This window comes from Thermus sp. LT1-2-5, assembly GCF_040363165.1.
Taxonomy (GTDB): domain Bacteria; phylum Deinococcota; class Deinococci; order Deinococcales; family Thermaceae; genus Thermus.
The window spans coordinates 1-51,268 of record NZ_BSRG01000009.1 but is presented as its reverse complement, the minus strand read 5'-3'; the positions used below and the strand labels follow the sequence as shown (position 1 = coordinate 51,268).

Below are 51,268 nucleotides of genomic sequence, written 5' to 3'. Positions count from 1 at the left end.
GCTTCCCGGGCCCGTCCCGGGGGTTTTTCTTTGCGGGGGTGCGTATGGTGAAGGAGAACTGGCAGGCGCTTTTGCAGGCGGAGCTCACCCTGGACACCGGGGTCTACACCAAGCACGCCCTCCTCCTCGTCCGCGGCCAAGGGGCCCGGGTGTGGGACGCCGAGGGCAACGAGTACATTGACTGCGTGGGCGGCTACGGGGTGGCCAACCTTGGCCACAGCAACCCCGAGGTGGTGGAGGCGGTGAAGCGGCAGGCGGAAACCCTCATGGCCATGCCCCAGACCCTCCCCACCCCCATGCGGGGGGAGTTCTACCGCACCCTGGTTTCCCTCCTGCCCCCCGAGCTCAACCGGGTCTTCCCGGTGAACTCGGGCACCGAGGCCAACGAGGCGGCCCTCAAGTTCGCCCGGGCCCACACCGGCCGGAAGAAGTTCGTGGCCGCCATGCGGGGGTTTTCCGGCCGGACCATGGGCAGCCTCTCCGTCACGTGGGAGCCCAAGTACCGCGAGCCCTTTTTGCCCCTGGTGGAGCCCGTGGCCTTCATCCCCTATAACGATGTGGAGGCGCTAAGGCAGGCGGTGGACGAGGAAACGGCGGCGGTGATCCTGGAGCCCGTGCAGGGGGAAGGGGGGGTGCGCCCCGCCACGCCGGAATTCCTACAGGCGGCGCGGGAGGTGACGCGGGAACAGGGCGCCCTTCTCATCCTGGACGAGATCCAGACCGGCATGGGCCGCACGGGGAAGCGCTTCGCCTTTGAGCACTACGGGGTGGTGCCCGATATCCTCACCTTGGCCAAGGCCATTGGGGGCGGGGTGCCCTTGGGGGTGGCGGTGATGCGGGAGGAGGTGGCGAAGAGCATGCCCAAGGGCGGGCACGGCACCACCTTCGGCGGCAATCCCCTGGCCATGGCCGCCGGGGTGGCCGCCCTCCGCTACCTGGAGCGCACGCGGCTTTGGGAGCGGGCGGCGGAGCTTGGGCCCTGGTTCATGGAGCGGCTCAGGGAAATCCCCTCCCCCAAGATCCGGGAGGTGCGGGGAATGGGCCTCATGGTGGGGCTCGAGCTCAAGGAAAAGGTGGCCCCCTACATCGAGCGCCTGGAGAAGGAGCACCGCATCCTCACCCTGCAGGCGGGGCCCACGGTGATCCGCTTCCTGCCGCCTTTGGTCATCGAAAAGGAGGACCTAGAACGGGTGGTGGAAGCGGTGAAGGCGGTTCTCCTAGCATGAGCGCCCTGGACCCCGTGGCCTTTCTCAAGGGAGCCTTGGAAATCCCCTCCCCTTCCGGGGAGGAGCGCCGGGTGGCGGAGTACCTGGCGGAGGGGATGGAAAGGCTCGGGTTAAGGGGGTTTGTGGACGAGGCGGACAACGCCCGGGGCCAGGTGGGGGAAGGTCCCCTCCAGGTGGTCCTCCTGGGGCACATCGACACCGTGCCCGGGATCGTGCCCGTGCGCCTGGAGGGGGATCGGCTCTTTGGCCGGGGGGCGGTGGACGCCAAGGGGCCCTTCGTGGCCATGATCTTCGCCGCCGCCGGGCTTTCGGAGGTGGCCAAGGAGCGGCTCACCGTGCACCTGGTGGGGGCCACGGAGGAGGAGGCCCCAAGCTCCAAGGGCGCCCGCTTCGTCGCCCCTCGCCTAAAGCCGGATTACGCCATCATCGGAGAGCCCTCCGGGTGGGAAGGGATCACCCTGGGCTACAAGGGCCGGCTCCTGGTGAAGGTGCGGCGGGAGAAGGACAACTTCCACTCCGCCCACCACGAGCCCAACGCCGCCGAGGAACTCGTCAGCTACTTTGTGGCCATCAAGGCCTGGGCGGAGGCCATGAACGTGGGCCAGCGTCCCTTTGACCAGGTGCAGTACACCCTGCGGGACTTCAAGGTCCACCCTGCCGAGCTCAAGCAGGTGGCGGAGATGTTCTTTGACCTGCGCCTACCCCCAAGGCTCCCCCCGGAGGAGGCCATCCGCCACCTGAGCGCCTACGCCCCCCCTACCCTGGAGCTGGAGTTCTTCGGGCGGGAGGTACCCTACCTGGGCCCCAAGGACACCCCCCTGACCCGGGCCTTGCGCCAGGGCATCCGCAAGGCGGGGGGCAGGCCCGTCTTCAAGCTCAAGACCGGCACCAGCGACATGAACGTCCTGGCCCCCCACTGGAAGGCGCCCATGGTGGCCTACGGCCCTGGGGATTCCACCCTGGACCACACCCCTTACGAGCACGTGGAGGTCTCGGAGTTTCTGAAAGGGATTGAGGTCCTGCGGGAGGCCCTAGAACACTTGGCGCTAACCTCAAAGGGCTAAGCGCCTCCCTGAGGTTCAGCTCAGTTTTTCCCACGCCTCGAGGACAAGCCTTCGAGTGCGGTATTCCCCGTAGCGCCTCACCTCCTTCTCTCTAAGCACTCGGAAGGTCTCCCCTGGGAAGCGGCTTCCTCCCCGGCGCCTGCGGTAAGCGGCCTCGTCTAGGGGATCGTGCACCTCCTCCAGGTCCGAAAGAATGTCCTGGAGCTCCTTTTCTGTGAGGTCCTGCGGATCCAGGATGTAGCGGAGTTGTTTGCGGTTTAGGCCGTAGAGCCTGGCGTAGTAGGCGTCTAGCTCAGCCCGTAGGCGGGCCCGTCTGTTTTCATCCCATTGGAAGGGCGGGAAGGGGTAGGGATGGGTGAGCCAGGAGGGAGGCTTGTCCGGGTGCGTGGGGGCTGCCTCTCGCCAACGTCGGATGGCTTCCCGGAGGCCTTCGTCCGCCTCTTCCCACACCTCCTGGGCCAAGGGGGCGAGGTCCCAGGCGGTGTAGGTGAGCTCCAGGACCCGGGGGACGATGAAGTGGAGGTCCGCCTCCTGGTACCGCTCTGGGGGCAGAACCGGAAACTGCTTGATGTGGTGGAAGCTCAAGTCCGTGGCGCCGATTTTCTGCCGGGCCGCATAGTCCAAAACCAAGCTATTCAGGTTGGCAAGAAGAGCGAGGATGCGAACGCTTGGCTCTAGGGAAAAGAGTAGCGGAGCTTTCCCTCCCACCCCTAAGCGGGGAAGCGGGGTAAAGATCACCGTGCGTTCGTCGGTGGCCCGGGCTACGTTACGAAAGGCAAGAAGCCAAGGCCGCTTAGGAAAGCGAGCTCCCTCAAAATGGGAGAGGCGCTCCTCCACCACGTCTTCGGGTAGGTAATAGGCAGGCGCTATCGCGTAAGCGGGGTCCAAAAGGGCGGAAGCGGATAGGGGACGGATCTTCCCCGAGGCGTAGTCCGCATAGCGATGGTTATATTGGTGGAACATCTTGGCTTCCCAAAAAGGCACATAGGCTTCTCCCCCAAAGCGCAAGCGGTGGCCCGAAGGCATGGCCCCCCGCAGCTCTTGGCGAGAGCGGAAAAAGGGCAAGCGGCGTTCTAAGGAAAAAAGCAGGCCAAGGCGGATTCCCCAAGGGTCCTTCTTTGGCTCCTCACGGTACAGGATGCCCGACACCCGATAAAGATGGCGGGCAAGCGCCGCATCCTGGGGGGTGCGGAAAAGGGGAGCCATCCAGGTATTGGGGTTGAAGAGGGCGAAATCTTCTCCCGATAGAAGCAAGTGCCGTCTTTCGTCATCCACCTCCTTAGGATCAGCGAGAAAAAAGGCCACGCGCGCCGCTCTATCCTTCTCAGAAGGGCAAGGAACCTCCCCGTTCCCCCCGGAGAAAGCCACGAGGGCAAACCGGAAACGGCGATCCACGTCCGGGAAAAACCCCTTCCGGTTTTCGAAGTCGTAAAGCGCTCTGAGCTGGCCCCTCAACACGATATCCCTGAACAGACTCCGGCTACCCGAGTCTGTGGCCAAACCAGTGGGCACCAGAAGCCCGCACATACCCCCAGAGCGGCAAAGGGAACGGGCGAGCTCGGTGAAAAATTGGTAGGTGTTGGTGCCCTCACAGGTTAGGGGAAAACGGCCTGAGCCCTTGAGGAAACGGGCCACGTCCCCTTCCTCTCGGCGGCGGGTCCAAGGCGGATTTCCTAGCACCACATCAAACCCCCCGTGGGCGAAGACCTCGGGGAACTCCAGCCACCAGTGAAAGAAGCGGTGGCGCTGGGCGAGCGCCTCGGCACGCTCCCTAAGAACAGGGTCCACCCCACCCTCCAAAGCCCGCCACACCGCTTCCGTGGTGATAAAAGGCCCCCCGCCAGAAAAGCCTTGGAAAAAGGCAGCCGTCCAAAGGTCCGAAGCAAGCTTGAGCCTTCCCCAAGTCCCCTTCTCCCGTAGCCCCTCATAGACCTTGGCCTTGGCAGCCACATCCTGGGCGCGGTCCTCGGGAAGGCGGGCCAATTCCTGAAGAACCGTGGCCAGGTTCCTCTGCTCCTCCTCCAGAACGCTCTCCCGGAGCGGGGCAAAGAGGGTCTGCTCTCCCCTCCGTTGGCGGCGGTTCACCCCCTTAAGGAAGAGGGCTACCTCCTTGGCGTCCCCTAGTTTTGCGGCGAAAGCTTCATCGGGCACCCCCTCCTTCAAAACCTTGGGTTCCAGGACTCCCACCAGGGAGTTCCCGCACTTTATGCGGTGGTCCAGAAAGGTGAGGGGCTTCCCCGGCACGTGGCTTTCCATCCAAAGGGCCACCCGGCAGAGCTCCACCGCCAGAGGGTTCAGGTCCACAGCGTAGAGGCAGTTCGCCACCACGTCCCGCACCGCCTGGCGGTAGACCTCGGGGGAGGGCTCCTCCTCCCCGGTGCGCACCTGGGCCAGGCGGCGGGCGAGCCTCCGGGCCGCCCCCAGAAGGAAGTGGCCGCTCCCCGAGGCGGGGTCAATCACCTTGAGGGAAAGGATGGCCTGTTCCTGCGCCTTGGGGTCGTCCCCCGCCTTCTTCAGGCGCCCCTCTACCACCGGATCTAGGGCTTCCTTAAGAACCAGCTCCACCAAAACCGCTGGGGTGTAATAGCTCCCGGAGCGCTTCCGCTCTGTTCCCGCTCCGAAGGCAAGGACCAAACCTTCTTCTTCTCGCCTTAGTACAGGGGCGTGTTCTAAGAGGCTCTCGTACACCGAGCCTAGTTCCTCCACGTCCAAAGCAGCGTAGTCAATGCGTTGAAGGCACTGCCCCTTGGCATCTTGGGAGAAAGCCAGGTGGTGGAAGGCCCGAAGCAAGTAGCGGTTGTCCACGGCGTAAGGGCTCTGCTCCAAGGTGAGGGGTTCAAAGAGATGGCCGTCAAGAACCTCTAGACCCAGGACCTTGGCGGCAGGGGCACCCTTAACAAGGAGCGTGGGGTCCCGCAAGAGCCGGAAGAGGGTCTTGAGGCCAAGCCAGAGGTCCAAATCCTCGGTATAGGCTTCCCCCCGAGCGGCGAGGTCTAGAATGCGGTGAAGGGAAAAAGCCTGGCGGTAAAGCTCGTTTCCCCCAAGAATACCCCGAGCCTCGGCTACAAGGAGAAAGAGAATGCGGTAGGCTATTCGCAGGAGGTCGTGGTGGAACGCCTGAAGGTCTTGAGTCAGGCTCTCCCCCTGGGGACCGCGCAGGAAACCGGTGCCCAGGTCAATGATAAAACCCTTCACGCCTTCGGTGAGGTTTTCATCACCCCGATGGTCTACCTGAGGGTAGGCTTCCTGTCGTTCCGTCGAGGTTGTGGGAAGCCCTAAAAGGACCAGGGCTTCGTGGGGAAGTACATGCCGAATCGCCTCCGCTAGGCTTACACTCACCGGCAAAAGGGTAGCCGTAGAACCCGCTAGGGGACGCAGGTACAGAATGTCTCCCTGCTCCTCCACCAAAACCCAGTTGCGGCCTCGATAGCGGACTAAGGAACCTATAGAAAAAACGCCCACGCCTCCTCTCCGATTACCACATCCTTTATCCTTTTACCCCTTTCCTTAAAAAATCCCCATGGGAGCTCCCAGGCAACGGAAGCAACCCTTTCCCAAGATACATCGCCCGCCAGAAAACCCAAGCATGCCAGGGGAACATAGCTTAACTCACCTCAAAGCCTCGGAACTTTTAATCTGTGGCCTCCCTTGAACTTTGATCTCCCTCCGCACCCCACCCAGCTTTCCCTTCCCTACAGAGATCCATAGCATCGAGGCAAGCTCTAGATAGGCCCGCAGCCAAAGCGCGGAAACACCCGTCTTGCAACCCAATAAAAACGCCTCCCCGCCTCACTATCAAGGCGGGGAGCTTTGCCTACGTATCGTGGTGGGCGGCAGAGGATTTGAACCTCTGACCTCTCGCTTGTAAGGCGAGCGCTCTGACCAACTGAGCTAGCCGCCCCTGGTGACCCCAGGGGGAATCGAACCCCCGTTTCGGCCTTGAGAGGGCCGCGTCCTAACCGCTAGACGATGGGGCCACGTATCCAGGGCATCGACCCCAGGGATTTAGTCTATCTCCTCACCCCAAAGCCTTCAAGCACCGGCTCAAGACACAGGGCAACGCCAAGGCAAGAAAGACCCCTAAGGGAAAAGCCTGGTTAAACTGAGCTCGTGGTTCACCCGTGGCTAGGCTTCGTATTGCTGGTAATTCTTGGCCTGTTGCCAAGTGCCTCGCCATGGAGTGAACGCATCCTCGCCCCTGCGATAGAACTTGGTGTCACAGTTTACCTTCTAGCCCAAAGAAAACCCTTATGGGGCCTTGGCCTCCTCTTTTGGAGCCTGAATGACCTCCTTTGGAATCTGGGTAACTCCCCGAAGTACCCTCAGACCCTTGTTTTAAGGGTAATACTGGATTTCCTGGGGTACTTAGCGCTAACCCTCGCCGTTCTAAAGGCACCTAGCCGCCCTCCACGCCTAACGCTTTTCCTACTTCCCCTTGTGTTATTGGGCCTCGAGGCCCTAGTCCAAGAAGGATTTGGCTCAAGCTCTCTTTACACGGCGTGGAACATCGTCCTTTTCCTCTTGCTCCTACCCCGTTTGGAGGTGCTTTTCCAGAAAGCCCCCGATGAAACGTCCTTATGGGGTGTGGGTTTTTTTCTCGTCCTCCTCGAGGCCATGGCCTCCGTCTACACAGAGAGCCAAGGTGGCCCTCCCCTCCACTCTGCCCAGAGCATGGGATACCTCCTGATCGGTCTGGGCGCAAGGTCTTGGGAAAATATCTCCTTCCCCTCCCAAGCCCTCGCCTTCACTGGGCTCGTCATTTTTCCGTTCCTGATCTTCTCGGAAACCATCCCGCTGATAACCCGCATCCTGGTCCTGTACGGAGGGGTCGTAGGGGCTTTGGGCTTACTCTACGCGCTCCATCTAGAATGGAGACGCACGGAGGAGAAAAACGCACGTTGGATGCGGTTCTTAGGCGAACTTGCCCGCCTTTCGCCGAGAATAACCCAGACCTTGAGTCCCGAAGCCGCCCTCTTGAGCGCCTTGGAGGCCACGCGCACCTTGATCCCTGAGGCGGTAGGCCTCGAGGTGCAAGGGAGGCGAGGGCTCGTGGGCCAGCGCACCCCGCATAGCCTGAAAGTGCCCATGAACGGGGAGGCGGCCTACCTATTTTTGCAGAAACCCCCTACGGAACCTGTTCCCGAAGGTCTACTTTCTCTTTTGGGTGAACGGCTTCGTCAAGTGCTCAGGCAGGTGGAGTGGGGGACCTTAGCGCTTACAGACCCCCTCACTGGACTTCTGAACCGCCGGGGCCTCGAGGCCGAGCTTCCCAAGCTTCTTGCCCTGACACAACGCTACCATACCCCTCTAAGCGTGGCTTTGCTGGATATAGACCATTTTAAACGCATCAACGACTCCTTCGGCCACCCCGTGGGAGATCAGGTGCTCAAAGTCCTTGGCCGCATCCTCCAAGAGGACCTCCGCCGGGAAGACTTAGCGGTACGCTATGGCGGGGAAGAATTCCTTCTGCTCCTGTATGGGGCGGACCAGCGAGCTACCAAGGAGGTGGTGGAGCGCATTCGGTCCCGCTTCCGCGCCCAAAAGGTGGACCCTATTCCTTATCCCCTTACCCTTTCCGCGGGTATAGCAGGGGGAAAAGTACCCCAGGGGAAAGAAGAAGTGGAAGAGTGGTTCTTAAAGGCCGACTACGCCCTTCTTCGGGCTAAAGAGTCCGGGCGGGACCGAATAACCCTAGCCTAGACCTGGCTTTCCTTACAATAGGGGAAGATGCTCGTACGCCTCGAGGTGCGCAACCTCGCCGCCATCCGCGAGGCTACCCTGGAGCTTTCCCCAGGGCTCAACGTCCTCACCGGGGAAACGGGGGCAGGCAAGAGCCTTCTGGTGGACGCCTTGGCCCTCCTCTTGGGGGAGCGGGCCGAGGGGCTCATCGGGCCTTATGGGGATAGCCTCCTCGTCACCGCCTTCTTCCAGGGGGAAGAGGAGCGGGTTCTTTCCCGCCGGGTGGGGGCCCGCTCCACACCCCGCATAGACGGGGAGGTGGTGAGCCTTAAGGAGCTTCAGGAGGAAGCGGAGCGCTGGCTTTCCCTCCACGTCCAGCACGCCGCCTTGGCCCTCCTCTCCCCTAAGCGGCAGCGGGAGCTCCTGGACGCCCTGTTGCCCTCCCACCCCCTTCAGGCCTACCGGGAGGCCTACGCGCGCTACCAGACCCTCCTCGGCGAGAAGCGGGCCCTGGAGGAAGCCCTTAGGGCGAAAAGCGAGCGGGAAGACCTCCTGCGCTTCCAACTGCGGGAGATCCAGGCGGCCAAGCCCCGCCCTGGGGAAGACCTCGAGCTAGAGGAGGAAGCCCGGCGCCTGCGGCACCTGGAAACCCTTCGGGAACGGGCGGGGAGGGCCTATGCCTTCCTGGCGGAGGAGGGGCTTTCCCCCTTGGAGGGCGCCGTGCGGGAACTGCGCCAAGGAGGGCGGTACGACCCGGACCTGGAAGCCCTGGCCAGGGACCTGGAAACCGCATTAGAGGGCGCGGAGGCGGTGGCGCGGGAGCTTGAGGGGTATCTGGAGGGCCTCGAGGCCGACCCCGGCCGGCTTGCCCAGTTGGAGGAGCGCCTGGCCCTCCTGGAGCGCCTCAAGCGCAAGTACGGCCCCACCCTGGAAGACGTCCTAGCCCACGGGGAGCGGGCCGAGGCGGAGCTGGCCACTCTGGAAGGAGGGGAAGCGCGCCTACAGGACCTTGAGCAGGCCCTCGAGGCGGCGGAAGAGGCCCTTTGGAGAGCGGGGGAAGCCTTGGGCGAAGCCCGGCGGGAGGCGGCCAAGGGGCTGGAAGAGGCCATGGCCGAGGAGCTTGCCGCCTTGGGGCTTCCCCAGGCCCGCTTCCAGGTGGCCTTCACCCCCTTGCCCGAACCCGGACCCTTCGGCCTGGAGGAGGTGGCCTTCCGCTTTGCCGCAAGCCCGCACCTGCCCCTTTCCCCCCTTTCCGCCGCCAGCGGCGGGGAGCTTTCCCGCATCGCCTTGGCCCTCGCCCTCCTCACCGGGGCGGAGGCCCCCACCGTGGTCTTTGACGAGATGGACGCTGGGGTGGGGGGGGAAACCGCCTGGAAGCTGGCGGAACGCTTGGCCCGCCTGGGGGAGAAGCGGCAGGTGCTGGTGGTGACCCACCTGCCCCAGGTGGCCGCCCGGGCCCACCGCCACCTAAAGGTGGTGAAGGAAGGAAGCGAGGTGCGGGTGGAGGTGCTACAAGGCGAGGCGCGGGTACGGGAGCTGGCCCGCCTCCTTTCCGGCCAGTACACCGAGGCCGCCCTCTCCCACGCCCGCTTGCTCTTGGAGGCCGGATGAACCCTTTAGAAGCCCCGTACCCGGTTTTTCTCCTCACGGACACCGGGGTGGAGGGAAACGCCCTGGCGCAAGGCCTTCCCGTGCCCCAAGGGGACATCTTGGTCCACGGGGAAAAGACCTACCGGGTGGCCCGCCTGCCCGCCCCGGAAGGCACCTACCTCCTCCTTCTAGACACCACGGACCTTTCCATCCAGGCAAGGGCCTACACCGGGCTTTTAAAGGTCTTGCGGGGGCTTTTGCAGCACGAGGAGCCGGAAGGGCTTTTGCAGGACCTCATCCAGGAGGCGGTGGCGGTGGTGCCCGGGGCGGAGGCGGGAAGCATCCTCCTCCGGGAGGGAGGGTATTTCCACCTGGTAGCCCAGGAGGGGTTTTCCGAAGCCCTCCTGGGGGCTCGCACCTCCTTAGAGGAAGAGCTTGCCTGGTATGGGCTTGGCGTGGACAACTGGCTCAAGGGCCGTCCCCGGGTGCTCAAAGGAGCGGAGATCCGCCACCTCTCTAGCCTGAGCACCGTGGAGGCCCGCCCCGCTTTCTTCGAACACGGCCGCCTCCTGGAGATCCAGGCCACCTTGGGCCTGCCCATCGTCCTGGAAGGGGAAGTGCTGGCGGCCATGAACCTGGACAACTTCCACGACCCCGAGGCCTTTACCCCGCTTTCCCTGGAGCTGGCCCAGGCCTTCGCCTTGGAAGCCGCCCTCCTCCTCAAGGCCCTAAAGGAGCGCCAGGCCCTGGAAGCGGCGGCCCGCACCGACCCCCTCACCGGCTTGGGGAATCGGCGGGCCCTGGAGGTGGCCTTCCCGGAGCTCCTGTCCGAGGCCAAAGCCCTAGGGGAGCCCCTGGCCCTCATCTACTGGGACCTCAACGGCCTCAAGGCCCTGAACGACCGGGAAGGGCACGCCGCCGGGGACCGGGCCCTGAAGGCCCTGGCCCAGGCCTTGAAGCACTTTTCCCGCCGCCGGGACCTGGCCTTTCGGGTGGGAGGAGATGAGTTCGTGAGCCTCCACTTGGGCCTGAGCGAGGAGGAGATCCCTTCCCTCATCGCCCGCGTGCGGCAAAGCCTGCCCTACGGGGTGGCGGCGGGCGGGGTAAGGGCGGAAGAGGGCGATCTGGAAGCGCTTTTGCAGGAAGCGGACCGCCGCATGTACCGGGCTAAAGGAGGCCCTTGACCCCATCAGCCACGTACTGCACCGCAAGGGCGGCGAGCAATAGGCCCAGGACCCGGGTCACCACGTTCACGCCGGTGCGCCCCAGGGCCCGGCGCACCCCGGCAGCGGCCCGCAAGAAGATATAGGCCAAGAGGAGGACCAAGAAAGCGCTAAAGAGGACCACCGCCCATCCCCCCACCACCCCCCGGGCCTCCCCCCCCAGGATGAGGACGCTGGCCAAGGCCCCGGGCCCGGCGATGAGGGGGATGGCCAGGGGAAAGACGGAGATATCGGCCCGGACCAGGGCCTCGTCCTTCTCCTCCTCGGTTTCCCGCTCGTGGTGGGCGAAGACCATATCGGTGGCGATGCGGAAGAGGAGGATCCCCCCGGCGATGCGCAAGGCCTCGAGGCTAATCCCCAGATGGGCCAAAAGCCCCCTTCCGAAAAAGAAAAAGGCCACAAGAAGCCCCCCCGCCACCAGCACCGCCCTCCCCGCAATCTGGGCTTGCTTTTTTGGGGGGCGGTCCCCCGCCAAGGCCAAGAACACCGGGACGAGCCCCACCGGGTCCATGACCACGAAGAGGGTGAGGAAGGACTTCAGGAAGAGTTCTATCACGTTATACCCTAAAGCGCTAAGCCCCTCCCTTAATGGCCCTTCCCGCCAAGAGAAGCTCCCCGAGCTCTTCTTCCAGAGCCTTGGCCTCCTCTTCGCTCCGGCCCACCACCAAGATGGTGTCCTCGCCCGCCAGGGTGCCCACGATCTCGTCCCGCTTGAGGCGGTCCAAGAGAAGGGCGATTCCCGAGGCGTGCCCCTCGGCGGTTTTCACCACCAGGATGTTCCCCCCCCGGTCCACGTCCTTGACGAAGAGGCCAAACTGCCGCTTGAGTTCCTCGTAGACGTCCTCGGGAAGCTCCACCGAAGGCAGAGCGTACTTGTGCCGCCCCTTGCCCAAGGCGATGCGGGCCAGGCGGAGCTCGGCGATGTCCCGGCTCACCGTGGCCTGGGTCACCTCAAAGCCCAACTGACGCAGGCGCTCCACCAGCTCTTTCTGGGTACCGATCTCCTCCCGGCTCACGATTTCCTGTATGGCGCGGTGCCGCTCGGCCTTGCTGCGCATATCCACCCCGTTTAGGCTTTCCAAAACTCCCTGACGAAATCCAGTATACGGTGGGCCACCTGGCGCTTGGGCATCCGGGGAAGCTCTAGGACCCGCCCATCCCGAAGGAGGAGGACCACCTCGTTTTCCGGGCTGCCGAAGCCCACCCCCTCCCGGTTCACCCAGTTGAGGACGATGAGGTCCAGGTTCTTGCGCTCTAGCTTCCCCCGAGCCCGCTCCAGACCCTCTTGGGTTTCCATGGCGAAGCCCACCAGAACCCTCTTTCCCTTGCGTTCTCCAAGCTCCTTGAGGATATCGGGGTTGGGCACCAGGCGCAGGACCCGGCTCGCCTCCACCTTGGGCTCCTTGTCGGCCAGGGTGGTCTCGGGGCGGTAGTCGGCCACCGCCGCCGCCATGACCACAGCCTCGGCCCAAGGGTAGTGGGCCAAAATAGCCTCCCGCATCTCCAAGGCGCTTTCCACCCGCACCACCTGGACCCCCCAAGGGTCTGGGAGAGCGGTGGGGCCGGAAACCAAGACCACCTCCGCCCCCCTATCCCGGGCGGCCTCGGCCACGGCGTAGCCCATGCGCCCCGAGGAGGGGTTGGAGAGGAAGCGCACCGGGTCCAGGTACTCTCGAGTGGGCCCAGCGGAAACCAGGAGCTTCAGGCCCTGAAGGTCCTTGGGGGTAAGGAGGGCCTCCAAGCGCGCCACCAGCTCCTCAGGCTCCAGCATCCGCCCCAAGCCTTCCCCCTCCCCCACCGCGGCCAAGGGGCCGTAGGCGGGGCCAAAAAAGGCATGGCCCAAGGCCTTGAGCCGCTCCACATGGCCCTGGGTCTGAGGGGCAAGCCACATGGCCTCGTTCATGGCTGGGGCCCAGGCCACCCGCTTGGCCCCGGCCAGGAGGGTGGCGGAAAGGAGGTCATCCGCCAGGCCCAAGGCGGCCTTGGCCAGGGCGTCGGTGGTGGCGGGGGCCACCAGGACCACCTCGGCAAAGCGGGCGAGCTCTATGTGGAGGGCGCGGCCATGGGGCTGGAACCACGCCTCCTCCGTGGCCACCTCGCCCCCGGCGGCCACCGCCAACGAAAGGGGGGTGACGAAGGCCAGGGCCCGGGGGGTGGCCAGGACCCGCACCTCGTGCCCCGCCTGGCGGAGGAGGCGGAGGAGGTGGGGCACCTTGATGGCCGCCACCCCTCCGCTCGCCGCCACCAGGACCCGGGCCATCTAGGCCTCCTCTTCCACGGGATAGAGCCGTTCCATCTCCTTCTGCAGGCGGTCCTCGGGGACCAGGTTCTCCCCGAACACCAAGCGGCCGGTGTGGAGCTCCTTCATGGCCCAGGTCACGGGGTTGGGGTCGTCGAAGAGGCCCTCGAGGGTCCGCATCTTGGGCCTTTCCTCCGGCTCCAGCACCGTGTTTTTAAAGCGGTGGCGCAAAAGCTGCTGCGCCCGCTTGGCCACCACCACGGTGAGCCGATACTTGGAATCCACCATGCTCAGAAGCTTGTCAATGCCCGGTTCCGCCATGGTTCCTCCTCAGGATTTCCTCCAGCTCGCTTTCCAGGTCAGGGTCCCGCTCCAGGGCCTTGTTGAGGGCCCAGGCCATCCGGTCGGTACGCCGCCGTTCGGCGGTGAGGATGGCCAAAAAATCCGCCACCGCCTCCTCCAGAACGTCGTTCACTACCACGTAGTCGAAGAGGTGGGCGTTTTGGATCTCCCACTCCGCCTGCGCCAAGCGCTTGGCGATCTTCTCGGGGCTATCCTTACCCCGGTAGACCAACCGGCGCTTGAGCTCGGAAAGGGATGGGGGAAGGAGGAAGATGAGGACCGCCTCCGGCACCTTCTTGCGCACCTGCAAGGCCCCTTGCACCTCGATCTCCAGAAGGACATCCTCTCCCCGGGCCAGGGCCCGCTCCACCGGGGCCTTGGGGGTGCCGTAGAGGTAGCCCACGTACTCGGCGTGCTCCAGGAAGCCGTCTTGGTTCAGGAGCGCCTCAAAGGTGGGGCGGTCCACGAAGTAGTAGTCCACCCCGTCCCGCTCCCCAGGGCGGGGTGGACGGGTGGTCATGGAGATGGAGTAGAAGAGGCGGGTCCGCTCCAGCACCTTAGCCCGCACCGTGCCCTTCCCCACCCCGCTAGCCCCGGTCATGACGAAAAGGCGGCCCCGCATGGCCTTCACCCCGGGAGGATACCAGAACCCTGGGCCCGGGGGCAAGGATTTTTGTGATCTGGGCACCTTTCGCCCGTGGTACACTTGAGCCCGTGGCCTGGTACGAGGGCGCATTTTTCTATCAAATCTTCCCCGACCGCTTCTTTCGTGCAGGACCCCCGGGCAAACCCGCCCCCGCAGGGCCCCTGGAGCCCTGGGAAACCCCGCCCACCCTAAGGGGCTTCAAAGGGGGAACCCTTTGGGGGGTGGCGGAGAAGATCCCCTACCTGGTGGAGCTCGGGGTGGAGGCCATCTACCTCAACCCCATCTTCACCTCCACCGCCAACCACCGCTACCACACCGTGGACTATTTCCAGGTAGATCCCCTCCTGGGGGGGAACGCCGCGCTCCGCCACCTCCTGGAGGTGGCCCACGCCCACGGGATAAGGGTCATTCTGGACGGGGTCTTCAACCACACGGGCCGGGGCTTCTTCGCCTTCCAACACCTTTTGGAAAACGGGGAGCATAGCCCCTACCGGGACTGGTACCACGTACGGGGGTTCCCCTTAAACGCCTACGGCCCTAACCCCAACTATGAGGCTTGGTGGGGCAACCCCGAGCTCCCCAAGCTCAAGGTGGAAACCCCGGCGGTGCGGGAGTACCTCTTGTCCGTGGCCGAGTACTGGATCCGCTTTGGGGCCGATGGCTGGCGGCTGGACGTGCCCAACGAAATCCAGGACCCAGAGTTCTGGCGGGCCTTCCGCAGGCGGGTCAAGGGGGCGAACCCCGAGGCCTACCTGGTGGGGGAGATCTGGGAGGAGGCAGACTTTTGGCTCCAGGGGGACATGTTTGACGCCACCATGAACTACCCCTTGAGCAGGGCCGTTTTAGGCTTCGTGGGGGGGGAAGCCCTGGACCAGGAACTGGCGGGAAGAAGCGGCCTGGGCCGCATAGAACCCCTGCAAGCCCTGGCCTTTAGCCACCGCCTGGAAAACCTGTTTGCCCGCTACCGTCCCGAGGTGGTGCGGGCCCAGATGAACCTCCTCACCTCCCACGACACCCCCCGCCTGCTCACCCTCCTTAGGGGAAGCCTGGAGCGGGCCAAGCTCGCCCTTTCCCTCCTCTTCCTCCTCCCCGGCAACCCCACGGTCTACTACGGGGAGGAGATCGGCATGGAAGGCGGCCACGACCCGGAAAACCGGGGCGGCATGGTGTGGGCGGAAGCGGTTTGGAAAAGGCCCCTACGGGAGGCGGTGCGGCGGCTGGCCCGCCTGCGCCGGGAGCATCCTGAGCTGCGCACCGCCCCTTACGGGCGGGTCTACGCCGTGGACGGGCACCTGGCCTTCACCCGTGGGCCTTACCTGGTGGTGGTGAACGCCACCCCCGAGCCCTTCCGCCAGGACATTCCCCTGCACGGGGCTCTGCCCCGTGGGGCCCAGGCGGTGGACCTCCTCTCGGGCGCTCTTTGCGCCCCCAAGGGAGGACGGCTTTGCGGCCCCGAGCTCCCGCCTTTTTCCGTGGCGGTCTGGACCGAGGTTTAAAGGGCTTCCTCGAAGCGGAGGAGCCAAAGCTTTAGCCCCTCCTGCCCGGCGAAGCCCCCAAGCCGCCCATCCTGGTGGATGACCCGGTGGGCGGGCACCAGAAGGAAGAAGGGACAGGCCCGAAGCGCCGCCCCCACCGCCCGGGGGGAAAGCCCAAGCTCGCGGGCCAGGGCCCCGTAGCTCGTGGTCTTGCCGTAGGGGATGCGGCGCACCCTTTCGTAAAGGCGGGCCCGGGCCGGGGAAAGCCCGGTGTAGTCCAAGGGGATGTCCAGAAAGTCCGGGCGCTTCCCGGCAAAGTAGGCGGCAAGGCTTTCCTCCACTTTTTGCGCCAGGGGACCTCGCGCCTCCTTCCCCCGGGGAAAAAGGGCGGCCTCGAGGCGGACCACCCCCACGGGGGAAACCTCCAGCCAAAGGGGGCCTAGGGGGGTGGAAAGGAGCACCTAGGGCACCCCTGCCAAGAGAAGCTCGGAGAGGAAGGTGCCGGGGAAGTAGTGGCCCAGGATCTCCCGGTGGTCAAAGCCCGCCTCCGCCATCCCCTTGGCCCCCCACTGGGAAAGCCCCACCCCGTGCCCGGCCCCCCGGCCCACCGCCCAAAAGCCCTGGAACTCCGCCAGGGCCGAGGGGAGGCCCATGAGGCGGAGGAGGCGCTGGGCCTCTGGGCCTTGCACCTCCACCCCCATAAGGCGCACCCGCCAAGCCCGGCCCGAGGGGCTACGCTCCAACACCTGGGGGGCCTCCTCCCCTTTGGGGGTGTAGCCCAAGGCCCTGAGGGCCTGCTCCGCCGCCGCCTTGGACACGGAAACCCGCCAGGCGCTCTTGGGCCCCTTGGCGTAGGGGTCGGGCCGGGGGCGGAGGTAGGGGAGGGCCTTTTGGAACACCTCCTCGCTCCCTGCGGTCATGCCCCCGGAGTCGGCGTGGTACAGGGCGGAGATGGCCTTACCGCCGTAGCTTAGGACCTGGCCCCGGGTGGCGGACACCGCCTGGGCGTACTTGGGCTTCTCGGCGGCAAAGCCCAGATAGACCTGGCAAAGCTCGCTGGCGCAGAGGTCGTAGGGCGCCTTTGGGTTCAGGCGGTTCACGGCGAAGGTGCGGGCCAGGACCGCCTGGGCCTTCAAGGCCTCCAGGGGAAACCCCTCGGGCATCTCCCCGGGCAGAACCCCCAGGAGGTAGTCCTCCAGGAGGACCAGGTTGACCACGAGAAGCCTTCCCCCCTGGGCCAAAAGCCGCACCCCACCCCGGTAGGGGCGGCCCTCGAGGCTAAAGTAGGGCACCTCCAGGTCAAAGGAGGACCCAAGGCGCCCCTCCAGCACCACCCCTTCCCCGGCGGCCAAGGCGCGCACCTCCCCGGAAGGGAGGGTCAGGCGTACCGCCTGCCCCGGGGGCACCTCTTGGAGGAGGACCCGCAGGAGGAGGTCCTGCCCCTGCCCCCGGGTGGGGAAGAGGGCGAGCAGGGGAAGGAGCATAAGGGGCCAGAAGCGCACCATAGCCTTCCCCTCCATCCTAGCCCAAGACCAAGGTGGCCTTACCCTGGGGCGGGGCCTCCGCCAAGCGGGCCAAGGCCTCCGGGTGGCGCAGGGCGTACATGGCGAAGGGGTAAACCCGCTCCTGGGGCATCCCCAAGGGCAGGAGGTGGCGTTTAAGCCGGGCGAGGTGCCCCTTAAGCACCGCATCCTTGCCCATGCGAGCCCTAAGGAGCTTGCGCAAGAGCCTTTCCCCCTCCCCCGCAAGCCGCACCCGGAAGCGGCGGAAAGGGCGCTCCAGGGGGGGCTCCAGGGCCTTGGCCCGGGCCTGCAAGGCCTCCAGCCGGTCCAGAAGCTCCCGAAGCTCCTCCTCCAAGGAACGGTAGTCCTCCAAGACACCCCGGACCGCTTCCAAAAAGGCCTCCTCTCCCCGCTCCACAAAGGCCCAGGGGGACAGGCGGTAGTTTTCCAGTATGCGCCGGATAGGCGGTTCCAGAACCACGCCCTGAAGCCTCAGAAACAGGGCGGGCATGGGAAGGCCATAAAGGGCGTAGACCCGGGAAAGCTCCGCCACATAGCGGAACTCGTTGGGCCCCACCACAAAACCTGCCGTGGGCAGGACCAGGTCTTGGAAGACAGGCCTGAGCCCCGCAGCCGGGGTGAGGCGGGAGGGGTCTTGGCGCGCGAGCTCCCAGAGCTCCTTGGCCGTGTAGCGGCGCACCCCATCGGTGAAGGCCCCATCCTCGTAGAAGAGGAGGCGGCGGGCATCGGTTTCCAGAAAGAGGTTGGTGGCCCCGGGCTTGCGCCGTAAGGGGGGCTTCCCCCCTAGGGCCCGGATCCTTTCCGCCTCCCGGTTGATGGCCTCGGCGCTGGCCAGGGGGTCGGAAAGCTCCCGCTCCAAGGCCTCCAGGAAAAGGGGGGCAAGCTCCTCGGCCATGGGGTCAAAGGGGATGAGCCCTCGCTCCCCCAAAAAGGCCAGGAGGGTGCGGGCGAAGAACTCGGAAAGCGTCTTCCCCTCCAGGGCGTAAGCCACCCGCGGGTCCTTGGCCCAAGGCCCGAGGAAAGCCCTAAGGTCCTCCCGGTAGGCGGCCAAGGGGATGCGCCCTGCGGGCAAGGGGGGCAAGGGAAGGGAAAGGGTCCTCACCTCCTCGTCCAGGAGGAGGTGGAGGTGGCGCACCTCCTCCACGTCGTGGTCCTGGGAGGCCACCCAGAACACCGCACTCCCCCCTACCCCGTGCGCCAAGGCGAGGGCGGTGTGGGCCTTGTAGAAGGTGAGGGAAGGCCCGCCCAAAAGCCCCGCCTGTTGCCCCGTGACCACCGCCCCCCGGGCAAGCCCTTCCAAGGCGGCCAAGGGTTCTGGGGGCGCCCCTAGGCGCTTCAGGTAAGCCCTTAAAGCCTCGAGCAGGCCCGGGTGGGCCATCCGGCCCAGGCGTTCCTTCAGGGCCTCCTCCCCTTGGGGCAGGCCCAGGAGGCGGGCCAAGAGGGCGGTTTCCATGGCTTTAAAGCCTATAGCGCCTCGGCCAAGCGGGCAAGGGCTTCCTTGTCCTGAAGCTCCACCCGGCGGTAGCCCAGGTCCACCAAGCCCTTAAGGGCCCACTCCCCCAGGAGCTTGGTCACCGTTTCCCGGGTGGCCCCCACCATGTGGGCCAGGTCCTGGTGGGAAAGGGCCACCTCCCCTTCCCGGGCCAGATCCAAGAGGAGGCGGGCCAGGCGCTGGCCCACGGAAAGGTGGCGGGCTGCCCAAAGCTCCCGTTCCGTGGCCTTGAGCCTTCGGTACAGGGCCTTGAGGAAAAAGGCCTCCACTTCCGGAAAACGCCTTAGCGCCGCAAGCTCCTCGGCCTTGGCGAAGAGGAGCTCGGCGTAGGTGAGGGCCGTGGCCCCGGCGGTGCGCTGCCTCTCCCCCACCAAGGCCTCCTCCCCCAGAAGCCCCCCTGGCCCCACCACCCCCAGGCTGGCCGCCTCCCCGGTGGCCGAGCGGGGGCCCTCCAGCCAAAGAAGCCCTTCCCGCACCAGGTAGACCCCATCCACCCCATCCCCTAGGGCGTACAGGGTGGCCCCCCGCCGCACCCTGAGGGGCAGGAAGACCCGGGCCGCCTCCCGCCGGGCCTCGAGGGGAAGTTCCTGGAACATGCCCCGAGTCTACCGGAAAAGGGGCAAGGAGGAGGGCGGGATCAGCCCCCTGGCCTCCGCCAGGGAAAAGAGCCGCTCCACCGCCTTTTCCCCCTCCTCCCCCACGTCCAGGCTAAAGGGGTTCACATAGGTGCGCACGTGGGCCCAGATCACCTCCTCGGAAAGCTCCTGGGCGTGGGCCTTGAGGTAGGGAAGGGTTCTTTCGGGGTGGGCGAAGGCGTATTCCAGGCTCTGCCGCACCGCCTCGTCCAGGGCCCGGATGAGGTCCCCCCCCAGGTCCCGCCGGGCCAGGATGGCCCCCAGGGGGAGGGGTAGGCCCGTCTCGGCCTCCCACCACTCCCCCAGGTCCAGAAGTTTCACCAGGCCGTACTGGGGGTAGGTGAAGCGGCTTTCGTGGATGATGAGCCCCGCCTCCACCTCGCCTTGGGCCACCAGGGGCATGATCCGGTCGTAGCGCACCTCCACCGGGTGGAAACCCTGGGCGTAAAGGGAAAGGAGCAAAAAGGCGGTGGTGTTCCGCCCGGGGATGGCCACCCGAGCCCCTTCCAGGCTCTTTAACGGTTTCCTGGCCACCAGCAAGGGCCCTACCCCCCGACCCAAGGCCCCCCCGCTCCGCAGGGCCACATACCGCTCCCGCACCCGGCCGTAGGCGGCGTAGGAGAGCTTGGTGAGGGGAAGCCTTCCCTCTAGGGCCCAGCGGTTTAGGGTTTCCACGTCCTCCAAGACCGCTTCCACGGGCAAGGGGCTTGGCACCTCGCCGTGCACCAGGGCGTAGAAGATGAAGGTGTCGTTGGGGCAGGGGGAGTAGCCGAGCTTTAAGGCCTCCATGCCCCTTACTGTACCCCCTTGAGGGCCCGCTTGAAGAGTTCGGGGGCGAAGCCCTTAAGGGCCCGGAGAAAGCCCGTGGCCCCCCGGGCCCGCCCGGGGATGATGTGGACCGGGATGCCCAGGCGCTCCGCCTCCTGGCGCACCGGCTCGGAGAGGTCGTGCCCCACGTAGCTAGAGACGATCATGAGGCCGTGGGCCCGCTCCAAGCGGTTCAGGATGCGCTTTAGGGCCTCCTTCCCTACCCCGGCGCTATCCGCATCGAACCAGTCCACCTTGAGCCCCCGGCCTTCCAGGAAGGGCACCAGGCGGCTTCGGAGTTGCGTGTGCCCCCCCACCACCAAAAGGTGCTCCCCGTGGAAGCGAGGAAGCGCCTCCTCCAGAAGCTCCTCCCCGCTTTGGGGCAGGGGCTTGGCCTCTTCTCCCAAGGCCTCGAGGCCCCGGGCCACCGCCTTGAGCTCCTCCAGGTAGAGGAGGAGGCTTTCGTCGTGGGGTTTCAGGAAGAGCAGGTTCCTGAGAAGCTCCCGGGCAAGCTCTAGGTCCTTCTCCCGGTAGAGGGTCACCTCCAGGGCCTTCTGCCAGTACTCCGCCGCCTGGCGCCAGTTCCCCTGGGCCTCCTGGTGCTCCGCCAGGTCAAAGAGGACCTCCAGGGCCTGGGGATTTTGGCTCAGCTCCGCCTTTAACAGCGCCTCCGCCTCCCCCACCCGCCCCGAGGCGTAAAGGGCCGCCAGGTACTGCCCCCGCACCGCCTCCGCCTCCGGGCTTTCCCGGAAGGAGCGGGAAAGGCGGTAGGCCAAGGCCAAAAGCTCCAAGGGGGGCTCGGGGGTGCGGCCTAAGGCCTGGTAGAGGACGTGGAAGGCGGCCCAGGGGCCTTCTAGCCGTTCCAGGAGGGAAAGAAGCCCTTTTAGGTCCTCCTCCGCCACCTCGGCGAGGCCGGCGTCCCGGGCCCGGGAGAGGAGCTCCCGGGCCAAGACCTCCTCCCCCCCCGCCAGGGCCTCCTGGGCCAGGCGGAACAGGTAAGGGGCAGGGTAGGCCCTCAGGGCGTGGGCCCGTTTGTGGTCCCCCAGCACCTCCTTAAGGGGGCGCCGCAGGGCCCGCTTCACCTCCGCCAGGTGGTGGTACGCAAGCCCCGCCACCTCCCCCTCCCCGTGCCGGGCCGCCCGCTCCAAGAGGTAAAGGGCTTCGCGGTAGCGCCCTTCCCGCTCCCGCAATACGCCCAAAAGCAGGAGGGCTTCCGGGATCTCCGCCCGGGCCAAAGCCTCCGTGAGGTACGGCTCCACCCCCTTGAGGTCCTCCCCCTTATGGTCCAAGGGGGTGCGCAGGCGCAAGGCGGCCAAGGCCAGTCCCAAAAACCCCTCCGCCTCGTCCAGGTCCGCAAGCCGCCGTGCGTAGCGCTCCGCCCGGGCAAAGAGGCCCTGAAGAAGGGCCGCCCTCAGGCCCAGCCGGAGCATCTCCCGGGTGAGGAGGCCCGGGGAGAGGTCTTCCACGAACTCCGCCCGGCGGCTCACCTCCGCCCACTCCCCCTCCTTGGCGTAGCGGCGCATGCGCTCGGTGATGCGCTCCAGGGCCTCCCGCACGTACAGCTCTGCCTCGGGCAGGCCCGATTCCACGAACTGCCTCAAGGCGTCGGCGTACCGCCCCTGGGCCAGGTAAACCCGGCCCAAGGCCAAGCGGTACCGCCCGCCCCGCCCCGCCAAGGCCTCGAGGCGTCCCTGGGCCCGGGCGTACTCCCCAAGCTCCACCAACACCAAGGCCCTAAGGTCCTCCGCCTCCTCGGAAAGGGCCCGCCGCAAGGCCTCCTCCGCCTCGGCGAAGCGGGAGAGGGCGAAAAGGGCCTTCCCCCGAAGGTAGGCCGCCTCCCCCTCCACCCCCTCAGGTAGGAGGGAAAGGACCTCGGCGTACTGCCCCGCCTCCAAAAGCGCCCGCACCCGGGCCAGGTCAGGCCCTTGCGCCAAGGCCGCCACCGGCTCCAAGGCGGGCTCCTCCCAAAGGGCCTCCTCCGCCAGGACCTGGGCAAAGGCCTCGGGCCTGCGGGCAAGGACCAGGAAGTACTCCCCTTCCCCCACCCGCGCCACCTCCTGGAAGCCGAGCCGCCTCAGGCCCTCCTCCACCCCCTCGAGGCTTTTGCCCAAAAAGGGCCCGTGGCCGTAGACGAGAAGCCCCCCTGGCTTCAGAAGCCTAGCGAAAAGGGGCAGGCGCTCAAAGAAGGCGAAGCGCTTCCAAAAGGCCTCGGGCTCCAGGCGGCTCTCCAAGTCCTGGTCCACCAGCCCTTCGGGGAAGACGGAGAGGAGCAAAAGGGTGTCAAAGGGGGGGAGGTCCACCGCCTCCGCCCACCCCAGGTGCCACGCCACCTCGGGTACCCGCTTCCGCCCCAGGGCCACCGCCTCCTCCACCCCGTCCAGGGCGTTCCAGGAAAGCTCGGGCCGCTTCCTTTGCAGGTAGCCCACCAAGGCCCCCGTAAACGCCCCCACCTCCAAGACCCGCCCCTCCACCCGGGAAGGCACCTCCTTGGCGTAGAACTCCAAGAAGGGAAGGTGCATGCCGTAGACCAAGGCCTCCCCCTTGGGGACCTGGAGCACCTCCCGGTAGAAACTTCGCACCGCCTCCTTGCCCCCTCCGGCCAAGTAGGCGCGCCAGGCCTTGAGCACGGGCTCCCGCCGGGCGGGGCTTCCCACCCGCTTGGCCAGCTCCGCCTCAAAGCGCCCCGGGGAAACCGGGCCCAAGACGCCGAAGCGCTCCTTTAGGTAGAGCCTTAGCTCGTCGGGCATTTGCCGGGAGTGTACCAAATCGCCGGGGGGGCGGTAAAGCCGCCCCCCCGGGGTCTTTGGGCCCTAAGCGGGTACCTCCTTGCGGAAGAGGTCGACGTAGCGGCGCTTGGCCCGCATGGGGGCCCGGTGGTAGACGTAGGAGGCGAGAAGAGGAAAAGCCAAGGTGGCCTCAGCGAAGACCATCTGGGACAGGGCGGCGTCCACCTTGCCCCAGCTTTGCGCCTCGGAAAGGGTGGAGCCGGAAAGCCCCCCGTCCCGCTCGTCCGCCACGGTGATCTGGATGGCGTACTTGTGCATCTCCACCGAATGGCCTAGGACCTCAGCGGCCACCACGATGTCCTGGGCGAAGTTCTTAGGCACCCCACCCCCCAGCATCACCAGCCCCGTGGTGCCCGCCTTTAGCTTGATCTCCGTGAGCTCGCGGAAATCCGCCACGGAATCGATGCTCACGTGGGCCTTGGGGTTTTTCACCTGGTGGTAGACCAGGCCAAACCCAGCGGAGGAGTCGGAAAAGGCGGGGACGAAGATGGGCACCCCTTCCTCGTAGGCCGCCCGGACGATGCTGGTTTCCCCTAGGCCCCTTTCCGCCAGGTAGCGGCCCATGTGCCAGATGAACTCCCGGCTAGAGTAAGGGCGGGGCTCCAAACCCTCGGCGATCTCGGCGATGGTGTAGTCGGTGTGCCTTAGTTCTTCCTCGTCGATGTAGGTGTCGTAGATGCGGTCAATCCAAAGGCGGCGCAGGGTTTCGTCGTCGGCCTTGGGGTCCCCCTGGTAGTGGCGGTGGCCCAGGGCCTCGAAGAAGTCCTGGTCCACGATGTTGGCCCCGGTGGCCACGATGGCGTCCACCAGGCCCTTCCGGATCAGGTCGTGGATGATGAGCCCTTGGCCGGCGGAAACCAGGCTCCCCGCCAGGGTGAGGATGACGGCGGCGTCGTCTTGGAGCATCTTGAGGTAGATCTCCGCCGCCCGGTGGAGGTTCCTGGCCTGGAAGGCGGTTTTGCCCATAGCCTCGAGGATGGGCCCGGCATCAAAGGCCTTGATGTCTATGGGGACCACGGGCGTAGAGAGGAGGTCCTTCTTCTCCATGCTTCTCCTTTCTACGCGGGGTGGGCGTTGGGCGGCTCCCCCCCTTTCGCGCCCCCTGCCTTCTTGGGGCAGGACCTCAAGTATACCACCCCCCGGCGATGGAGGGGTAGACCTCCAAGGGACCCTCCACCTCCTCCTCGAGGCCTACCACCTTGTCCCCCACCGCCAAGAGCCAAACCTCCTCCAAGGGAACGCCCAGCTTCTCCAAGGCCTCCTTAGGGGTCTTGGCCTCCACCCGGAGGCGCTCGCCGTAGCGGCGCAGATCGCCGTGAAGGAGAACCTCCATTCGCCCACCTCCTGCAACAAGGACCTCACCGTGAAGAACCCGCAGGCCCAAGGCCTTGGGAGGTGGCCCTTGTCCCCGGTCACCACGCAGTCCCCTCGCCCCGCCAAAGCGAGGCCCAAGAGGAGGTCGTCATCGGGGTCCGGGGAAAGGCCAGGCGGCAGAGCGCTTCCTCTTCGGTAAACCCCTGGGAAGCGGCCGTAGCCCTCAGCTCCCGCACCCCCTGGGCCAGGACCTTCCGTTCTTCCTGCGCCAGAAGGCTCAAAAGCGCCTTGCGCCAACCCCGTTCCCTGGCACGGCGGAAGCGCCCCAAAGCCCCGGCCACCTCCTCAAGCAACGCTCCTCATCCTCCAGGGTAGCATCCTAGTACCCCTCCCGCACCACGTTCCAAAGAGGCTCCCCCCTCAGGTAGCGCCCCACCTGCTCCGCCAAAAAGCGGGCCGCCCGTGGGGTAAACCCCTCCGAAACCCCGGCCACATGGGGGGTTATGACCACCCCCTTGGCCCGCCAGAGGGGATGGTCCTCCGGCAAGGGTTCGGGATCGGTGACGTCCAAAACGGCCCGCACCCTCCCCTCTTCCAAGGCCATAAGAAGGGCCTCCGTGTCCACCAGCGCCCCCCGGCCGGCGTTCACCAAAAGGGCCCCCGGCTTCATCCGGGCGAGGAAATCCCGGTCCACCATCCTCCTGGTTTCCGGGGTTAGGGGGAGGAGGAGGACCACGGCGTCCGCCTGGGGCAGGAGGTGGGGAAGGTCCTGAGGGGTGTAGACCCCGGGGCGGGCGTGGCGGGCCACGGGGAGAAGCTCCACCCCGAAGGGCTTAAGCCTTTCCGCCACCGACCTGCCGATGGCGCCGTAGCCTAGGAGGAGGACGGTTTTGCCCTCCAGGTCCAAAAGCCTTTTGGGAGCCCAGCGCCTTTCCTTTTGCGCCTCAAGAAAGCCCGGCAGGTCCTTGAGAAGGGCGAGGAGGGCCATCACCACCCACTCCGCCACGGGCGCATCGTGGATGCCGGAGCCGTCGCAAAGCACCACCCCTTGCGGGACCAGGGGCAGGATCCAGTCCACCCCGGCGGAGAGGGTCTGCACCACCTTCACCTCCACCTCCGCCAGCACCTTCCGCACCACCTCCTCCTGGCCGAAGGGGGGAAGGAAGAACTCCGCACTCTTGGGCCAAGGCTCGTCCAAAAAGCGCACCTCCACCCCCTCGGGCAAGAGGGCGAAGACCTCCTCCCTAAGCCTCGGGGCCAAAATCCTCACGGCGCACCTCCATGTACACGTCCTCCTTCCCTTGGGGCCCGGGGCCCAGGCCCACCTCGCGGAAGCCCGCCTTCTGAAAGGCCCTTCGGGCCCGGAGGTTGTGGGCGAAGGTGCGGAGCTTCACCCGCTTGAGCCCCAGCTCGTTAAAGGCGTAGGCCAAGGCCGCCCGCACCGCCTCCGTGCCGTAGCCTTGGCCCCAGCGTTCCTTTTTGCCGATGAGGATGCCCAAGGTGGCCTCTTCCGGGGTGAGGTCGTAAAGCTCCACGGTGCCCAAATACTCCCCCTCCTCGTCCAGGATGGCGAAGGCCACCCGGTCCTTGCGCCGCATTTCCGCCTGGACGAAGCGCTTGAAAAGCCAAAAGGGAGAGCGCAAGGGGCTAGAGCCGTTCCACTCCGCCACCTCGGGATCGCGGAAGGTCTCGTAGAGGCCTTTCCACTCCGCCTCGCTCAGCCCCGCGCTAAAGGGCTTCAGGGTAACGCGGCCAAAGCGGGGCCAGTCCACAAGGGATAGCCTAGCGCAACGCCCCTAGGGGTAAAGCCCCCTTAGGGCGCGGGCCTCGAGGACCCGGGTGGCGGCCACCACATACGCGGCGGTGCGCAAGGGGATCTTCTTCTCCTGGCTCACCTGCCACACCGCCTCGAAGGCACTCCTTAGGACCCGCTCCAGCCGCTGGTTGATCTCCTCCTCCGTCCAGAAGTAGGAGTTGAAATCCTGCACCCACTCAAAGTAGCTCACCGTGACCCCGCCGGCGTTGGCGATGACGTCCGGCACCACCAGCACCCCCTTCTCCTGCAGGATGTCGTCCGCAGCGGGGGTGGTGGGGCCATTGGCCCCCTCGGCGATGATCTTGGCCTGGATACGCCAGGCGTTCTGCTCCGTGATCTGCTTTTCCAGGGCGGCGGGAATGAGGAAGTCCGTGGGCACCGCCCAGAACTCGGGATTGGGCAAAGGCTCCGCCTTGGGGTAGCCCCGCACCCCCCCGTACTCCCCCACATGGCGGAGGAGGTCGTAGGGGTCAATCCCCGCCTCGTTGTAGATGGTGCCCGTGTGATCCTGCACGGCGATGACCCGGGCCCCGTGGTCGTGGAAGATGCGGGCGGCGGCGTTCCCCACGTTGCCGAAGCCCTGCAAGGTGACCCGGCTTCCTTCCACGGCAAGCCCGATCTTCTCCGCTGCCGCCGCCGCGGTGACGAAGACCCCCCGGCCCGTGGCGTCCCGCCGCCCCAAAGACCCCCCCAGGGCGATGGGCTTCCCCGTCACCACCCCGGGTACGGTGCGGCCCACGTTCATGGAGAAGGTGTCCATCATCCAGGCCATCTCCCGCTCCCCGGTGTTCACGTCGGGGGCCGGGATATCCCGATCGGGCCCCAGGAGGATGCCGATCTCCGAGGTGTAGCGGCGGGTGAGGCGCTCCAGCTCGTGGGAGGAAAGCTTCTTGGGGTCCACCCGGATCCCCCCCTTGCCCCCGCCGTAGGGCAGGCCCACGGCGGCGTTCTTGATGGTCATCCAGGCCGCCAGGGCCATGACCTCGGAAAGGGTGACCTCAGGGTGGTAGCGCACCCCGCCCTTGGCCGGCCCCCGGGCGGTGTTGTGGTGGACGCGGTAGCCCTCAAAGTGGGCCACGGTGCCGTCGTCCAGGTGGATGGGCACGTCCACGATCAAGACCCGCTTGGGCCGCTTTAGGCTCTCCGCCAAGGGGGCGTAGCGCCCCAGGTAGGGGACCACCCGGTCCACCTGTTCGGTAAAAATCTCCCAAGGACCGCCGTCTTTGCCCAGGTAGGAAAGGGGTTCGCTCTTCATAGCCGCCTCTTCTTAGGGGTACACACCGCGAAGCCGCGTGGCCTCGTTCACCCGCTCCAACGCCAGCACCAAGGCTCCGGTGCGGAGGTCCAAAGAAAGCTCCTCGGCCTTGGCGCACACCTCCGCCACCGTCTTGGCCACGCTTTTGGCGAAGCTGGCTCGCACTTCCTCCGCGCTCCAGAAGAACATGTTTAGGTCCTGTACCCACTCCAAATAGCTCGCCAGAAGCCCCCCGCCCCCGGTGAGGAGGTCAGGCACCACCAAGACCCCCTTGCCCAGGAGATAGGCCTCGGCCTCGGCGGTAAGGCCAAAGTTAGCCGCCTCCATAACCACCTGGGCCTGCACCTGCTTGGCCTTCTCCCCATCCAAGGCCCCCTCCAAAGCAGCCAGGACCAGGTAGTCCACGGGCAGGGCGAAGAGCTCCTCCGAAGGCAGGTTGTACTCGGGAAGCTCCCCTTTAGCCTCGTGGTGGGCCAGGAGCTCGACCACGGGAAGCCCTTCTTCCCGGTAAACCGCCCCCCGGCTTGTGGAAACCGCCACCACCTTCAGGCCCAGGCCCTCGGCGTGGAGGGCGAAGCTTCCCCCCACCTGGCCGAAGCCCTGCACCGCCACCCTCGCCCCCCTTAAAGGCAGGCCCTGCCTTTTGGCAAGCTCCGCCAGGACCAGGGCCACGCCAAGCCCGGCGGCATCGTCCCGCCCCTCGGTACCCCCGAGGGCGTGGGGTTTCCCCGTGACCACCCCGGGCACGGTGGAGCCCACGGTCATGGAGTAGGTGTCCATGATCCAGGCCATCACCTGTTGGTCCGTCCCCACATCAGGGCCCAGGATGTCCATGTCCGGGCCGATGAGGGTGACCAGCTCGGCGGTGTAGCGGCGCACCAAGCGTTCCAACTCCCTCCGGGAAAGGAGCTTGGGGTCCACCGCCACCCCTCCCGCCGCCCCGCCGAAGGGCAGATCGTAGACCGCCGCTTTCAGGGTCATCCAAGCGGCCAAGCCTGCGGTCTGGCCCAGGGTGACCTTGGGGTGGAGGCGTACCCCCCCTTTAGCGGGCCCCCGGGCGATGTCGTGCACCACCCGGTAGCCCTGGAACACCCGCACCTTGCCATCGTCCATCACCACGGGCAAGGAAACCGTTACCAGGCGCTTGGGGTGGGCCAGGTACTCCAAGGTGGTGGGGTGGACAGCGGCCACCTTCAGGGTCTTTTCTAACCGCTCCAGGAAGGCCTCCCAGAGGCCGGGGTCCTCGGGAGGGCGGTACGCGGGCAGGCTCATAGCATCACCTGGGGGGATTATACCCCGCTCCTTAGGGACAAACCGCCCTCTAGGAAAGCCGCTCCGCCTCCTTGAGGGCGAGCGCCTTCAGGGCCTCCTTGTAGGGGCTATCGGGCAGGGGCAGAAGGGCCAGGGCCGCTTCCTCCGCCCGGGCGCGGATCCGCCTTTCCACCTCCGCCGCCACCCCGCTTTCCCAAGCCCAGGCCCGAAGCCGCTCCAGGTCTCCCTCTTCCCGCCCCTTGCGCTTCAGGATCTCCCGCACCTCGGGAAAGCGCTCCATGAGGAGCAGGGTGATGAGGGTGGCCTTTCCCTCCCGCACGTCCCCGCCCACGGGCTTGCCCAAGGTCTCGGGGGTACCCATGAGGTCCAGGTAATCGTCCCGCATCTGGAAGGCCTGGCCGTAGAGGAGGCCGAAGCGGTACAAGGCCTCCCGCACCTCCTCCCCCTCCTCCCGCAAAAGGGCGGGCCCCTCGGTGCAGAGGGCCATCAAAACAGCGGTCTTGGCGGTGATGATGCGCTCGTAATTTTCCAGGGAGTAGTCCTCCAGGGCCGCCACCTGGAACTGCAAAACCTCCCCCTCGGAGAGGGTCTTGGCCACCTCGGCGAAGCGCTCCACCAGCTCCATGCGCCCCGTCTTGGCGATAACGAAGAGGAGCCGGGACAGGAGGAAGTCTCCCGAGAGCACGGAAACGGCGTTGCCGTAGCGGCGGAAGGCCGCCTGTTTGCCCCGGCGCGTTTCCGCATCGTCAATCAGGTCGTCGTGGAGGAGGGTGGCGGAGTGGAGGAGCTCCACGGCCAAGGCCAGCTCCAGCTCAAAAGGTGCCCCGCCCAAGGCCCTCGAGGCCAAAAAGACCAGCCGGGGGCGGATGCGTTTGCCCCCGGCGGTCACCAGATCCTGGTGGATGAGGCGGATAAAAAGGACCTCGGACTGCACCAGCTCGGAAAGGGCTTCCTCAAAGCGGAGGAGGGGGGCCTCGAGGGCCTCGTGAACCGTCACGCCCCCCAGTATAGGCCTAGTAGAGCTCTATAGGTGCGGGCAGGGGCACCACCTTGGACTGGCCATTGGCAGAAGTGGTGCGGTACTTCACCGCCTGCTTGGGCGAGAGGCGAGTATCAGATTTTTTCTCGTAGGTGCGGGTGTAAGGCCCACACGGATCCACGCTAGAGGGTGGGCAAGCCTGGGGGATCAGGAAAGGAGCGTCCAAGGGATTGTCCTGGGCATCCAGGAGGATCACACTTCCCGCTCCAGAGCCGGGCAAAGCGTACAGGACGATCTCGTAGCGATAGGTGTATGTGGGGTTGTTATTCTGGTCGATTTCCGTGGAAAAAGAAAAGTTTTCCCGCGATACCAAAACCGTGGGGCCACCAAAGATGATCCCCCCTTCCAAAAAGTTGCTGCATCCGGGGACAAGCAAAGCCAAAGCACCCAATAACCCAACCAGAAGAAGGCGCTTCCCTTTCATCCCATCATCTCCTCTCTCCACTTAGGGTTCAGTATAGAGAAGGTAAGCCGCGATAGGCCCGCCAAGAAGTCCACGTTCTCCACCGCCACCTCCTTGGGCACCTCGAGGACCGCGGGGGCAAAGTTGAGGATGCCCTTGATCCCGGCCGCCACCAGGCGGTCTGCCGCCTCCTGGGCCGCCTCCCGAGGAACGGTGAGGAGGGCGATCTCTATGCGCCCCGGCACCCTTTCGGGAAGGCGGTCTATGTGCTCCACCACCCCCTTACCCACGGGGCGGCCCACCTTCTCTGGGTCCACGTCAAAGAAGCCCCGGAGCTCAAAGCTTTCCCCAAACCCCGGGTAGTCGGCCAGGGCGCTTCCCAAACGGCCCATGCCCACGATGCAAAGCCCCCAGCGGCGGTTTAGGCCCAGGATGTGCCTGAGCTCCCGCTTTAAGACAGGCACCGTGTACCCCACGCCCCGGGTGCCGTAGGAGCCGAAGTAGGAAAGGTCCTTGCGCACCTGGAAGGCGGTGACCTGGGCCAGCTCGGCCAGCTGCTCGGAGCTGGTGCGGTGGACCCCCTTGGCCTCCAGCTCCTCCAGGATGCGCAAGTAGGTGACCAAGCGGATGATGGCGGCGCTCGGAACCTTCATCGCACCTCCAACGCCTCAAGGCCCAAGGCCTCCACCTTGGCCCTCACCGCCTCTTTCTCCCCTTCCGCCACCGGGCCCACCCGCACCCGGTAGACGCCGTCTTTGACCAGGACCACCGGCAACCCCAGTTCCTTGAGCTTCCCGGCCAGGGCCAAGGCGTTTTCCTCCCTTTGGAAAGCCCCCACCTGCAGATACACCTGGCCAGCGGCGGGGGGCGCCCCTCCCTGGCCCCGGTAAACCTGGGCCCCGTAGGAGGCCAGGGCCCGGGCCACCTGGGCCGCTTCCTCCTCCGTGGCGTAGGGGCCCACCACCACCCGGGTGAGGTTGCCTGCGGCCTCGAGGCGGGCCGGGTACCCCTTAGCCTTCAGCTCCCGCTCCAGCCTGAGGGCGTTTTCCGGGTTGGCGAAAGCCCCCACCCCCACCCGGTAGGCCCCGGTGGGCGCAGGGGGAGGCGCCGCGGAAGCCCCTCGTTCCCCTCCCCCTTGGACCGCTTGGCCCGGCTTAGCCTCCAGCGGGCGTTGTTCCCCCGCCGGAGCCTCGGGAGCCTTGGGAAGGGGGATCACAGTAACCACGGGCTCGACGGGAGTGGGCGGAGGAGTTGGGGAAGGAGCCGGGGTAGGAGCGGGCGCCGCCGAGGGGCTTGGCGCGGGGGAGGGAACCACCCCCTGGGAAGCGGGACGGGAAAAGGGATTGATGCCCGTGAGGTATAGGACAATCCCCGCTGCCACCAAGGCGATGAGGAGGAAGATGAAAAGGTCCAGCCAGTTCTCCCTAAGCCAGCGCATCCTACCTCCGCAAGAGGGCCTGGGCCTCCTTAGAGCCTAGGCTCGCCGCCTGCCGCAGGGCCCTTTCCGCCTCCTGCTCCCGGCCCAGGCCCCGCAGGGCGAGGCCCAGGTTGTACCAGGCGGCGGCCTGCCGAGGGGCCCGCTCCAGCACTTCCCGCAGGAGGAGCTCCGCCTCCCCCAAGCGCCCCAGGGCCACAAGCCCCGCCGCCAGGTTCACCCCCACCTCCGGGTTGCGGCCCGCCTCGTAGAGGGGCCGGAGGAGGGCCACCGCCTCCTCGGCCCGGCCCGCCTCTAAAAGCAGCGCTCCCCTCAGGGCCTGGGCCTCCGGGGAGGACAACCCCTCCAACAGGCGCAACGCCTCCGCCTTCCGCCCCAAGGCCACCGCCGCCTGGGCCTTGAGGAAGGTCCCCGGGGGCCCCGCCTCCTCGGCATAGCGGTAGGCGTTTTGGGCGTCCCCCAGGCGCAAGTAGGCCGCAGCCAAGGCCAAGGCCACCTGGGGCTCGGGGCTTACCCGGTAGGCCGCCTGGAGGAAGCCCAAAGCCCCCCGGGCGTCCCCTGCCTCCAAGCGCCTTTGCCCGAGGAGGTAAGCCGCCTGCCAAAGAGCGGGGTCCAGGGCGTAAGCCTCGCGCAAGAGGGGCTCCGGGGATGGGGAAAGGAGGGCCTTGCGCAGGAGGAGCTTGGCCCGCTCCTTACCCGCCACCGCCTTGAGTCCCCGGTCCAGCTCCCGCAAGGCCCTCTCCTTTAGCCCCTCCTCCGCCAGGATGCGGGCCAGGAGGTCCCAGGCCTCCGCCAAGCCGGGCTCCCGGTTCAAGAGGCCGTAGAGCACGGGCACCGCCTCCACCCGGGCCCCGGCGGCGTAGAGGGCCTGGGCCAAGGCCAGGCGGTAGGCGGGGGTGCGCCCGGGGGTGAGGCCCCGCTTGAGGGCCTGCGCCGCTTCTTGGGCCTGGCCCGCTTGGCTCAAGGCGCCCGCCAGGCCCAGGTAGGCCTCCTCCGTGGGGTTGAGCTCCACCGCCTTGGAGAAGGCCTCCGCCGCCTCCTTGGGCTTGCCCAGGCGCAGGTAGACCTGGCCCAGGTTGTAGTACCCCTCGTAGCGGTCGGGGAAGACCTGGGTCATCTGCAAGAAGGCGAAGCGGGCCTCCTCCAACCGCCCCGCCTTGACCAGGGCCACCCCCAGACCCAGGTGGGCCTCGAGGCGGCCATAGTCCTGGGCCAGGATCTCCTCGTAGGCCAAGGCGGCCTTGCCGTAGTCGCCAGAGCGCAAAAGGGCCTCAGCCTCCTGCAAGGACGGCTGGGCCAGGGCCAGACCCAATCCCAGGAGGAGCGGCAGGGCTTTGGGAACGCGTTTCGTCATAGGGGCCTCCAAACCCGTCTTTGCCCTAAGCATAGCACACGCCCAAGGAAAGCGGGCCCGCTTTGCTATCCTAAAAAGCGTGGAGGCACCCCCCTCGAGGCCCTTGGACCTAGACGCCCCCAAGGTCTTGGTCCTCAACGCCGCCTACGAGGTCCTGGGCCTAGCCAGCATCAAACGCAGCGTGCTCCTGGTACTTTCCGGAGGAGCGGAGATGGTTTCCGAAAGCGGGCGCTACCTCCACACCCCCTCCACCCGCATCCCCGTGCCCAGCGTCATCCGCCTGAAGCGGATGGTGCGCCGGGGCATGAGCCGCATCCCCCTAAACCGCCGCAACGTCCTCCGGCGGGACCGCTACACCTGCCAGTACTGCGGCCGCCAGGGGAGCGACCTCACCGTGGACCACGTGGTGCCCAAAAGCCGCGGCGGCCAGCGCACCTGGGAAAACCTAGTGGCCGCTTGCCGCAGCTGCAACCTCAAGAAGGGGGACCGCACCCCCGAGGAGGCGGGCATGCGCCTCCTAAGGCCCCCCCGGGCGCCTAAGGCGCCCCTTTTTTTGGCGGAGATGCGGGAGATCCCCGAGGACTGGCGGCCCTACCTGGAAGCCCTCTTGAAGTAGCGGGCCCCCAGCCCCGGCACCTCCGCCTGCCCCTGGAAGACCGCCCCCGTGAGGAGGTCGCGCCAGCTCCCCTGGGGCAGGGGCAAGGTGGCGGGGGCGCTTTGGTTGTTGAAGGCCAAGAGGAGCCTGTCCTCCCCTTCTCCCCGGAAAAAGGAAAGGAGGCCCCCCTCCGCCAGGTAAGTGGCGAAATAACTGCCCCTGAGCGCAGGCTCTTGGGCCTTCAGGCGGTAAAGCCCTCGCAGGTAAGCCAGAACGCTGGGATCGCAAGCCTCCCATGGGATGGGGCGGCGTTGCAGGTCCAAGGGCTCCTTCTCCCCCAAAAGCCCGCACTCCTCCCCTTGCCACACCACCGGCGTCCCGGGCAAGGCGAAGAGAAGGGCCCAGGCCAGCCGGGCCTTAGCGCCGCTCCCCAGGTCGGAAAGGAGGCGGGAGGTGTCGTGGGAGCTGATGAGGTTAAAGCCCATGGCGGTGGCTGCCTCCGGGTAAAGGGCGTAGGTTTCCGCAAGGAGGCTAAGGGCCCTGGGCCCACCAAAGAGGGCGGGGTGGAGGCCTTGGGCGTAGCGCAGCACGATGTCCCGGCCGATGGCGTAGTTCATCAGGCTATCGAAGGCCCCCTCCCCCACCCAGCCCGGGGCCCGACGCCAGATTTCCCCCACCAGGTAGGCCTCCGGGTTCACGGCCCGTAAGCGGCGTTTGAGCTCGCGGAAGAAGGTTGGGGCCTCGAGGAGATCCTCGGGCACGTCCACCCGCACCCCGTCAAACCCGAAGCGCACCCAGCGCTCCGCCACCCCAAGGAGGTAGGTCCGCACCTCGGGGTTGCCAGTGTTCAGCTTGGGCAGGCTCCCCACCCCCCACCAGGCCTCGTAGGCGGAGGCGTCCCCAGGGGTGAAGGGGTAGCGGCGCACGAAGTACCAGTTCCAGTAAGGCGAGGTGGGGCCGCGCCTCACCACGTCCTGAAAGGCGAAGAAGCCCAAGCCTGTGTGGTTGGGCACGAAGTCGAAGAGGACCCGGATCCCCAAGGCGTGGGCCCGGTCCAGAACCTGGCGCAGCAAAGCCTCGTCCCCCAGGCGCGGGGCCACCTGGAGGTAGTCGTGGGTGTCGTACCCGTGGGCGCTCCCCGCCCGGAAGATGGGGTTCAGGTAAAGAAGCCCCACCCCGAGCTCCGCCAGGTAGGGAAGCCGCTCCAGCAAGCCCTTCAGGTCGCCCCCGTAGTACTGGTGGCAGCAGTGCAAGGGACTGGGCGGGTCCCCCCAGGCGGAAAGGTGGGGCAAGGGCCCGCCCCGGTTCTGCCAGACCTGGTTGTAGCGGTACTCGTCGTCCTCCAAGGCCAAGGCGTCGTTGCCGGGGTCCCCGTTTTGGAAGCGGTCAGGGAAGACCTGGTACCCCCCCTTTTGCCCCACCCAGGCCAAGGCGGCAAAGGGGGCCTTGGGGGGGGCGAAAGGGCCCAGGACCTTCTCCCCCGCCTTGCCCCGTACCCGCAAGGTATAGGGTGCCGCCTCTGGGATGAGCCCGCGCCACACCTCCTGGCCTCCATAGACCAGTTGGCGCCCCATGGGAAACGCCTGCCCTCCCTGAACCAACCAGGCCTCCCGCACCTCCTCCACCGGGGCCTGGAAGCGGACGGAATACCCCTCAGGGAGGCGGGAAACCTGGGCGGGGTCTTGCGGGTTGTGGGTCTGGGCCAGGGCCAGGGCAGAGAGGAGGGCCAGGGCTTGGAAGCGCTTCATGGCAAGAGTCTACCGCCGCACCGACAGGAGGACCGCCAATAGGACCAGAAGGGCCCCCAGATAGCCCATGGGGGAAAGGACCTCGCCAAAGAGCAAGAAGGCGAAGAGGTTCGCCACCACGGGCTCGAGGGTGGCCACCACGCTGGCCCGGGTGGCGGGAAGGCGCTGAAGCCCCGCATAGTAGGCCAGGTAGGCCCCGTACGTGGAAAAGCTCCCGAGGAAGAGGAGGGCGAGAAGGGCCTTGGAGCTTAGGGGGACGAAATCCACGAAGGGCAGAAGCCCCAACGCTCCCACGGGCAGGGCGTAAAGGAAGAGGGTGGGGGTGGGGTAGCGGGGCAGGTAGACCTTGCCAAAGATGTAGTAAAGGGCATAGGTGAAGCCGGAAAGGAGGCCGAAGAAAAGGGCCAAGGGCCCAGCCCGCACCTCGCTCCCCCCACCCAGGCCCATGAGCCCCACCCCGAGGAGGGTGAGGACCACGGCCAAGGCCCCCGCCCGGTCCAAGGGCTCCTTAAGGACCAAGGAGGAAAGGAGGGCCACCCAAGCGGGGGCGGTGTAAAGGAGAACCGAGGCCAACGCCGCCCCCCCGTACCCCACCGCCAGCTGGTAGGACCCGTAAAAGAGGGAAACCCCCACCAGACCGAAAAGCAAAAGGACGGGCAGGTCCCGCCGCGCCACCCTAACCCGGCCCAAAAACGCGGCGTGGAGGGCGAAGAAGGCCCAGGCGATCCCCGCCCGGAAAAAGGCCACCATGAGGGGGGAAAGCCCCTCCTGGAAGGCCAGGCGGCTCACCGGGCCGATAAGGCCCCACAAGAAGGCGGCGAGGAGCAAAAAGAGGTAGCCCATGGCAAGGGAGTATAATCCCCCCAGGTGCTCTATGGAGGTCTTATGAGCGCGCGTACCCTCTTCGCCCTGCTTTTCCTCCTCCTCCTCGCCCTTTTCGCCTGGCTCAACTGGGGGGAGATCAACCGGCCCACCCCCTTGTCCTTGGGCCTCACCCGGGTGGAGGCCCCCTTAGGCCTTGTCTTGGTGGTGGCCCTGGGAGTGGTTTCCCTCCTCTACCTCCTCTTTACCATCGGCCTGGAAACCGCCGCTTTGCTGGAAGTGCGGCGCTACGCCCGGGAGCTCCTCCAGTACAAAAAGCTGGCGGAAGACGCCGAGCAAAGCCGCTACACCGAGCTCAGGCGCTACCTGGAGGCGGAGTTCGCCCGCTTAGCGGAGGCGGAAAAGGAGGAGATCCGGGCCCTCGAGGCCCGCATCGCCGAAACCCTGGAGAAGCACGGCAACACCCTGGCCGCCTACATTGGGGAGCTGGAAGACCAGCTTCTCAGGCTCCTTTCCCCCAAAGGGGAAGAAAAAGGCTAGGGGGCGTGGCCGCCCCCCAGGTGTTTCCCTTCGCCCTACTCCACCAGCTCCACCAGGGCCAAGGGCGCCCCGTCCCCCCGGCGGCGCTCCGCCAGCTTGAGGACCCGGGTGTACCCCCCGGGGCGGTTTTGGTACTTGGGGGCGATCTCGTCAAAGAGCTTACGCACCAACTTCACGTCCTGCAGGTCCCGGAGCACCAGGCGGCGGGCGTGCAGGTCCCCCCGCTTGGCCAGGTGGATCAGGTGGTCCACGAAGCCGGTGATCTCCTTGGCCTTGGGCAAGGTGGTGGTGATGCGGCCGTGGGTCAGAAGGCTTTTGGCCTGGTTGCGGTAGAGGGCCAGGCGGTGGGAAGAGTGGCGGTTTAGCTTCCTTCCAGACTTCAGGTGGCGCATGGTCTCACTCCTTCAAGGCGAAGCCCCGCTTGGCCAGGGCCTCGCGGATCTCCTCCAGGCTCCTTTCCCCAATGCCGGGGATGTTGCGGAGGTCCTTGAGGTTGAGGGCCAAAAGGGCCCGCACCGACTCAATCCCCTCCTCCTTGAGGCTGTGGAGCACCCGGGTGGAAAGCCCAAGCTCCTCCAGGGGCAGATCCAGGTCCTCCTCCTTCTCCACCCGCTCGACCACGGGCTCCGCAGGGGTGGGCAAGGCGGTGGCCTGGGGGTTGGTGAAGTAGGAGAGGTGCTCCTTTAGGATCTCCACCGCCTGGTTCAAGGCCTCCAGGGGGGTGACGGAGCCGTCGGTCCAGATGCGCAGGGTGAGCTTGTCCAGGTCCGTGCGCTGGCCCAGGCGGGTATCCTCCACCTGGAAGGCTACCCGGCGCACCGGGGAGAAAATGGCGTCCACGGGGATGGCGTTGATGCGGTCCTTGATGCCGTGGCGTTCCGCCGGCACGTACCCCACCCCTCGGTCCACCCGAACCTCCATATAGAGCTTCCCCCCCGCCTCGAGGGTGGCGATGGGGAGGTCGGGGTTCAGGATCTCCACGTCGCTGCTTGGGGTGAAGTCCCGGGCGGTGACCACCTTGGGGCCTTCCGCCCTGAGAACCAAGGTGGTGGTCTGCATCTTGGGGTCCAGGAAGCGGACCACCAGCTCCTTCAGGTTCAGAACTATCTCCACCACGTCCTCCTTCACCCCGGGGATGGTGGAGAACTCGTGCAGAACGTCCTCAATGTAGACGCTGGTGACCGCGGTCCCGGGAATGGAGGAAAGGAGGATGCGCCGCAAGGGGTTGCCCAGGGTGACGCCAAACCCCCGCTCCAGGGGCTCCAAGACGAACTCCCCGTACTCCCGCCCCTGGGTGCGCACCGTGAAGACCGGGGCTTTCAGCTTGCTCTCTAACATAGGCCTCCTCTGAAGGGGCAATGGAGGCCCGGACGGACCGGGCCCCAAAACCTTACCTGGAGTAGAACTCGATCACCAGCTGCTCGTTCACTGGCAGGGCCAGGTCCTCCCGGTCGGGGAGCCGGAGGAACTTGCCCTTCATGTTCTCCACGTCCAGGGAGAGCCAAGGACCCACCTTGCGGCCCTTCATGGCCTCGAGGTTCTCCCGGATGAAGGCCAGGTTCTTGCTCCCCTCGGCGATGGCGATCTCGTCCCCCGGCTTCACCCGGTAAGCGGGCAGGTCCACCCGGCGCCCGTTCACGGTAATATGGCCATGGCGCACCATCTGGCGGGCCTGGCGGCGGCTTGCGGCGAAGCCCAGGCGGTAGACCACGTTGTCCAACCGGGATTCCAGAAGCCCCAGGAAGACGGTGCCCGTGACCCCCTTCTTCCGGCTCGCCTCCTCAAAGAGGTTGCGGAACTGGGTTTCCGAGATCCCGTAAATGCGGCGAAGCTTCTGCTTTTCCCGCAGGCGCACCGCGTAGTCGGAAGGGCGGCGGGCCCGCTTCTGCCCGTGCTGGCCTGGGGGGTAGGGCCGGCGCTCCATGGCGCACTTGGGGCTGTAGCACCGCTCCCCTTTGAGGTAAAGCTTGACTCCTTCCCGGCGGCAAAGACGGCAAACTGGTCCAATGTAACGACCCATCTTCTCTCACTCCCTAAGAGGCCTTGCGGAACTTCTTCTTGGGGCGGCAGCCGTTGTGGGGCACGGGGGTGTCGTCCACAATGGACTTCACCTGCAAACCAGAAGCCTGGAGGGCGCGGATGGCCTGCTCCCGGCCCGCCCCGGTGCCCCGCACGATCACGTCCACGCTCTGCATGCCATAAGCCATGGCCTTCTTGGCGGCGTCCATGGCCGCAAGCTGGGCGGCGTAGGGGGTGCCCTTGCGGCTCCCCTTGTAGCCGATGACCCCGCCCGAGGACCAGGTGATGGGGTTGCCGTCCGGGTCGGTGATGGTGACGATAGTGTTGTTGTAGGAGGCGTGAATGTACGCCTTCCCGCTGGCGACCTGTCGCTTGACTTTCTTCTTCGTAGTTTTTCTGGCCATACTCTCCCTCTATCGGAGTATCCGCTGGCCCTAGAAGCGCACTACGCTACTTCCTCGGAGCCTTCTTCTTGCCCGCCACGGTCTTGCGGGGGCCTTTGCGGGTACGGGCGTTGGTCCGGGTGCGCTGGCCGCGCACAGGTAGGCCCACGCGATGCCTGAGCCCCCGGTAGCACCCGATGTCCATAAGCCGCTTGATGTTGGCGGCCACCTCCGCCCGGAGCTCGCCTTCCAGCTTCCAGGTGTTCTCCACGTACTCGCGGAGGCGCACCACCTCGGCCTCGGTGAGGTCCTTGACCCGGGTGGCGGGGTTGATGCCCGTCTTTTCCAACGCCTCCTTGGCCCGGGCTGGACCAATGCCATAGATGTAGGTGAGGGCCACGTCCACCCGCTTGTTCCTGGGAATCTCTACGCCTGCAATCCTCGCCACGTTGCCTCCTTACCTACCCTTGCCGTTGCTTGTGCTTAGGGTTCTCGCAGATCACGTAAACCCGCCCGTGCCGGCGCACCACCTTGCACTTCTCGCACATCTTCTTGACCGACGCCCGTACCTTCATCGCGCCTCCTACTTTCTATAAACGATGCGGCCCCGCGTGGGGTCGTAGGGGGTTATCTCCACCACCACCCGGTCCCCCGGCAGGATACGGATGTAGTGCATGCGCATCTTGCCGGAGATGTAGGCTAGGATCTCCGGTCCCGAGTCCAGCCTTACCCGAAAGGTAGCGTTGGGCAAAGCCTCGGTGATCACGCCTTCCGCCCGAATGGTGTCCTTCTCCTTCGCCATACCCCTCCTACCGCGCCCGCACCAGGGGAACCCCGGTGAGGAGCTCCGGGCCCTCCTCCGTCACCAAGACGGTGTTCTCGTAGTGGGCGGCGAGGTTGCCTTGGCCGGCGCTCGCCGTCCAGCCATCTTCCAATATTACCACAGGCGCCGGGCGCAAGGTGACCATGGGCTCGAGGGCCAAGGTCATGCCGGGGCGGATCTTGGGCCCCGTGCCCGGCTTGCCGAAGTTGGGGAGCTGGGGGTCCTCGTGGATCTCCCGGCCCACCCCGTGGCCCACGAACTCCCGCACCACCCCGTAGCCCCGGCTTTCCAAGAAGGTCTGCACCGCATGGGCCACGTCCCCGATGCGGAAGCCAGGCCTGAGGTATTTCATCCCCTCCCAGAAGGCGGCCTCCGTGTCCTGGATGAGCCTCTCCGCCTCGGGGGAAACCTTGCCCACGGGGAAGGTGCGGGCCATGTCGGCGGCGAAGCCCCCGTAGAAGAGGCCTACGTCCACGGAGAGGATGTCCCCTTCTTGAAGGGGCCTGTCCGAGGGGATGCCGTGAACCACCACCTCGTTCACCGAGGTGCAAAGCGTGGCAGGGAACCCATAGAGCCCGAGGAAGGCCGGCTTGGCCTTGCGCTTCAGGATGGCCGCATGGGCGATCTGGTCCAGCTCCTTGGTGGTGATCCCGGGCTCCACGTGGCGGGCTACCTCCTCCACCACCTCGGTGAGGAGGGCGCCCGCCTCCCGCATGCGCTCGATCTCCCAGGGGCTTTTCAGCTTGATGGCCATCAGATTCCCAAGGCGGCCCGGATGCGGGCGTAGACCTCGTCGGGCGTGCCCAGGCCGTCCACCCGCTTCAGGGCGCCCGTCTTCTCATAGTACTGGATAAGGGGCTCGGTTTTCTCCCGGTAGACCTCGAGGCGGCGCCTTATGGTCTCCTCGTTGTCGTCGGAGCGGCCCTCTACCTCCGCCCGCTTGAGCATCCGCCGGACCAGTTCCTCCTCGGGCACCTCCACCAGCACCACCCCAAGAAGCCGGGTGCCCGTCTCCTCTAAGAGGCGGTCCAGGGCCTCCGCCTGGGGCAAGGTACGGGGGAAGCCGTCAAAGATCACCCGCTCGGCGAGCTCCTCCCGGATCAGGGCCAGGATCAGGTCATCCGGCACCAGGTCCCCTCGGTCCATGATGGGCTTCACCTGCTCTCCCAAAGGGGTACCCCGGGCCACGTGGTCCCGCAGGATGTCCCCGGTGGAAAGCTTCTTAAAGCCCAACTCCGCCGCAAGCCTGGCCGCCTGGGTGCCCTTGCCCGCCCCCGGCGGCCCCAAGAAGATCACCGCTTCCCCCATTCCGCCTCCTAGCGCGTGCGGCCGCGGATGCGGCCCTTGGAAAGGAACCCTTCGTAGTTCCGGAGCATCAGCTGGCTCTCAATCTGCCTGAGGGTGTCCAGGGCCACCCCCACCACGATCAACAAGCCGATCCCCGAGAAGGCGATGCTCTTCACCCCGGTGAGGTTCTGGATGATTTGGGGCAAGGCCGCCACCAAGCCCAGAAAGAGCGCCCCCCAGAGGGTGAGGCGGGAGACGATATGCTCCAGGAACTTCACCGTGGGCTCCCCGGGGCGGATGCCCGGGATGAACCCCCCGTACTCCCGCAAGGACTCGGCGATGCGCTTGGGGTCAAACTGCACCGCCGTGTAGACGTAGGTGAAGAGGACGATGAGAAGGACCTCGAGGAGGAGCCCGGAAAGATGGGTAGGGTTGAAGAAGTTGGCGATGGCCTGGAGCACGGGGTTGTCCTGGAAGGGGGCGGCGAGGAAGATGGGGATCTGCAGGATGGCGGCGGCGAAGACGATGGGGATCACCCCGGCGGCGTTCAGCTTGATGGGGATGTAGGTGGCCTGGCCCCCGTACACCCTGCGGCCCACCACCTTACGGGCGTACTGCACCGGGATGCGCCGCTCCGCCTGCTGCACCGCCACCATCCCGGCGAAAGCCAGCACGATGAAAGCCAGGAAGAAGAGGAAGGCCACCAGGTTCACCTCCCCGGTGCGGATAAGGCCCACGGTGCGCACCAGCTGAGGCAGCCATTCCACCACGATGCCGGCAAAGATGATCATGCTGGTGCCGTTGCCGATGCCGTACTCGGTGATGCGCTCCGCCAACCAGAGGAGGAGGGCGATGCCCGCCACCTGGGTAACCACCACCACCAGCCAGAAGAAGGGCCCCGGGGACCAGCCAGGAAGGAGGAACCTCCCCCCCTCCGCCCCCAAGAAGGCCGTGGCTAGGAAGAAGCCCTGGAAGGCCCCCAGAGCGATGCCGCCAATGCGGGTGTACTGGTTGATGATGCGGCGGCCCTCCTCCCCTTCCTTGGATAGCTTCTCCAGCGCCGGCACCACGTTCACCAGAAGCTGCATGACGATGGCGGCGGTGATGTAGGGCATGATGCCCAAGGCGAAGATGGAGAAGCGCTCAAAGTTGCCGCCGGAAAAGAGGTTGATGATGCCGAAGACCCCCCCTTGGGTGGTGCGCAAGAACTCCTGGATCTTGTCCAGGTCCACCCCCGGGGTGGGGATGAAGGCCCCCAAGCGGTAGGCGGCCAAGACCAGGAGCGTGAAGAGGATGCGCTGGCGAAGCTCGGGGATCTGGAGGGCGCTCCGGAAGGCCTTCAGCATCTTAGGCCTCCAAGAGGACGGCTTCCCCGCCCGCGGCCTTCAGCTTTTCCAGGGCGCTTTTGGAGAAGGCGTGGGCCACCACCTTGAGGGGCTTGGCCTCCCCTTCCCCCAGCACCTTTAGCCGGTACCCCTTCTTCAGAAGGCCCGCTTGCACGAGAAGCTCTGGGGTAACCTCCCCGTCAAAGCGGGCCAGGTCCTTGAGGTTCACCCCCTGGTACTTGGGGCGCTTGATCTCCCCCGGCACCTGCCCCTGCATACCCCGCTTGGGCAGGCGCATCAGGGTGGTGGAGCGGCCGCCCTCAAAGCGGCGGGGGTCCTTGAGGCCGCCGGAGCGAGACTTTTGCCCCTTGTGGCCGCGGGTGGCGGTCTTGCCGTGGCCGGAGCCCGGCCCCCGCCCCACCCGCTTGCGCTTTTTGTTGGCCCCAGGATTGGGCTTTAGATCCGTGAGCTTCATTCCAACACCTCCACCCGGAGAAGGTGGGCTACCTTGGCCACGTTACCCCGGATGGCTGGGGTATCCTCCAGCACCTTCTCCTTCTGCAACTTGGTAAGCCCCAAGGCCTTCAGGGCCGCTTTTTGGTCCTTGGGGTAACCGATGGGGCTTTTCACCAGCTTGACCTTGAGCTTGCCCATCACTCCTCCCCGCCCTTCCGGAGGCGCTTCACATCCTCCTTGGTCTGGAGCTGCCGCAGGGCTTCCATGGTGGCGTAGGCGATGTTGATAGGGTTGCGGCTCCCCAGCTCTTTGGTGAGGATGTCGGTGATGCCCGCCAGCTCCAGAATGGCCCGGGGCACCGCCCCAGCGATTACCCCGGTGCCAGGAGCGGCAGGCTTCAAGAGGATCTTGGAAGCCCCGTACTCCACCTCGATCTCGTGAGGGATGGTGCCGTTTTGAATGGGCACCTCCACCATGTTGCGGCGGGCGTAGTACCCAGCCTTCTGCACCGCCAAGGGTACCTCCGGAGCCTTACCCAAGCCAAGGCCCACCCGGCCCTGCCGGTCACCCACCACCACCAAGGCACCAAAACGGAAGCGACGCCCACCTGCCTGCATTCGGGCGGTGCGCCGCACCAGGATCATCTTCTCTTCAAAGTCGGTCTCGGGCATGGTCCCTCCCTTAGAACTCTAGACCGCCCTCCCGGGCCCCCTCGGCCAGGGCTTTCACCCGACCGTGGTACTTGTAAGGGCCGCGGTCAAAGGCCACCTGCTTGATGCCCTTGGCCAAAGCCTTTTCCGCCAGGGCCCGCCCCACCTCCCGGGCTACCTCTGTCTTGTTGCCCTTGAGCTTGAGGGCCAGGCTAGACTCGGCCACCAGGGTCTCCCCCTTTTCGTCGTCAATGATCTGGGCGTAGATGTGATTGAGGCTGCGGAAGACGGAAAGGCGAAGCCGGCCCGTGCGCTTGATGCGGTTGCGCACCCGGAATTTACGGCGCTCGTGTGCGGTAAGCCGTGCCATAATCCCCCCTACTTCTTAGCACCCGCCTTGCCAGGCTTCAGGCGGACGGGCTCGCCCGCATAGTAGATGCCCTTTTCATGGTAGGCACTGGGCTTCTTGATGGCTCGGATGTTGGCCGCCACCTGCCCCACCAATTGCTTGTCGATACCTACTACCCGGATCTTGGTGGGTTCGGGCACCTCGAGGGTGATCCCCTCCGGGGGCTCCACCACCACGGGGTGGCTGTACCCCACGGTAAGCTCCACCGCCCGGCCCACCAGCCGCGCCCGGTAACCGATACCCTTGATGAGAAGCTCCTTGGCGTACCCCTCGGACACCCCCTTCACCGCATTGGCGATGAGGGTGCGGGTGAGCCCATGAAGGCTCTTGTGGCGGCGCTCGTCGGAAGGGCGCTCCACCCGAACCACGCCCTCCGCCACTACCACCCGCATCTCGGGGGAGATGGCCACGGAAAGCTCGCCCTTGGGGCCCTTGACCTTGACCAGGCCCGGGGAAACCTCCACGCTAACCCCCTTGGGCAGGGGAATGGGAAGCCGACCAATTCTAGACATCACCACACCTCGCAGATCAGCTCGCCGCCCACGCCCAGTTTGCGGGCCTCCCGGTCGGTGAGAACCCCTTTGGGCGTGGACAAGATGGCGATCCCTAGACCCCGGCGTACCCGGGGGATCTCCTTCACCCCCACGTAGACCCGCCGCCCTGGGCGGCTGATGCGCCGGATGTGCTTGATGACCTGTTCGGGACGGGGGTCAAGCCCGGGGCGCCTCGGGCCGTACTTCAGGTGGATGCGCAACACGGGCTTGCCGTCCACCTCCACCCGCTCGTACCCCTTAATGAAGCCCTCCCGCGCCAGGATCTTCAAAATCTCCTCCTTGAAGCGGGAGGCGGGCACCTCGGTGCTCTCCTTGTAGACCCGGGTGGCGTTGCGTATCCGGGTCAGCATGTCGGCAATGGGGTCCGTCAGCATTTCCTCTCTCCTTTTACCTCACTCCTAAGCCATGCGGTCTCGAGGGAACCCCCCCGACCGGCCACGGCCTACCAGCTGGCCTTCTTCACCCCAGGGAGCTGCCCCTTGTGGGCCAGTTCCCTTACGCAAAGGCGGCAAAGACCAAAGTAGCGGTAGACGCTCCGGGCCCTCCCACACCGCACACACCGGGTGTAGGCCCGCACCTTGAACTTAGGGGTCCGCTTGGCCTTCTCAATTAGCGCTTTTCTTGCCATGCTCGCCTCACTTGCGGAAGGGGAAGCCTAAAAGCTCCAATAGAACCTTGGCTTCCTCGTCGGTCTTGGCGGTGGTAACGATGGCGATATCCATCCCACGCAGGGCATCCACCATATCGTAGGTGATCTCGGGGAAGATGAGCTGCTCCTTGAGGCCCAAGTTATAGTTGCCCCGTCCATCAAAGCTTGCCGGGTTCACCCCCCGGAAGTCGCGGATGCGGGGCAAGGCCACGTTGAGGAGCTTCTCCAGGAAGATCCACATCCGGTCCCCCCGCAACGTCACCCGAAGGCCGATGGGCATGCCCTTACGGAGCTTGAAGTTGGAGATGGACTTTTTAGCGCGGGTCACAGCCGGCTTCTGGCCAGTGATAAGAGCGAGCTCCTTGGAGGCCTTCTCCAGGATGCGGGCGTCCTCCTTGGCCTCGCCCAGGCCCTGGTTCACCACCACCTTCTCCAGCCTGGGAACCTCCCAGATGTTCCGGTAGCCGAAGCGGCGGATGAGCTCGGGCCGCACCTCTTCGTAGTACTTCTTCTTCAGGGCAACATCCAGAGGCATGCTACTCCTCCACGTCCAAGGACCCACCGCACTTGGCGCAGGCTCGGATCTTCCGCCCGTCTTCCAGGAGCTTCTTGCGCACCCGGGTGGGCTTGCCGCAGGCGGGGCAGATGGGGCGCACCTTGGAAGCGTGCAGGGGAGCCTCCTGCTCCACAAACCCGCCCTGAGGATGCTGCGGGCTCACCCGCACCGCCTTCTTGACAAGGTTTACCCCCTCCACGATCACCGCTTGCCGCTTGGGCAACACCGCCTTCACCTTGCCCACACGGCCTTTGTACTTACCGGAGGCCACCAGCACGGTGTCCCCCTTCTTTACGTGCACCTTGGTCTGCATCAGAGCACCTCCGGCGCCAGGGAGACGATCTTCATGAAGCCCTTCTCGCGCAGTTCCCTCGCCACAGGGCCGAAGACACGGGTGCCGCGGGGCTCCAGCTGGTTGTTGATGATCACGGCGGCGTTGTCGTCAAAGCGAATGGCCGAGCCGTCGGGCCGCTTTACCTCTTTTTTGGTACGCACCACCACCGCCTTCACCACATCCCCTTCCTTCACTGCCCCACGGGGAATGGCCTCCTTGACGCTGGCCACGATAATGTCGCCCACGGTGGCGTACTTGGCGTTGGAGCCCTTGAGGACGCGGATACACATGATCTTACGGGCCCCGGTGTTGTCGGCCACCTCCAGGTAGGTCTGAGGCTGGATCATGCCTTACCTCCCCGCTTGGCCAAGCTAGCGTAGTTCTGCCGACGCACCTCGTACTTCTCCACCAGGTCCATGCGCCCACTTTCCACCAAGCGAAGTACCCGGAAACGCTTACGCTTGGAAACGGGGCGGGACTCTATGATCTCCACCACGTCCCCCACCTTGTACCGCTCCTCGGGGTCATGGGCCAGGTACTTCTTAGAGCGCTTGATCACCTTGCCGTAGAGGGGGTGAGGAAACTGGCGTTCTACCAAGACCGCAACGGTCTTTTGCATCTTGTCGCTCACCACCACCCCGGTCAGCACCTTCTTAGGCATTGGCCCTCCTCTTCTCGTTCAGCACCGTAAGGAGCCGGGCAATGGTCTTGCGAGTTTCCCGGATCCTGTGGTTCTGGGAAAGCTGGCCGATGGAAGCCTGGAAGCGTAGCTCCATAAGCTCCCGCTTTTTCTTTTGGATGAGCTTTTCTAGCTCCGCGGGGGAGAGCTTGCGGGCCTCCTCCAGCTCCTTCTTCACTTCACTGAGCTTCATCGTAGGCGTCCCTCCGCACGACCTTGGTCTTGATGGGAAGCTTGTGGCCGGCGATGCGCAAAGCCTCCAGGGCCTGCTCCTCGGTCACCCCAGCCACCTCAAACATCACCCGGCCTGGCTTCACCACCGCCACGTACCCCTCCACGTTGCCCTTACCCTTACCCATCCGCACCTCCAAGGGCTTCTTGGTGTAGGGCTTGTCGGGGAAGATGCGGATGAAGATCTTCCCTCCGCGGCGGAAGTGGCGCACCATAGCCACACGGGCCGCCTCAATCTGCTGAGCAGTGATCCAGGCGGGCTCGAGGGCCACCAGGCCGTAATCCCCGAAGGCCACGTAATCACCCCCCTTCGTGGCCCCCTTCATGCGGCCCCGGTGCTGCTTCCGGTACTTCATGCGCCTGGGCATCAGCATGGCCTACTCCTCCTTCTTCACCCGCACGGCGGGGCGGCGGCGGCGGGGCTTCTCCTCGCCCTTGGGACCTTCGGCCCGGGCCCGGGTCTTCTGGCCGCCGATCACCTCGCCTAGGAAGACATACGCCTTAACCCCCAGCACCCCGTAGGTGGTGCGGGCCAAAGCGAAGCCATAGTCTATGTTAGCACGCAGGGTCTGTAGGGGAACCCGGCCCTCGGCGGCCCACTCGGTGCGGGCCTGCTCCGCCCCCCCGATGCGCCCGGAGACGATGACCTTAGCCCCCTTGGCCCCGGATTCCATGACCCGCTGCACCGCCTGCTTGATAGCCCGGCGCACGGCGAAGCGGCGCTCTATTTGCTCGGCCACCCGCTGGGCCACCAGGGGAGCGGAGAGGTTGGGGTTGTGGATCTCCTGCACGTTTAGGGCCACGTTCTTCCCCGTCATCTTGGACAGGGTTTCCCGCAGGACCTTGATCTTCTCCCCACCACGGCCAATGACCACGCCGGGCTTGGCCACGTGCACGGTCACCGCCACGTTGTCCGCCGCCCGCTCGATGTCGATGCGGGCAAGCCCCGCCGGGTAGAGCTCTTTGGTGAGGACCTCACGGATCTTCTGGTCCTCCCAAAGGAGGTGGCGGTACTGCTTCTTTCCCGCATACCAGCGGGACTCCCAATCCCGGGTGATGCCGAGCCGAAACCCGATAGGGTGGATCTTATTTCCCATGCTTCTCCCCCAAGATCACCGTGATGTGGCTGGTCTTCTTCTTCATGATGTCCGCCCGGCCCCGGGCCCGGGGAAGCACCCGCTTCAGGGCAGGCCCCTCGTCCACGAAGGCCGCCTTCACGTAGAGCCGGTCCTCTAGCATATCGTGGTTGTTCACCGCATTGGCGGCGGCGGACTCCAGCACCTTGGCCACGTGGTAGGCCCCCCGCTTGTGGGTGTAGCGCAGGATAGCGCGGGCCTCCTCGAGGCTCTTCCCCCGGATCAGGTCCACCACGAGCCGAACCTTCCTGGGGGCAATGCGCACGTAACGGGCAATAGCTTTCGCTTCCATGGCTACTTCTTCTTGGTGGCCTTGGCCTCTTTGCCGTGCCCCCGGTAGGTGCGGGTAGGGGCAAACTCACCCAGCTTGTGCCCCACCATGTTCTCGGTGATGTAGACGGGCACGTGCTGCTTGCCGTTGTAGACCGCGATAGTGTGCCCCACCATTTCGGGAACAATGGTGGAGCGGCGGCTCCACGTCTTGATGAGCCGCTTCTCCCCCTTGGCGTTCAGCTCCAGGATCTTCTCCAGGAGGTGGTCATCTACGAAAACGCCCTTCTTCAAGCTACGCGGCATGGCTCACCTCACTTCTTGCGCCGGGCCAGGATGAAGCGGCTGGAAGGCTTGCGCCGCTTGCGGGTCTTGACACCCTTGGTCTGCCAGCCCCAGGGGGAAGCAGGAGGACGGCCCCGGGGCGCCCGGCCCTCACCACCACCGTGGGGGTGGTCCACCGGGTTCATGGCAGCGCCGCGCACGTGGGGCTTGCGCCCCAACCAACGGGTCCTGCCCGCCTTGCCCAAGACGATGTTCTTGTGGTCGGCGTTGCCCACGGTCCCAATGGTGGCGTAGCACTCGCCGTGCACCTTGCGCAGCTCCCCGGAGGGAAGGCGCAGGATCACGTAGTCCCCTTCCCGGCCCTGGATCTGGGTGCTGGTGCCGGCGGAACGGGCCAGCTTGGCCCCCTTCTTGGGCTCCAGCTCCACGGCGTGGACCACGGTGCCCACAGGAATGAAGCGCAGGGGAAGGGCGTTGCCCACCTGGATGGGGGCATCGGGCCCCGCCACCACCTGCTGCCCCACCTGTAGGCCCTCGGGGGCGATGATGTAGCGCTTCTCCCCGTCAGCGTAGTGGAGGAGGGCGATGCGAGCGGAGCGGTTGGGGTCGTATTCGATGGCCGCCACCTTGGCGGGGATGCCCGCCTTGTCCCAGCGCTTGAAGTCCACAATGCGGTAAAGCCGCTTGTGGCCGCCGCCCCGGAAGCGCACGGTGATGCGGCCCTGGTTGTTCCGCCCCCCCGTCTTCTTTAGGGGTTTGACCAAGGACTTCTCCGGCTCCGTCTTGGTGATCTCGGAGAAGTCCGCCACCGTCATGAAGCGGCGGCTTGGGGTGTAGGGTTTGAACTTCTTGACTGCCATTCTCCATCCTCCTTGCCGGATCGGGGCCGGGCACCCCCCCCGGCCAGGTCTAGATGAGGCCCTCCAAGGCCTCGATCTTCTGCCCGGAAGCCACCTGAACGATGGCCTTCTTGCGGTCGGGGCGCTTGCCCAGGTAACGCCCCAGGCGCTTCTTCTTGCCCCGCACCCGCAGGGTGTTGACCCCCACCACCTTCACCTTGAAGGCCTCCTCCACCGCGTTCTTGATCTCGGTCTTGGTGGCCTTGGGGTGAACCCAGAAGGTGTACTTGCCCTCGGCGAAACCGGCGTAGGCCTTCTCCGAGAGAACGGGGGCGAGGATCACGTCGTAAGCGGTCTTCACGCCTCACCTCCCAAGCGAGCCTGGAAGGCCTCCCAAGCCTTCAGGTCCATGACCAGCCGCTCGGTACGCAAGATGTCGTACACGTTGAGCCCCTCGGGGGCCAGGGTGACCACCCAGGGCAGGTTGCGGGCAGCGCGGCGGACCACCTCGTTTTCCGCTACCAAAAGCACGGTTTCCGAGCCATCCAGACCCGCGGCCTTAGCCCAGGCCAAGAACTCCTTGGTCTTGCCGTTCACCCCAGCGAAGTCTTCCACCAAAAGGAGCTTCCCCTCTCGGGCCCGGTCGGCCACGGCCATGGCTAGCCCCGCCTTCCTCACCTTCTTGGGCAGGGTGTAGCCGTAGTCGCGGGGCTTGGGCCCGAAAACGGTGCCGCCGCCCACGAAGATGGGGGCGCCGATGTCCCCGTGGCGGGCGCGGCCGGTGTGCTTCTGGGGGTAGATCTTGCGGCTGGAGTAGGCCACCTCACCCCGGGTCTTGGTGCTGGCGGTGCCCCGGCGGCGGTTCGCCAGCTGCCAGCGCACCACCTCCCAAAGGAGGTGGGGGTTGACCTCGGCGGGGAGGTCGGCGGCAAGCTCCCGCTTGCCGGAAGAGGAGAGCACAGGGATCTGGTACACCATGTCCTCCTTACCTGCCTTCACTTAGCCACCTTCTTGGCTTGGCGCACCACCAGGAGGCCGCCGTTGGGCCCCGGCACTGCGCCCTTGACCAAGAGAAGGTTTTCCTCGGGGATGACGTCCACCACCTCGAGGTTCATCACCGTCACCCGCTCGGCCCCGTAGTGGCCGGCCATGCGCTTACCCTTGTACACCCGGCCCGGGGTCTTGCGGTTACCGATGGAACCGGGGTGGCGGTGGATCTTGTGGGCGCCGTGGGAGTCCGGCCCACCGGCGAAGTTCCAGCGCTTCATCACCCCGGCAGTACCCCGCCCCTTGGAGGTGCCGGTGACGTCCACCCGCTCCCCCGGCTTGAAGATCTCCACCGTCACCACGTCACCTTCGGGGTTGAAATCCCGGATCTCCTTGAGGATCCGCACCGGGGCCACGCCCGCCTTGGCGAAGTGCCCCTTCATGGGCCGGTTCACCCGCTTGGGCTTCTGGGGCAAAAACCCCAGTTGCACCGCCAGGTACCCATCCTTCTCCGGGGTGCGCCGCTGCACCACGGGGCAGGGCCCGGCCAGGATCACGGTGACGGGAACAGCCCGGTCGTCCTTGTAGATCCGGGTCATGCCCACCTTCGTGCCCAGGATGCCCTTCACTTGCCACCTCCCACGGTCTTGATCTCGATCTCCACGCCGGTGGGCAGGTCCAGGTTCATGAGGCTCTCGATGGTCTTGCGGTTGGGGTTCAGGATGTCCACCAGGCGGTTGTGGGTGCGGAGCTCAAAGTGCTCCCGGGAGTCCTTGTGCTTGAAAGGACCCCGGATCACGGTGAAGCGCCGCACCCGGGTGGGCAGAGGTACGGGGCCCGAGACCTGTGCCCCCGAGCGCCGCACGGCCTCCACGATCTTCTGGGCCGAGGCGTCAAGGGTCTTGTGGTCAAAGCCCCGAAGCTTGATGCGGATCTTGGGCATGCTTCACCTCACTCCAGGATCTTGGTGACCACGCCGGCGCCCACGGTCCGCCCACCCTCCCGGATGGCAAACCGCAAACCCTCCTCCAACGCCACCGGCTTGATCAGCTCCACCGTAAACGTCACATTGTCCC

General features: G+C 66.0%; 65 protein-coding genes, 2 tRNA genes and 1 pseudogene. 8 read left to right on the top strand and 60 right to left on the bottom strand.

Annotated features, from left to right (window positions below; all coding sequences use genetic code 11):
* The first annotated feature begins 44 nt into the window (after positions 1-44).
* Positions 45-1,226 carry a [LysW]-aminoadipate semialdehyde transaminase LysJ gene (gene lysJ / locus ABXG85_RS09120; protein ID WP_353513392.1) on the top strand — a complete coding sequence of 394 codons (1,182 nt, stop codon included), beginning with the start codon at positions 45-47 and terminating at the stop codon, positions 1,224-1,226.
* On the top strand, positions 1,223-2,290 hold the full coding sequence (locus ABXG85_RS09115) for a [LysW]-lysine hydrolase (RefSeq protein ID WP_353513391.1): 1,068 nt from the start codon (positions 1,223-1,225) through the stop codon (positions 2,288-2,290). The genes lysJ and ABXG85_RS09115 overlap by 4 nt, the downstream gene beginning before the upstream one ends.
* A gap of 15 nt (positions 2,291-2,305) precedes the next feature.
* Here the strand turns inward: ABXG85_RS09115 and ABXG85_RS09110 are convergent, their stop codons facing one another.
* From ABXG85_RS09110 to ABXG85_RS09100, 3 genes are all read right to left on the bottom strand, one after another.
* A complete protein-coding gene (locus ABXG85_RS09110; protein WP_353513390.1) occupies positions 2,306-5,485 on the bottom strand; it encodes an Eco57I restriction-modification methylase domain-containing protein in 3,180 nt (1,059 codons plus the stop codon).
* Between the two features lie 629 nt (positions 5,486-6,114).
* Positions 6,115-6,191, bottom strand: a tRNA-Val gene (locus ABXG85_RS09105).
* Position 6,192: 1 nt separating this feature from the next.
* Positions 6,193-6,267 (bottom strand) — tRNA-Glu (locus tag ABXG85_RS09100).
* Positions 6,268-7,192: 925 nt separating this feature from the next.
* Here ABXG85_RS09100 and ABXG85_RS09095 point away from each other — a divergent pair.
* Genes ABXG85_RS09095 through ABXG85_RS09085 form a run of 3 tightly spaced genes read left to right on the top strand, consistent with a single transcriptional unit; the run spans position 7,193 to position 10,743 of the window.
* Positions 7,193-7,990, top strand: coding sequence for a GGDEF domain-containing protein (locus ABXG85_RS09095; protein WP_353513389.1), 798 nt, complete (start codon positions 7,193-7,195; stop codon positions 7,988-7,990).
* 27 nt (positions 7,991-8,017) lie between these two features.
* A complete protein-coding gene (locus ABXG85_RS09090) occupies positions 8,018-9,580 on the top strand; it encodes a DNA repair protein RecN (protein ID WP_353513388.1) in 1,563 nt (520 codons plus the stop codon).
* Positions 9,577-10,743: a GGDEF domain-containing protein gene (locus ABXG85_RS09085; protein ID WP_353513387.1), complete on the top strand. Its 1,167-nt coding sequence runs from the start codon at positions 9,577-9,579 to the stop codon at positions 10,741-10,743. Before ABXG85_RS09090 ends, ABXG85_RS09085 begins: the two co-directional genes overlap by 4 nt.
* On the opposite strand, the gene ABXG85_RS09080 is transcribed toward ABXG85_RS09085, so the two are convergent.
* The 5 genes from ABXG85_RS09080 to gmk are packed head-to-tail and all read right to left on the bottom strand — an operon-like array spanning position 10,727 to position 13,985.
* On the bottom strand, positions 10,727-11,338 hold the full coding sequence (locus ABXG85_RS09080) for a MarC family protein (RefSeq protein WP_353513386.1): 612 nt from the start codon (positions 11,336-11,338) through the stop codon (positions 10,727-10,729). The two genes, ABXG85_RS09085 and ABXG85_RS09080, sit on opposite strands and share 17 nt — an antisense overlap.
* A 16-nt stretch (positions 11,339-11,354) precedes the next feature.
* Positions 11,355-11,840: an arginine repressor gene (gene argR / locus ABXG85_RS09075; RefSeq protein ID WP_353513385.1), complete on the bottom strand. Its 486-nt coding sequence runs from the start codon at positions 11,838-11,840 to the stop codon at positions 11,355-11,357.
* A gap of 11 nt (positions 11,841-11,851) precedes the next feature.
* The gene (gene coaBC / locus ABXG85_RS09070; protein ID WP_353513384.1) at positions 11,852-13,042 is read right to left on the bottom strand and encodes a bifunctional phosphopantothenoylcysteine decarboxylase/phosphopantothenate--cysteine ligase CoaBC; all 1,191 of its coding nucleotides are present in this window, start codon (positions 13,040-13,042) and stop codon (positions 11,852-11,854) included.
* A complete protein-coding gene (gene rpoZ, locus ABXG85_RS09065; protein WP_353513383.1) occupies positions 13,043-13,342 on the bottom strand; it encodes a DNA-directed RNA polymerase subunit omega in 300 nt (99 codons plus the stop codon). It abuts the gene before it with no gap.
* Complete coding sequence (gene gmk, locus ABXG85_RS09060; protein WP_353513410.1) at positions 13,323-13,985, bottom strand: guanylate kinase; 663 nt, start codon at positions 13,983-13,985, stop codon at positions 13,323-13,325. Before gmk ends, rpoZ begins: the two co-directional genes overlap by 20 nt.
* Before the next feature lie 92 nt (positions 13,986-14,077).
* Between gmk and ABXG85_RS09055 the strand changes: the two genes are divergently transcribed.
* Positions 14,078-15,505 carry an alpha-amylase family glycosyl hydrolase gene (locus ABXG85_RS09055; RefSeq protein WP_353513382.1) on the top strand — a complete coding sequence of 476 codons (1,428 nt, stop codon included), beginning with the start codon at positions 14,078-14,080 and terminating at the stop codon, positions 15,503-15,505.
* Here the strand turns inward: ABXG85_RS09055 and ABXG85_RS09050 are convergent.
* From ABXG85_RS09050 to ABXG85_RS08965, 18 genes and pseudogenes are all read right to left on the bottom strand, one after another.
* The gene (locus tag ABXG85_RS09050; protein WP_353513381.1) at positions 15,502-15,945 is read right to left on the bottom strand and encodes a methylated-DNA--[protein]-cysteine S-methyltransferase; all 444 of its coding nucleotides are present in this window, start codon (positions 15,943-15,945) and stop codon (positions 15,502-15,504) included. The genes ABXG85_RS09055 and ABXG85_RS09050 overlap by 4 nt on opposite strands.
* Positions 15,946-16,989: a SpoIID/LytB domain-containing protein gene (locus ABXG85_RS09045; RefSeq protein WP_486401646.1), complete on the bottom strand. Its 1,044-nt coding sequence runs from the start codon at positions 16,987-16,989 to the stop codon at positions 15,946-15,948.
* 16 nt (positions 16,990-17,005) lie between these two features.
* Entirely contained in the window at positions 17,006-18,460 is a 1,455-nt protein-coding gene (bshC, locus tag ABXG85_RS09040) for a bacillithiol biosynthesis cysteine-adding enzyme BshC (RefSeq protein ID WP_353513380.1), read from the bottom strand.
* Positions 18,461-18,471: 11 nt separating this feature from the next.
* Entirely contained in the window at positions 18,472-19,095 is a 624-nt protein-coding gene (locus tag ABXG85_RS09035) for a Crp/Fnr family transcriptional regulator (protein ID WP_353513379.1), read from the bottom strand.
* A 9-nt stretch (positions 19,096-19,104) separates the two neighbouring features.
* The gene (locus tag ABXG85_RS09030; RefSeq protein ID WP_353513378.1) at positions 19,105-19,923 is read right to left on the bottom strand and encodes a menaquinone biosynthesis family protein; all 819 of its coding nucleotides are present in this window, start codon (positions 19,921-19,923) and stop codon (positions 19,105-19,107) included.
* A 5-nt stretch (positions 19,924-19,928) separates the two neighbouring features.
* Positions 19,929-22,688, bottom strand: a complete 2,760-nt coding sequence (locus ABXG85_RS09025) for a tetratricopeptide repeat protein (RefSeq protein WP_353513377.1) — start codon at positions 22,686-22,688, stop codon at positions 19,929-19,931.
* A 63-nt stretch (positions 22,689-22,751) separates the two neighbouring features.
* The gene (locus ABXG85_RS09020) at positions 22,752-23,774 is read right to left on the bottom strand and encodes a 1,9-bis(guanidino)-5-aza-nonane synthase (RefSeq protein ID WP_353513408.1); all 1,023 of its coding nucleotides are present in this window, start codon (positions 23,772-23,774) and stop codon (positions 22,752-22,754) included.
* Positions 23,775-23,840: 66 nt separating this feature from the next.
* Positions 23,841-24,060 (bottom strand): annotated as a pseudogene (locus tag ABXG85_RS09015) (hypothetical protein); the annotation flags it as partial.
* A 79-nt stretch (positions 24,061-24,139) separates the two neighbouring features.
* Positions 24,140-24,394 (bottom strand): hypothetical protein, encoded by a 255-nt coding sequence (locus ABXG85_RS09010; RefSeq protein WP_353513376.1) that lies wholly within the window; start codon positions 24,392-24,394, stop codon positions 24,140-24,142.
* Between the two features lie 26 nt (positions 24,395-24,420).
* The gene (locus ABXG85_RS09005) at positions 24,421-25,311 is read right to left on the bottom strand and encodes a 2-hydroxyacid dehydrogenase (protein ID WP_353513375.1); all 891 of its coding nucleotides are present in this window, start codon (positions 25,309-25,311) and stop codon (positions 24,421-24,423) included.
* Positions 25,286-25,813 carry a GNAT family N-acetyltransferase gene (locus ABXG85_RS09000; protein ID WP_353513374.1) on the bottom strand — a complete coding sequence of 176 codons (528 nt, stop codon included), beginning with the start codon at positions 25,811-25,813 and terminating at the stop codon, positions 25,286-25,288. Before ABXG85_RS09000 ends, ABXG85_RS09005 begins: the two co-directional genes overlap by 26 nt.
* A 24-nt stretch (positions 25,814-25,837) precedes the next feature.
* A complete protein-coding gene (locus ABXG85_RS08995; RefSeq protein WP_353513373.1) occupies positions 25,838-27,112 on the bottom strand; it encodes a Glu/Leu/Phe/Val family dehydrogenase in 1,275 nt (424 codons plus the stop codon).
* Positions 27,113-27,124: 12 nt separating this feature from the next.
* A complete protein-coding gene (locus tag ABXG85_RS08990) occupies positions 27,125-28,384 on the bottom strand; it encodes a Glu/Leu/Phe/Val family dehydrogenase (protein ID WP_353513372.1) in 1,260 nt (419 codons plus the stop codon).
* A gap of 49 nt (positions 28,385-28,433) precedes the next feature.
* Positions 28,434-29,381: a polyprenyl synthetase family protein gene (locus tag ABXG85_RS08985; RefSeq protein WP_353513371.1), complete on the bottom strand. Its 948-nt coding sequence runs from the start codon at positions 29,379-29,381 to the stop codon at positions 28,434-28,436.
* Positions 29,382-29,397: 16 nt separating this feature from the next.
* Positions 29,398-29,619, bottom strand: coding sequence for a hypothetical protein (locus ABXG85_RS08980; protein WP_353513370.1), 222 nt, complete (start codon positions 29,617-29,619; stop codon positions 29,398-29,400).
* A gap of 224 nt (positions 29,620-29,843) precedes the next feature.
* Complete coding sequence (locus tag ABXG85_RS08975) at positions 29,844-30,479, bottom strand: redox-sensing transcriptional repressor Rex (protein WP_071677275.1); 636 nt, start codon at positions 30,477-30,479, stop codon at positions 29,844-29,846.
* Positions 30,476-31,264, bottom strand: a complete 789-nt coding sequence (locus ABXG85_RS08970; protein ID WP_353513369.1) for an SPOR domain-containing protein — start codon at positions 31,262-31,264, stop codon at positions 30,476-30,478. Before ABXG85_RS08970 ends, ABXG85_RS08975 begins: the two co-directional genes overlap by 4 nt.
* A gap of 1 nt (position 31,265) precedes the next feature.
* Positions 31,266-32,615 carry a tetratricopeptide repeat protein gene (locus tag ABXG85_RS08965; protein ID WP_353513368.1) on the bottom strand — a complete coding sequence of 450 codons (1,350 nt, stop codon included), beginning with the start codon at positions 32,613-32,615 and terminating at the stop codon, positions 31,266-31,268.
* 103 nt (positions 32,616-32,718) lie between these two features.
* Between ABXG85_RS08965 and ABXG85_RS08960 the strand changes: the two genes are divergently transcribed.
* A complete protein-coding gene (locus ABXG85_RS08960) occupies positions 32,719-33,231 on the top strand; it encodes an HNH endonuclease (protein WP_353513407.1) in 513 nt (170 codons plus the stop codon).
* Here ABXG85_RS08960 and ABXG85_RS08955 read toward each other — a convergent pair.
* Positions 33,207-34,958 carry a glycoside hydrolase family 13 protein gene (locus ABXG85_RS08955; RefSeq protein ID WP_353513367.1) on the bottom strand — a complete coding sequence of 584 codons (1,752 nt, stop codon included), beginning with the start codon at positions 34,956-34,958 and terminating at the stop codon, positions 33,207-33,209. The two genes, ABXG85_RS08960 and ABXG85_RS08955, sit on opposite strands and share 25 nt — an antisense overlap.
* A 9-nt stretch (positions 34,959-34,967) precedes the next feature.
* Complete coding sequence (locus ABXG85_RS08950; protein WP_353513366.1) at positions 34,968-35,801, bottom strand: DMT family transporter; 834 nt, start codon at positions 35,799-35,801, stop codon at positions 34,968-34,970.
* Between the two features lie 42 nt (positions 35,802-35,843).
* Between ABXG85_RS08950 and ABXG85_RS08945 the strand changes: the two genes are divergently transcribed.
* Positions 35,844-36,320: a DNA cytosine methyltransferase gene (locus ABXG85_RS08945; RefSeq protein WP_353513365.1), complete on the top strand. Its 477-nt coding sequence runs from the start codon at positions 35,844-35,846 to the stop codon at positions 36,318-36,320.
* A 35-nt stretch (positions 36,321-36,355) separates the two neighbouring features.
* On the opposite strand, the gene rplQ is transcribed toward ABXG85_RS08945, so the two are convergent.
* The 32 genes from rplQ to ABXG85_RS08785 all read right to left on the bottom strand — a co-directional run.
* Entirely contained in the window at positions 36,356-36,712 is a 357-nt protein-coding gene (gene rplQ / locus ABXG85_RS08940) for a 50S ribosomal protein L17 (RefSeq protein WP_071677269.1), read from the bottom strand.
* Positions 36,713-36,716: 4 nt separating this feature from the next.
* On the bottom strand, positions 36,717-37,658 hold the full coding sequence (locus ABXG85_RS08935; protein ID WP_353513364.1) for a DNA-directed RNA polymerase subunit alpha: 942 nt from the start codon (positions 37,656-37,658) through the stop codon (positions 36,717-36,719).
* A 52-nt stretch (positions 37,659-37,710) separates the two neighbouring features.
* Positions 37,711-38,340, bottom strand: coding sequence for a 30S ribosomal protein S4 (gene rpsD / locus ABXG85_RS08930; protein ID WP_071677267.1), 630 nt, complete (start codon positions 38,338-38,340; stop codon positions 37,711-37,713).
* A 13-nt stretch (positions 38,341-38,353) separates the two neighbouring features.
* Positions 38,354-38,743, bottom strand: coding sequence for a 30S ribosomal protein S11 (gene rpsK, locus ABXG85_RS08925; RefSeq protein ID WP_353513363.1), 390 nt, complete (start codon positions 38,741-38,743; stop codon positions 38,354-38,356).
* Between the two features lie 46 nt (positions 38,744-38,789).
* Positions 38,790-39,170 (bottom strand): 30S ribosomal protein S13, encoded by a 381-nt coding sequence (rpsM, locus tag ABXG85_RS08920; protein WP_353513362.1) that lies wholly within the window; start codon positions 39,168-39,170, stop codon positions 38,790-38,792.
* Between the two features lie 13 nt (positions 39,171-39,183).
* Positions 39,184-39,297 (bottom strand): 50S ribosomal protein L36, encoded by a 114-nt coding sequence (rpmJ, locus tag ABXG85_RS08915; RefSeq protein WP_014514895.1) that lies wholly within the window; start codon positions 39,295-39,297, stop codon positions 39,184-39,186.
* Between the two features lie 8 nt (positions 39,298-39,305).
* On the bottom strand, positions 39,306-39,524 hold the full coding sequence (gene infA / locus ABXG85_RS08910) for a translation initiation factor IF-1 (protein WP_353513361.1): 219 nt from the start codon (positions 39,522-39,524) through the stop codon (positions 39,306-39,308).
* Between the two features lie 7 nt (positions 39,525-39,531).
* Positions 39,532-40,299 carry a type I methionyl aminopeptidase gene (map, locus tag ABXG85_RS08905; protein WP_353513360.1) on the bottom strand — a complete coding sequence of 256 codons (768 nt, stop codon included), beginning with the start codon at positions 40,297-40,299 and terminating at the stop codon, positions 39,532-39,534.
* Entirely contained in the window at positions 40,299-40,853 is a 555-nt protein-coding gene (locus ABXG85_RS08900; RefSeq protein ID WP_353513359.1) for an adenylate kinase, read from the bottom strand. The genes map and ABXG85_RS08900 overlap by 1 nt, the downstream gene beginning before the upstream one ends.
* A gap of 8 nt (positions 40,854-40,861) precedes the next feature.
* Positions 40,862-42,178, bottom strand: a complete 1,317-nt coding sequence (gene secY, locus ABXG85_RS08895) for a preprotein translocase subunit SecY (protein ID WP_353513358.1) — start codon at positions 42,176-42,178, stop codon at positions 40,862-40,864.
* 1 nt (position 42,179) lies between these two features.
* Positions 42,180-42,632 (bottom strand): 50S ribosomal protein L15, encoded by a 453-nt coding sequence (gene rplO / locus ABXG85_RS08890; protein WP_353513357.1) that lies wholly within the window; start codon positions 42,630-42,632, stop codon positions 42,180-42,182.
* Positions 42,629-42,811, bottom strand: a complete 183-nt coding sequence (gene rpmD / locus ABXG85_RS08885) for a 50S ribosomal protein L30 (protein WP_234507144.1) — start codon at positions 42,809-42,811, stop codon at positions 42,629-42,631. The genes rplO and rpmD overlap by 4 nt, the downstream gene beginning before the upstream one ends.
* A complete protein-coding gene (rpsE, locus tag ABXG85_RS08880) occupies positions 42,811-43,284 on the bottom strand; it encodes a 30S ribosomal protein S5 (protein WP_353513356.1) in 474 nt (157 codons plus the stop codon). Before rpsE ends, rpmD begins: the two co-directional genes overlap by 1 nt.
* 10 nt (positions 43,285-43,294) lie before the next feature.
* Entirely contained in the window at positions 43,295-43,633 is a 339-nt protein-coding gene (rplR, locus tag ABXG85_RS08875) for a 50S ribosomal protein L18 (RefSeq protein WP_353513355.1), read from the bottom strand.
* Between the two features lie 8 nt (positions 43,634-43,641).
* Positions 43,642-44,184, bottom strand: coding sequence for a 50S ribosomal protein L6 (rplF, locus tag ABXG85_RS08870; protein ID WP_353513354.1), 543 nt, complete (start codon positions 44,182-44,184; stop codon positions 43,642-43,644).
* Positions 44,184-44,600, bottom strand: coding sequence for a 30S ribosomal protein S8 (rpsH, locus tag ABXG85_RS08865; protein ID WP_039458124.1), 417 nt, complete (start codon positions 44,598-44,600; stop codon positions 44,184-44,186). The genes rplF and rpsH overlap by 1 nt, the downstream gene beginning before the upstream one ends.
* A gap of 68 nt (positions 44,601-44,668) precedes the next feature.
* A complete protein-coding gene (locus ABXG85_RS08860) occupies positions 44,669-44,854 on the bottom strand; it encodes a type Z 30S ribosomal protein S14 (RefSeq protein WP_353513353.1) in 186 nt (61 codons plus the stop codon).
* Between the two features lie 7 nt (positions 44,855-44,861).
* Positions 44,862-45,410 carry a 50S ribosomal protein L5 gene (gene rplE, locus ABXG85_RS08855; RefSeq protein WP_353513352.1) on the bottom strand — a complete coding sequence of 183 codons (549 nt, stop codon included), beginning with the start codon at positions 45,408-45,410 and terminating at the stop codon, positions 44,862-44,864.
* A gap of 1 nt (position 45,411) precedes the next feature.
* Positions 45,412-45,744 carry a 50S ribosomal protein L24 gene (rplX, locus tag ABXG85_RS08850; protein ID WP_353513351.1) on the bottom strand — a complete coding sequence of 111 codons (333 nt, stop codon included), beginning with the start codon at positions 45,742-45,744 and terminating at the stop codon, positions 45,412-45,414.
* Positions 45,744-46,112, bottom strand: a complete 369-nt coding sequence (gene rplN, locus ABXG85_RS08845; protein ID WP_015718099.1) for a 50S ribosomal protein L14 — start codon at positions 46,110-46,112, stop codon at positions 45,744-45,746. Before rplN ends, rplX begins: the two co-directional genes overlap by 1 nt.
* Positions 46,109-46,426 carry a 30S ribosomal protein S17 gene (gene rpsQ / locus ABXG85_RS08840; protein ID WP_353513350.1) on the bottom strand — a complete coding sequence of 106 codons (318 nt, stop codon included), beginning with the start codon at positions 46,424-46,426 and terminating at the stop codon, positions 46,109-46,111. The genes rplN and rpsQ overlap by 4 nt, the downstream gene beginning before the upstream one ends.
* Complete coding sequence (rpmC, locus tag ABXG85_RS08835) at positions 46,419-46,637, bottom strand: 50S ribosomal protein L29 (RefSeq protein WP_353513349.1); 219 nt, start codon at positions 46,635-46,637, stop codon at positions 46,419-46,421. The genes rpsQ and rpmC overlap by 8 nt, the downstream gene beginning before the upstream one ends.
* On the bottom strand, positions 46,624-47,049 hold the full coding sequence (gene rplP / locus ABXG85_RS08830) for a 50S ribosomal protein L16 (RefSeq protein WP_353513348.1): 426 nt from the start codon (positions 47,047-47,049) through the stop codon (positions 46,624-46,626). Before rplP ends, rpmC begins: the two co-directional genes overlap by 14 nt.
* A 3-nt stretch (positions 47,050-47,052) precedes the next feature.
* The gene (gene rpsC / locus ABXG85_RS08825) at positions 47,053-47,772 is read right to left on the bottom strand and encodes a 30S ribosomal protein S3 (protein ID WP_353513347.1); all 720 of its coding nucleotides are present in this window, start codon (positions 47,770-47,772) and stop codon (positions 47,053-47,055) included.
* Positions 47,762-48,103 (bottom strand): 50S ribosomal protein L22, encoded by a 342-nt coding sequence (gene rplV / locus ABXG85_RS08820; RefSeq protein ID WP_039458095.1) that lies wholly within the window; start codon positions 48,101-48,103, stop codon positions 47,762-47,764. Before rplV ends, rpsC begins: the two co-directional genes overlap by 11 nt.
* Positions 48,104-48,105: 2 nt before the next feature.
* On the bottom strand, positions 48,106-48,387 hold the full coding sequence (rpsS, locus tag ABXG85_RS08815; protein ID WP_039458092.1) for a 30S ribosomal protein S19: 282 nt from the start codon (positions 48,385-48,387) through the stop codon (positions 48,106-48,108).
* 8 nt (positions 48,388-48,395) lie between these two features.
* Positions 48,396-49,226: a 50S ribosomal protein L2 gene (rplB, locus tag ABXG85_RS08810; protein WP_353513346.1), complete on the bottom strand. Its 831-nt coding sequence runs from the start codon at positions 49,224-49,226 to the stop codon at positions 48,396-48,398.
* A 49-nt stretch (positions 49,227-49,275) separates the two neighbouring features.
* Positions 49,276-49,566, bottom strand: coding sequence for a 50S ribosomal protein L23 (locus ABXG85_RS08805; RefSeq protein WP_244362430.1), 291 nt, complete (start codon positions 49,564-49,566; stop codon positions 49,276-49,278).
* The gene (gene rplD / locus ABXG85_RS08800) at positions 49,563-50,183 is read right to left on the bottom strand and encodes a 50S ribosomal protein L4 (RefSeq protein ID WP_039458368.1); all 621 of its coding nucleotides are present in this window, start codon (positions 50,181-50,183) and stop codon (positions 49,563-49,565) included. Before rplD ends, ABXG85_RS08805 begins: the two co-directional genes overlap by 4 nt.
* Positions 50,184-50,200: 17 nt before the next feature.
* Positions 50,201-50,821 (bottom strand): 50S ribosomal protein L3, encoded by a 621-nt coding sequence (gene rplC / locus ABXG85_RS08795; RefSeq protein ID WP_353513345.1) that lies wholly within the window; start codon positions 50,819-50,821, stop codon positions 50,201-50,203.
* Entirely contained in the window at positions 50,818-51,135 is a 318-nt protein-coding gene (gene rpsJ, locus ABXG85_RS08790; protein WP_353513344.1) for a 30S ribosomal protein S10, read from the bottom strand. The genes rplC and rpsJ overlap by 4 nt, the downstream gene beginning before the upstream one ends.
* An 8-nt stretch (positions 51,136-51,143) precedes the next feature.
* Positions 51,144-51,268: EF-Tu C-terminal domain-related protein (locus ABXG85_RS08785; protein ID WP_486401647.1), on the bottom strand; the 125-nt coding region annotated here is incomplete at its 5' end.

What these genes read in the sequence shown, in the direction of transcription:
- lysJ (WP_353513392.1), top strand. Translation starts at nt 45, where the DNA reads ATGGTGAAGGAGAACTGGCAGGCGCTTTTGCAGGCGGAGCTCACCCTG.
- ABXG85_RS09115 (WP_353513391.1), top strand. Translation starts at nt 1,223, where the DNA reads ATGAGCGCCCTGGACCCCGTGGCCTTTCTCAAGGGAGCCTTGGAAATC.
- ABXG85_RS09095 (WP_353513389.1), top strand. Translation starts at nt 7,193, where the DNA reads ATGCGGTTCTTAGGCGAACTTGCCCGCCTTTCGCCGAGAATAACCCAG.
- ABXG85_RS09090 (WP_353513388.1), top strand. Translation starts at nt 8,018, where the DNA reads ATGCTCGTACGCCTCGAGGTGCGCAACCTCGCCGCCATCCGCGAGGCT.
- ABXG85_RS09085 (WP_353513387.1), top strand. Translation starts at nt 9,577, where the DNA reads ATGAACCCTTTAGAAGCCCCGTACCCGGTTTTTCTCCTCACGGACACC.
- argR (WP_353513385.1), bottom strand. Translation starts at nt 11,840, where the DNA reads ATGCGCAGCAAGGCCGAGCGGCACCGCGCCATACAGGAAATCGTGAGC.
- coaBC (WP_353513384.1), bottom strand. Translation starts at nt 13,042, where the DNA reads ATGGCCCGGGTCCTGGTGGCGGCGAGCGGAGGGGTGGCGGCCATCAAG.
- rpoZ (WP_353513383.1), bottom strand. Translation starts at nt 13,342, where the DNA reads ATGGCGGAACCGGGCATTGACAAGCTTCTGAGCATGGTGGATTCCAAG.
- gmk (WP_353513410.1), bottom strand. Translation starts at nt 13,985, where the DNA reads ATGCGGGGCCGCCTTTTCGTCATGACCGGGGCTAGCGGGGTGGGGAAG.
- ABXG85_RS09045 (WP_486401646.1), bottom strand. Translation starts at nt 16,989, where the DNA reads ATGGTGCGCTTCTGGCCCCTTATGCTCCTTCCCCTGCTCGCCCTCTTC.
- bshC (WP_353513380.1), bottom strand. Translation starts at nt 18,460, where the DNA reads ATGGAAACCGCCCTCTTGGCCCGCCTCCTGGGCCTGCCCCAAGGGGAG.
- ABXG85_RS09035 (WP_353513379.1), bottom strand. Translation starts at nt 19,095, where the DNA reads ATGTTCCAGGAACTTCCCCTCGAGGCCCGGCGGGAGGCGGCCCGGGTC.
- ABXG85_RS09030 (WP_353513378.1), bottom strand. Translation starts at nt 19,923, where the DNA reads ATGGAGGCCTTAAAGCTCGGCTACTCCCCCTGCCCCAACGACACCTTC.
- ABXG85_RS09025 (WP_353513377.1), bottom strand. Translation starts at nt 22,688, where the DNA reads ATGCCCGACGAGCTAAGGCTCTACCTAAAGGAGCGCTTCGGCGTCTTG.
- ABXG85_RS09020 (WP_353513408.1), bottom strand. Translation starts at nt 23,774, where the DNA reads ATGGAGAAGAAGGACCTCCTCTCTACGCCCGTGGTCCCCATAGACATC.
- ABXG85_RS08995 (WP_353513373.1), bottom strand. Translation starts at nt 27,112, where the DNA reads ATGAAGAGCGAACCCCTTTCCTACCTGGGCAAAGACGGCGGTCCTTGG.
- ABXG85_RS08990 (WP_353513372.1), bottom strand. Translation starts at nt 28,384, where the DNA reads ATGAGCCTGCCCGCGTACCGCCCTCCCGAGGACCCCGGCCTCTGGGAG.
- ABXG85_RS08975 (WP_071677275.1), bottom strand. Translation starts at nt 30,479, where the DNA reads ATGAAGGTTCCGAGCGCCGCCATCATCCGCTTGGTCACCTACTTGCGC.
- ABXG85_RS08970 (WP_353513369.1), bottom strand. Translation starts at nt 31,264, where the DNA reads ATGCGCTGGCTTAGGGAGAACTGGCTGGACCTTTTCATCTTCCTCCTC.
- ABXG85_RS08965 (WP_353513368.1), bottom strand. Translation starts at nt 32,615, where the DNA reads ATGACGAAACGCGTTCCCAAAGCCCTGCCGCTCCTCCTGGGATTGGGT.
- ABXG85_RS08955 (WP_353513367.1), bottom strand. Translation starts at nt 34,958, where the DNA reads ATGAAGCGCTTCCAAGCCCTGGCCCTCCTCTCTGCCCTGGCCCTGGCC.
- ABXG85_RS08950 (WP_353513366.1), bottom strand. Translation starts at nt 35,801, where the DNA reads ATGGGCTACCTCTTTTTGCTCCTCGCCGCCTTCTTGTGGGGCCTTATC.
- ABXG85_RS08945 (WP_353513365.1), top strand. Translation starts at nt 35,844, where the DNA reads ATGAGCGCGCGTACCCTCTTCGCCCTGCTTTTCCTCCTCCTCCTCGCC.
- rplQ (WP_071677269.1), bottom strand. Translation starts at nt 36,712, where the DNA reads ATGCGCCACCTGAAGTCTGGAAGGAAGCTAAACCGCCACTCTTCCCAC.
- ABXG85_RS08935 (WP_353513364.1), bottom strand. Translation starts at nt 37,658, where the DNA reads ATGTTAGAGAGCAAGCTGAAAGCCCCGGTCTTCACGGTGCGCACCCAG.
- rpsD (WP_071677267.1), bottom strand. Translation starts at nt 38,340, where the DNA reads ATGGGTCGTTACATTGGACCAGTTTGCCGTCTTTGCCGCCGGGAAGGA.
- rpsK (WP_353513363.1), bottom strand. Translation starts at nt 38,743, where the DNA reads ATGGCCAGAAAAACTACGAAGAAGAAAGTCAAGCGACAGGTCGCCAGC.
- rpmJ (WP_014514895.1), bottom strand. Translation starts at nt 39,297, where the DNA reads ATGAAGGTACGGGCGTCGGTCAAGAAGATGTGCGAGAAGTGCAAGGTG.
- infA (WP_353513361.1), bottom strand. Translation starts at nt 39,524, where the DNA reads ATGGCGAAGGAGAAGGACACCATTCGGGCGGAAGGCGTGATCACCGAG.
- map (WP_353513360.1), bottom strand. Translation starts at nt 40,299, where the DNA reads ATGGCCATCAAGCTGAAAAGCCCCTGGGAGATCGAGCGCATGCGGGAG.
- ABXG85_RS08900 (WP_353513359.1), bottom strand. Translation starts at nt 40,853, where the DNA reads ATGGGGGAAGCGGTGATCTTCTTGGGGCCGCCGGGGGCGGGCAAGGGC.
- secY (WP_353513358.1), bottom strand. Translation starts at nt 42,178, where the DNA reads ATGCTGAAGGCCTTCCGGAGCGCCCTCCAGATCCCCGAGCTTCGCCAG.
- rplO (WP_353513357.1), bottom strand. Translation starts at nt 42,632, where the DNA reads ATGAAGCTCACGGATCTAAAGCCCAATCCTGGGGCCAACAAAAAGCGC.
- rpmD (WP_234507144.1), bottom strand. Translation starts at nt 42,811, where the DNA reads ATGGGCAAGCTCAAGGTCAAGCTGGTGAAAAGCCCCATCGGTTACCCC.
- rpsE (WP_353513356.1), bottom strand. Translation starts at nt 43,284, where the DNA reads ATGCCCGAGACCGACTTTGAAGAGAAGATGATCCTGGTGCGGCGCACC.
- rplR (WP_353513355.1), bottom strand. Translation starts at nt 43,633, where the DNA reads ATGGCACGGCTTACCGCACACGAGCGCCGTAAATTCCGGGTGCGCAAC.
- rplF (WP_353513354.1), bottom strand. Translation starts at nt 44,184, where the DNA reads ATGTCTAGAATTGGTCGGCTTCCCATTCCCCTGCCCAAGGGGGTTAGC.
- rpsH (WP_039458124.1), bottom strand. Translation starts at nt 44,600, where the DNA reads ATGCTGACGGACCCCATTGCCGACATGCTGACCCGGATACGCAACGCC.
- ABXG85_RS08860 (WP_353513353.1), bottom strand. Translation starts at nt 44,854, where the DNA reads ATGGCAAGAAAAGCGCTAATTGAGAAGGCCAAGCGGACCCCTAAGTTC.
- rplE (WP_353513352.1), bottom strand. Translation starts at nt 45,410, where the DNA reads ATGCCTCTGGATGTTGCCCTGAAGAAGAAGTACTACGAAGAGGTGCGG.
- rplX (WP_353513351.1), bottom strand. Translation starts at nt 45,744, where the DNA reads ATGCAGACCAAGGTGCACGTAAAGAAGGGGGACACCGTGCTGGTGGCC.
- rplN (WP_015718099.1), bottom strand. Translation starts at nt 46,112, where the DNA reads ATGATCCAGCCTCAGACCTACCTGGAGGTGGCCGACAACACCGGGGCC.
- rpsQ (WP_353513350.1), bottom strand. Translation starts at nt 46,426, where the DNA reads ATGCCTAAGAAGGTGCTGACCGGGGTGGTGGTGAGCGACAAGATGCAA.
- rpmC (WP_353513349.1), bottom strand. Translation starts at nt 46,637, where the DNA reads ATGAAGCTCAGTGAAGTGAAGAAGGAGCTGGAGGAGGCCCGCAAGCTC.
- rplP (WP_353513348.1), bottom strand. Translation starts at nt 47,049, where the DNA reads ATGCTGATGCCCAGGCGCATGAAGTACCGGAAGCAGCACCGGGGCCGC.
- rpsC (WP_353513347.1), bottom strand. Translation starts at nt 47,772, where the DNA reads ATGGGAAATAAGATCCACCCTATCGGGTTTCGGCTCGGCATCACCCGG.
- rplV (WP_039458095.1), bottom strand. Translation starts at nt 48,103, where the DNA reads ATGGAAGCGAAAGCTATTGCCCGTTACGTGCGCATTGCCCCCAGGAAG.
- rpsS (WP_039458092.1), bottom strand. Translation starts at nt 48,387, where the DNA reads ATGCCGCGTAGCTTGAAGAAGGGCGTTTTCGTAGATGACCACCTCCTG.
- rplB (WP_353513346.1), bottom strand. Translation starts at nt 49,226, where the DNA reads ATGGCAGTCAAGAAGTTCAAACCCTACACCCCAAGCCGCCGCTTCATG.
- rplD (WP_039458368.1), bottom strand. Translation starts at nt 50,183, where the DNA reads ATGGTGTACCAGATCCCTGTGCTCTCCTCTTCCGGCAAGCGGGAGCTT.
- rpsJ (WP_353513344.1), bottom strand. Translation starts at nt 51,135, where the DNA reads ATGCCCAAGATCCGCATCAAGCTTCGGGGCTTTGACCACAAGACCCTT.